A 57,671-nucleotide genomic window follows, 5' to 3' on the forward strand; every position below is an offset into this window, starting at 1 on the left:
AACGGGCTCCGCCCCATCCCTTTCTACGCCGCCTTCACCGGACAGGTTCCCGCCTGCGGAACTAATGCACGGAAAGCTGACGCACGACTAGAATTGTCGCAAACTCTTGTTGGGCGTCAGCCCGCGCCATTAGCTTTGCGTACGGGGTACCCACGCGATGCAGGCGGCGTAGAATGAAGTGGGGCTGCTGTTATGCAACTTTGCCAAGCCAACAAAAGGCTTGCTGTTAGTTCACTTCATTCAGCCGGCAAAGCGCAAAGTGGGTCGGACGGCTAAGCGAGGCGCAAAAGCGTTTTTGGTTCCTTTTGGGGCTTAGGCCAAAAGGGACGCAAGCAATCTCTGATTGCGCGCAGTATAAAAAAGAACATATAATTTAACTACTGATTGACATTAGCAAAAAACAAGAACTCCTTCCTGTTAACAGCCAATGGTAGGAAAACAAGATTCTTGTTAATCTATGTTTATTAACCGCCAAAACTTTGTATATTAAATAATATTCCTTTTACTTTTGTATATACAATACTTTCAGGAATAAAAATGAAAATAAAATATATACCGCTATTAGCCCTTACGGCTTTTACTTTTTGCACAAACTCGAGCGCCCAAAATAAAAAGACAGTCCCCAATCTCTACAAGTCTGTCAACAGGTCTCAAATGACCAAATGGGTAGATTCGGTTTATAACCAGATGTCTACCGACCAGCGCATCGGGCAGCTTTTCATCCCCTTAGCCTTTGGCAACGATACCGAATCGAACAGGAAGAGCATAATATCCCTTGTGCAGAAACAACATATCGGAGGGCTTCTCTTCTCCAAAAGCACCCCTGCGGCACAAGCCAACCTGACCAACGTAGCCCAGAAAGCTGCAAAAGTACCCCTTATGATTACCCTCGATGGCGAATGGGGGCTTGCCATGCGCCTGTCCGGCACCACGCGATTTCCTCGCAATATGACACTGGGAGCCATTCAAAACGATTCGCTGCTCTATTATTATGGCAAAGAAGTAGCCCGCCAGTGCAAGCTGATGGGTATCCATGTAAACTTTGCCCCTGCCCTCGATGTGAATAGCAATCCGGCAAACCCCGTTATCGGTACACGCTCTTTCGGCGAAGACCCTCAACGGGTGGCAAGGCTTGGCATTATGTACTCAAAAGGACTCGAAGCAGGAGGCGTGATGTCGGTGGCCAAACATTTTCCCGGACATGGCGATACCTCTACCGACTCGCACAAGGTGCTACCGCTTATTTCGCACAACAGGGAACGGCTCGACAAGGTAGAGCTCAAACCTTTCAAAGAATATATCAACGCCGGACTATCGGGGATGATGGTGGGGCATCTCAACATCCCTGCCTTAGAGCCGAAAGCACAGCCCAGCTCTTTGTCGGCAAAGGTTGCGACAGGATTGTTGCAAGACGAACTTGGCTTCACCGGGCTTATTTTCACCGATGGCTTGCAGATGAAGGGTGTTTCGGTCGAAGACAATTATTGCGTACGCGCCCTGCTTGCCGGCAACGACCTCTTGCTGGGGCCTGTGAGTGTGGTGAAAGAATACAACGCCGTGAAACAGGCTGTAGCCGATGGTACAATCAGCCAGAGCATGCTGGAGCAGAAGTGCAAAAAAGTATTGGCATATAAATACATCCTGGGCGTGCACAAGACCAAACCGGTGGATACCAAAACCCTGGTAAAAAACCTGAATACCCCGCAAGCCGATCATGTCAACCGCCAATTGAGCAAGGCCGCTGTTACCCTGCTCAAGGATAGCGAAAACATTATCCCTTTCAAGGAACTGGACAAACGCAAGATTGCCGCCGTGGCATTGGGCGAAGGGGCAAACAACGAGTTTCACAAGCGGCTGAAAAACTATGGCGATGTAACCTGCTTTACTGCGGCTAATGCTAACGCTTTGCTGCAACTCAAAAACCAGCTAAGTAAATATAATACCGTTATCGTTTCGGTACATAGTACCAAGATCAGTGCCGATACAGCCATCCGCACCGTAACGCAGGGTAAAGAAACCGTGCTGGCTTTCTTCGTAGTGCCTTACAGGATGTCGGCATTCGGCAATTCGATAAAAGCATCGGATGCCGTAGTACTGGGCTACGAGGGCAACGAATACTCGTACGACTACACAGCACAAACCCTCTTTGGCGGCTATGCCCCAAGCGGGAAGATACCCGTTTCGGTCAAAGGATTGTTTGAAGCAGGCAAAGGCCTGGCTAAAAAAAAAACTAGATTAGCCTACGATATACCCGAATCGCTGGGTATTCCTTCCGATCGTTTCAGCCCCGTAGACTCCATTATAGAAGAGGGATTGAAGGAAAAAGCCTACCCCGGAGCGCAACTGCTCGTTGCCAAGAACGGGGTAATTATTTATAATAAATCTTACGGATCGTTCGAATACGACGGCAAGCGCAAAGTAGACAACGACGATATCTACGACATTGCGTCTATGACCAAGGCAATAGCTACCGTGCCTGCCGTGATGAAGCTATACGACCAGTCGAAACTAAAACTGAACACGCCCATCAGCACCTATGTAGACCCGCTGAAAGGGACGGACAAGGCAAGGATAACCATTCGCGAAGCCTTGTTGCACGAAACGGCGATGCCTCCGTTTATCCCATATTATATGAATGCCATAGACAAGTCGAGCTACGAAGGCAACCTTTTTAGCCGGGTGAAGACTGCATCGCATAAGGCGCAATTCGACGAAACCACCTGGGCGCGTACAGATTATAAATTCAAACCCGAAATGGTATCTGTGGCAGCAAAAAAAGGATTTGTGCCGTTGGCAGATAAGATGTTTATCAACAAGAACTACCAGGATACCATTATACAAGCCATCGCCGATGCCAATCTGAGGAAGCGCAAAACCTATCTCTACAGTTGCCTCAACTTCATCCTGTTGCAAAAGACAGTGGAGAAGATAGCCAGGCAGGATTTAAACGCGTTTACCCAGAAATACTTCTTCCTTCCATTAGGCGCAACTACCACTACATATACCCCTTTGCAGAAGTTCGATACCAGCCGTATCGTCCCTACAGAAAAAGACGATTTCCTGCGCAAGCAGCTTATCAGGGGATATGTGCACGATGAGGGCGCAGCATTTATGGGGGGAATTTCGGGAAATGCAGGGCTATTTTCCAATGCCAACGACTTGGCCAAACTATGCCAGATGCTATTGAACAAAGGTACATACGGGGGCGAAAAATATCTTTCGGAACAGACCTGCACCTATTTTACTTCTGCCAAAAGTACGACTTCGCGACGGGGGCTGGGTTTCGACAAGCCCGAACCACGTACCAATAAATCGAGCCCTACTTCTATCAGTACGCCAAACAGTGCATACGGGCATACAGGTTTCACCGGAACTTGTTTCTGGATAGACCCTGATAACAATCTGATTTATATATTGCTGACAAACAGGGTACACGAAAAACGGACAAACAAAGGGCTTACCTCCCTTGGTATCCGCCACCGGGTACAGGAAGAAATATATAAGACAATACGCAAAAATAAAACAGGTGTGGCTATAAAGAAAAGCCCTGCTAAGAAAAAATCGAACGCAAGCAAAAGAAAGAAAAAACGATAAAAACATTCTAAGACTATGAGCAAACTAACATTGAACGACAGCATCACATCTTTTATCGACAATGAGTACAAAACTATCTGGGATCTGATTCTGGAGAACAAGACAGAAGAACTGAAAAGCATATCCGCTGAAGATGGCGAACTTTTACCCGCAATTGTATCCGGATTATTCTCCGATGGCGAAAGCAAGGTTTTAAACGAGTATGATTTTGTTAGCCTGAAAGAAAACAACAGCCTTTTATTCAAGGATTTGATCAGGCTTATCCTTGTTCTCGATATCAACGGAGAGCATGAAGAACTGCGCTTGCAGGTGGTAGATAAGTTGTTCGAAGCTATCCCCGATGTAGTGAGTAAGATACGGGAAGAGTCGAACGGATATCCGCAAAGGCCTGTAAATGCTTTGGTATGGGCAGAAGGCACAGGATTCCGGGCTTCGTTCAATGCGTTGATATACTATTACCGCCAGAAAGAAGATGCAGACAACAATACGCTGCACTTCCTGATAATGAACCGCACACAGATTACACTTGCCATTATGGGGCATTACAAGAATCTGGTAGGCCCCGACATGCTGGAGTCGGCACAGATAAAAGAACAGTTGGGACAAATTGATGCTGCGCTTTCCTTCTACAAAGCCGTTGAAGCCGACTTTAAGAACGAACTGGGCTGGTTTATCGAGAGTCCCGAAACAGGGCCTAGCGAAGAGGATGTGGTTACACTCGAATCGCTGAAAAGTGCATTGCAGGCAATAGACCGCCTGTCGAACACCGACAATTATTCGGAGGTATGCAGCCAGATAGACGAGGTGCTAAGCCGCGAGCATACCGAAATACCTGACTTTGACGAGGACGAAGACGAGGAATAGGTTGAGATTGAGTTTCAACCACAGAGTTTCACAGAGAAATAAACAAGAAATGGGTTGCATTGTAAGCAACCCATTTCTTGTTTTATATAATTGTCTCGTCTTACAACACGTATAGCGAGCTGATAGACTCATTAGACAATACCCTGCGGATTGCATTGGAAAATACCTCTGCTACAGATAGTATTTCTACTTTTTCGCATTTCTTGGAATACGGTATGCTGTCGGTAAATATCATTTTTTCGAGTCCCGACAGGCCTACACGCTCCGATGCCGGATCCGACATTACGGCATGGCTGGCGATAGCCTTTACCGAACGGGCGCCGTTTGCCATCATCAGGTCGGCAGCCTTTGTTATAGTTCCTGCTGTATCAACAATGTCGTCTACCAACAATACATCCATCCCTTTCACATCACCAATAATGTGCATTTCGGAGATTTCGTTTGCCTTCTTACGCAGCTTGTAACAGATTACCATTGGTATTCCGAAATATTTGGCATACGAGCTGGCACGCTTTGTACCTCCTACGTCGGGTGTGGCAATCACAAGGTTTTCCATATCCAGTGTCTTGATGTAGTCTACAAATATGGCGGAAGCATAAAGGTGGTCTACAGGCACATTGAAAAATCCTTGTATCTGGTCGGCATGCAAGTCCATCGTAATCAACCGGTTGATACCTGCTGCTGCCAGCATATCGGCAATAAGCTTTGCACCTATTGATACGCGCGGCTTGTCTTTGCGATCTTGGCGCGCCCATCCGAAGTATGGAATTACAGCGACGATAGAGTGTGCCGAAGCTCTTTTGGCTGCATCTATCATCAATAGCAGCTCCATCAGATTGTCGGAATTAGGGAAGGTAGATTGAACCAGAAATACCTGGCAACCTCGGATAGATTCTTCGTAAGACACCGAAAATTCTCCGTCGGCAAAATATTCTATATTCATATTGCCTAGCGGACAACCCAGATTGGCGCATATCTTTTCTGCGAGATAGCGAGAATTTGTCCCCGAAAAAATTTTAAATGGGATGTTGGTTTCCATTTTTTTGTTGATCATTAAACAGGTTCTTATAGTTTATTTCCGGGCGCAAAGTTAAGAAAACTATTGCGCATAAAGCCTTAGTAACTGTTTAAATTTTATTCATTCTAATTTTTAGAACTGTTTTCGGCTAATTTTTTCATGCGCGAAGCGATAGTAGCGGGCTACTTGAGCTGAGCGAAAGTATTCGTATAAAATTTAAACAGTTACTTAGTCCAAAGAAAATTTGATAATTTTCCCCGAGTTTGCTTCCATCGTTATTTGCAGTGCCTTGCTCCAGTCGCCTTTCAGCGTGAAATTCTTCTTTGCGAGCAACTCTTTGGCGGTTTTCATCCGCATCGGGTTTATATCTATATATTCGTAAGCATTTTCGGGTATCTGCACGGTAATATCCACTACCTGAGAGTCGAAGTTGGCAACTACCAGAATAAACTCTTTCTTAGAAGAACGCAGAAACGCATATTGCTTTGTAGAATCGAAATGCGGGTTTTCGTAATTGGCATACATCAGGTCGAAGAATTTGCCTGAATTGATAGCCTCTTCTTCTTTTGCTATTTCGATAAGGCGGATATAAAACTTACGAAGCTCTGCCTGTTCTTTCGTCAGTCCCGAAGCACCGAATGCACCGCCGTTGCGCCAGTTGCGTATGGTGTCTACCGACCAGTAATCGAAAATAGTGGTGCGCCCGTCTACTCCGCTGAAACCTTCCTTATCCATTCCGCGTTCGCCCAATTCCTGGCCGAAATATACCATTACGGGATTTACATTCATGGTAGCGGCCACTATCATGCCGGGCATTGCCTTTGCGGCATCGCCTGCGAAAAAATCGGAGGCGATGCGCTGCTCGTCGTGGTTTTCGAGAAAGTTGAGCATCTTAGGCTGGAGGTCGCCTATGCGCTGCCAGCTGAAAGTAATTTCCGAAGCCGGTTTCCTGTCGCAAATCACATCCCGGAGGGTATCGTACAGGTCTACCTTATCGTACAGGTAGTCGAACAGTCCGCAATGCGCATAATTGTGGTATTGAGCGGGATTATATACTTCGGCGATGAAGACAAGCGTCTTGTTTTTTGCCTTCACCTTTGGTATCACCCAGTTCCAAAATTCTACGGGAACCATTTCTGCCATGTCGCAGCGGAAGCCATCGACGCCCTTTGCTGTCCAGTAGAGCAGTATGTCCTTCATCTTGAGCCAGGTATCGGGTTCGGGCATAAAGTGGGTAGCACGCCCGTTGTTATAGTCTAAGCCGTAATTGAGCTTCACGGTTTCGTACCAGTCGTTTACGCCGGGGCGGTTGGTAAAACAGTCGTTCCCTGTCGCTTTTGCCGGAAATTCGTTATAAGCATCATCTCCTCTGTGGGTGGCGAAGTCTATCTCGAGACGCTGGCCGGGTATGTAGTAAAAATTATTATCGGGATCGAAGGCCATATCCATTTTGTCGGCAGCCCCGAAATCCTTTACTTTTTTAGGCTTGGCATCCGATCGGTACTGGCGTGCAACATGGTTTGGCACAAAGTCCATTATCGCTTTCATTCCGTTTTTGTGGGTGCGTTCTATCAGGGCTTCAAATTCGGCTATCCGGTTTTCGATGTTATCGGCAAGGTCGGGCGAAACATCATAGTAGTCGCGGATGGCATAGGGCGAACCAGCATTCCCTTTTATCACATCGGGATGGTCTTTGGGTATGCCGTATGCCGAATAGTCGGTTTTGGAAGCATGTTCGAGCACACCGGTGTACCAGATGTGGGTAAAGCCCATTTTCTTGATTTCCTTCAGAGCCTTGTTGTCGAAAGCGGAGAATTTACCGACACCGTTTTCTTCCATCGAGCCGTTTTCTTTATTCACATTCTTGTCGTTGCCAAACAGCCGGGGCAATACCTGATAGATAAATATTTTCTCTTTCATCATTTTTTTAATAATTAAATCCGGTTTTGATAAAGGTTATAAACAGTCCTTTTTGCGAGATTGTTTATTGATTCGCCTTTTTCGAAGAGGTGTCCTGTAACAGGATTCCCTCATTCTTGCTTAAAAATTCTTTTGCCAGATGATACCCCGCATCGTATATTTCTTCTACATGGTCGAGGTCGAACATCGAGTATTTGAACAATTCAGTAGATTCTATCAAGTAATTACACAAGTTGCGGTCGAGCAGGGTGTTGGACGTAGACATATAGTGAAACGAACGTTCGGCCACGTATTTTATCGAACTCTTAAACTCCGATTTCATAATGGGGCTTACATTTACGCCTATTATCTTGTCGCATTCTTTGCGGATGGTAGATACGGGGAAATTCTTGAACAACCCTCCGTCTACATAATAATGTCCTTTTATCTCTACGGGACGGAATATGATAGGCACCGAACACGATGCGATAACCGCAGGGATGAGCTGTCCCGAAGAAAACACGCGGCTCTCGCCATGTTCTATATCGGTGGCCACCACACGCAGAGGGATTTTGAGGTCTTCGAAATTCCTTGCCCGCAGATGCTTTTTCAGGAACGTCTGAAATCCGTCTGTCTTGAAAAATCCTCCTTGCGGAATGGTAAACGAAGCAAATTCCTTAAAGGCTTTTTTCTTGAAAAACGAAAGTATCTCTTCGGGGCTATGCCCGTCGGCATACAACACCCCGGCGAACGCCCCTGCACTTGTTCCCGAAACAACCTGCGGAAACAACCCGGCTTCGTTGAGCGCAGCCAATACCCCCAGATGGGCAAAGCCTTTTGCCCCTCCTCCACTAAGGGCTATGCCTAATTGGTATGTGTTCTTATTCTGAGACATTTATTTCTATTAAAGTAACGCAAATTTAGCATAAAAATCACAGGAAGAGGCTATTCAAAATAAGTTTTATGACTATAGAGCCAATTTTTCCGTCAAGTTTTTAATCCGGGTAGACGATGGTTAATCTTTGGAAATAGCCTAACTTTGAGGCCAAAATAAAAATTATGGAAGAAATATCTTACAAACACACCCTGCCGGTTCAAATACGCTTCAACGATATCGACAAATTCGGACACGTCAACAATGCGATATATCTCAATTTTTACGATCTGGGAAAAACAAATTATTTCGGTTCTGTATGCCCGAATGTCAACTGGGAAAGGGATGCAATACTGGTTGTGCGCCTCGAAGTGATTTTCCTCTCACAGATTCACGACATCGACAATATAGCTGTACAAACTGCCGTAACAGGCATCGGCACAAAGAGTTTCGACCTGACACAACGAGTAATAGACACCGAAACGAAGGATGTGAAATGTGTATGTACCTCTACAATGGTCACTTACGACCTGATAGAACAAAAGTCGAAACCTCTGACCGAAGAATGGATCAAAGCCATATGCGACTATGAGGATAAAGACCTGAGGAAGAAAAAGTAAAATGCTATCACTTTGATAGTCCTATTTTATTTTTTTCACAGCCCCTACAGTAGCTAAAATTGTAGTACCATTTTTCATACGTTTACCCAGGCTTTCCGCCCTATCTATACCCTAATTAATAAAAAAAGACTAAGATGCGCCCATTTTCGCATTTTTTCAGCATTTTATAATTCCCCCTTGGCAAAAAATGATTATATTTGCACGCAATAAATTTCAAAGCTCTTTATATATATGTCTTTTATTGCAGATAAAGTCGTAATGGATGGATTAACATTCGATGATGTATTGTTGATCCCCGCATACTCAGAAGTACTCCCACGCGAAGTCGATTTATCGACAAATTTCTCACGCAACATCAAGTTAAACATCCCTATCGTTTCGGCAGCTATGGACACAGTCACAGAAGCTAAGTTGGCTATTGCCATTGCCCGCGAAGGTGGAATTGGTGTTATTCACAAAAACATGTCGATAGAGGCACAGGCGCAACAAGTAAAGTTTGTGAAGCGTGCCGAAAACGGAATGATATCGAACCCTGTCAGCATACTGCGCGACAAGACCGTAGGGCAGGCGTTGAAGATGATGGCCGAATACAAGATCGGAGGTATTCCGGTAGTAGATACCGAAAGCCGCCTGGTAGGTATCGTCACCAACCGCGACCTTCGTTTCCGCCGCGACATGAACCAGTTGATAGACGACGTGATGACCAAAGAAAACATCATCACCACCCGCCAGACTACCGACCTCGAAGCAGCAGCCGACATACTGCAACAACACAAGATAGAAAAGCTGCCGGTAGTAGATGCCGACAACAAGCTGATAGGACTGATAACATACAAAGATATAACCAAAGCTAAGGACAAGCCTTTTGCCTGCAAAGACGAAAACGGACGCCTGAGGGTAGCTGCCGGTGTAGGTGTAACATTCGACACCCTCGAACGTGTAGGAGCACTGGTAGATGCCGGTGTAGACGCCATCGTTATCGACACCGCCCACGGGCACTCGCGCGGAGTGGTGGAGATGCTGAAAAAGGTAAAAGCCGCTTACCCTGCCATCGACGTAGTAGTAGGTAATATAGCCACAGGCGAAGCTGCCAAATATCTGGCAGACGCCGGAGCAGACGCCGTAAAAGTAGGTATCGGCCCGGGGTCGATCTGTACTACCCGCGTTGTAGCCGGAATCGGCGTACCGCAACTTTCGGCTATCTACGATGTAGCGAAAGCACTCGAAGGCACTGGCGTACCATTGATTGCCGACGGCGGATTGCGCTATTCGGGCGACATAGTAAAAGCCCTTGCAGCAGGAGGATACTCGGTAATGATGGGCTCACTGCTTGCAGGAGTAGAAGAATCGCCGGGCGAAACCATTATATTCAATGGCCGTAAGTTCAAGTCTTATCGCGGAATGGGATCGTTGGAAGCCATGGAAAAAGGATCGAAAGACCGCTATTTCCAAGATATGGAAGCCGACATCAAGAAGCTTGTTCCCGAAGGCATTGCTGCACGCGTAGCCTACAAAGGTTCGCTATACGAAGTCGTTTACCAAATGACAGGCGGACTACGTGCCGGAATGGGCTATTGCGGAGCAAAAAACATCAAGGAACTCCACAAAGCCAAATTTACCCGCATCACCAATGCCGGCGTGGCAGAAAGCCATCCGCACGATGTGGCCATAACAAGCGAAGCACCGAACTATAGCAGAGGGGAATAAACATCCCGGCTTCTACTAAAATAAAAAATTGCCGCAGAAGGGTTTAGGACACTCATTATCCAGCCCTTTTGCGGCAGTTTGCCTTTTATTTTAGAATATTTTAAAACATTGCAAACCTATATTCTCGTATCTTTGTCGTCAGTTTTCAGTAAAATATCGTTAGATAAACTATGCGCAACAAATTACTCTTACTATTCTTTACACTACTTTCGGTTGCAGCCACACTAAATGCGCAATCGGCAGACCCGGTTGTTTTCACCATAAACAACAAACCGGTACACTTGTCGGAAGTATATCAGGCATACACAAGAGGAAACGAATATGCAGAAGAAAAACAAAGCATAGAAGAATTCCTTGAGTCGTACATCGACTTCAAGCTGAATGTAGAAGAAGCACGGGCACAGCAATTAGACACCACATTGATATACCGTTCGCAATACAATGCATTTCGCAGCCGGCTGGCGGCCCCCTATCAGGCAAACAATAATATAGAGGAGCAATTCTATAAAGAACTGTACGGCCGCTTCCTTACCAATGTTGAAGTAAACCATGTATTGCTCCCTTTCGACAAAAAAAATACGATCTTCCCGGCCGATACTTTAGCACTTTACCAGAAAGCAATGAAACTGTACGAGAAGATACAGAAAGAAGGCTTTACGCCCGACATTCTTCCTGTTGCAAAGACTGACACGGAAATGCAGATGAGTGCCGAAAACCGCAATGGCTACATCGGATGGATTACCCCGCTGATGCTGTCCAACAACGTGGAAAACGCCGTGTACACCATGCCCCTGATGGAGATAAGCAAGCCTATCCGTACACAGAAAGGATACCATATAGTGCAAGCCCTGAACAGGCGTCCGGCAATAGGAGGGGTAGATGTAGAACAAGTAGTATTCGGATTTCCCAGAATACCGCCTACACAACACCTGATAGACAGTGTCGAAATTGTTGCCAAGCGCGAATACGAACTGATACGCACAGGGAAAAGCACCTTCGACGACTTATGTGCCGAATACACAAAAGTATTCCAAACCGGAAGAGAAGACTGCCTCTTCGGAGAAATCAGGCTCGACTCCAACCTCCCACCTACATTTATCGCCGCAGCAATCAGCCTGAAAGAACCCGGCGACATCAGCCAACCTATACTTTCCGACTACGGCTTCCACATAATCAGGCTGGTGAAAAAGAAAGCGATAGCCGGCTACGAGAGCATGAAAAAATCAATGGTCGAAGCGGTTTCCAAAAGGGATAAATCGGATCAGTTGGCAGCGGAACTGAGAAAGGAGCTAATCAGCCGGTTCGATATAAAAATCAACAACGACTCTTATGCCAAACTGAATAATATAGCATCGGAAATATCGCCACGCGACACCGCATTTATAGCATCGGTAACCAATGGCAACGACATACTTATCGACATAGAAGGAAAAAGACAATACGATGTAAATGCCTTTGTGCAGTACATCAGTATAAAACAAAAAGAATCGAACCTGAGCCCCCGCCAGCTGCCCACCATTGCTATAGTAGAGCAAAACCCTCTGAATATGACCACCGACATACTCAACAGCTACTTCAACAAGTTCATCTGGATTGCAGTGTCCGAGTACAACAACAGTACGCTAGAGGACAGGAACCCTCAGTTTAAACAAGCTATGGAATTTTTCACCAACCAGTTATTGTCGTCCGAAGTATTGGAAAAAAATATCTGGCAAAGGGCAAAGACTGATAAAGAAGGCTTGTCGCAATACTTTGCACAACATAAAGACAAATATTCACTGTCGGCCACCAAATACAAAGGCACTGTCATACTTGCCAAAACGCAGGACGCCCTTGCCAAAGCCCAAAAGCTGGCTGCCAAACAAACTACTACGGAAGGGCTGGCAAACGCTATCAGAAAACAAATAAACAAAAAATCGACACAGGTAAGGCTCGAATCGGGCGCATGGTATAAAAAGGAGAACCCATACATCGACAATAAGATATTCGGGGGCGAAGCGCCTAAGGCCAACCGGGAATATCCCTATTTCGCTGTCATTGGCAAATTTATAGATACTCCCGAAGACTATACCGACGTAAGGAATGCTGTTGTGGCTGATTACCAAGAACAACTGCAACTCGACTGGAGCAAGCACCTGAGAGAAAAATACAAAGTTGACATTGATAAATCTGTTTTGAAAAATATACAATGAGAAAATTATTCATCATTTCGCTTTATATCATAACCGGATGCCTCTTTCTTGCTTGCAAGCAGGAAAATGCAGACATAGATGAAACCAAAACGCCAATAGTCTCCGTCGGAAACAAAGTGCTGTACAAGTCGGACCTGATGAAAGCATTGCCGCCGGGGCTGACAGGCGAAGACAGCATCAAGGCCACACAGGCTTTTATCGACACATGGATAAAAGACAAACTGATACTGGAAAAAGCATCGCAAAACATAACCGACAAAGAAGATATTGATGCGCTGGTAGAAGACTACAGGAAATCGCTTATAACCAACATATACCAGGAACGGCTGCTGAAAGAACATTTCTCGAAAATACTATCCGAAAAGGAATTGAATGCCTATTACGAAGAAAACAAAGAGAAATTTAAACTGGAAGAAAATATCGTAAAGGGGCTTTATCTGAAAGTACCGGCTAATTCGCCCCAACTGGCAAACTTCCAGAAATGGTACAAACTGGGAACCGATGCCGCGCTCGAAAACATAGAAAACAACATATTGCAAAATGCCATGAGTTACGACTTGTTTTACGACCGTTGGGTCAATTTCAGCGATATAACATCCAACATCCCCACCACGATAGGAGATGAACAACAACTGCTGAGGGCAAACAAGAACATAGAACTAAGCGATTCGGCCTTCGTCTATCTGCTGAATATAAAAGAATATAAACTGGCAGGGACAGAAGCACCATTTACTTATATAAGAAATACGCTGGAAGAGATATTCAAAGAGCAACGAAAAGCCTCTTACCTGCAACAAGTACGCAGCGATTTGTACGAGAAGGCACTATCGTCCGACGAAATTAAGTTTTACAATAAATAGAATATAATCTCTTTTTCAGCGTTAAGAGAAAAAAAGTAATACATTATCACTATATTTACGCGACTTTTTAATAAACACATAAAATGATAGGAAAAGCAGGGAAACTTATTTTACTGGCAGTATTATTAGCTTATGGGCTACAAAGCAAAGCTCAGGACAATATTATCGACCAGATAATCTGGGTAGTAGGAGACGAAGCCATACTAAAATCCGATGTAGAAAAGGTAAGGATAGGTATGCTGTCGAGAGGCGAACGCATCGACGGCGACCCATATTGCTTCATACCCGAACAGCTAGCCGTGCAAAAACTTTTTCTCGACCAGGCAAAAATAGACAGTATCGACGTTCCGGCAGCGGAAGTAGCCAGAGGCGTCACCCGTCAGGAAAACATGGTTATCTCCAACCTCGGTTCGAAAGAGAAAGCGGAAGAATACCTGCAAGCTCCCATGACACAACTCAGAGAAGAATGGAGGGAAGACATCCGCAACAACTTCCTGGTTTCGGAAGTCAAGAAATCCCTTGTAGGCAAAAAAGGAAACCTTACCCCTTCGGAAGTAAGGAAATACTACGCCCAGCTACCCAAAGACAGTTTGCCATATATACCGACCACAGTCGAAGTACAGATAATAACACAAGAGCCAAAAGTGCCGCTATCGGAAATAGACAAAGTAAAAGAACGCCTGCGCGAATTTACCAACAGGGTAAATGCCGGTGAAAGCTTCTCTACACTTGCCATCATGTACTCGGAAGACGGTTCGGCTCCCAATGGTGGAGAAACAGGATTCAGCGGACGGGCGCAATGGGTACCCGAATTTGCCAACGTCGCATTCTCGTTGAACGACCCGAAAAAAGTATCGAACATAGTGGAAACAGAATACGGCTTCCACATCATACAACTAATAGAGCGCAGGGGCGACCTCGTCAACGTACGCCACATACTGATGCGTCCGAAAGTGCCTAACGAAGAATTGGAAAAACTTAAACTAAGACTCGATACAGTAGTTACCGAAATAAACGACAAAAAATATACATTCGAAGATGCTACCGTATTTTCATACGACAAAGATACCCGTGGCAACAACGGGCTGATGGTCAACCGTTCCGAATCGTTCTATTATGGCACTCCACGCTTTACGATGGAAGAATTGCCTGCCGAAGTGGGTAAGGCTGTAGACAAACTGCAAATAGGCGAAATATCCGCACCATTCAAAATGATGCAGAAAAACGGAAAAGAAGCAATAGCCATCGTAAAACTGAAAAGCCGTACCGAAGGGCATATTGCCAACGTTTCGGACGACTATCAGGCATTGAAAGAAATCGTAGAAGGCCACAAACAAGAAGAAATATTGAAAAAGTGGCTTCAAAATAAAATAAAGAGTACGTATATACGCATCGACGATAATTGGAAAAATTGTGAGTTCCAATATTCGGGATGGGTTAAGGAAGAATAGTTAAAAACATTCTTAACTGAAAGATGTTCTGCAAACTAACTAAATATCTGAAACAAAGGCACAGAATACCACTAACCAGTGTTCTGTGCCTCATTGTTCTATATGCGTCGGCACAAACCATACTGTCGTCGCAACGCCCGATGATGGCCGAAGTAGGGCAAGCACCCCCGCCGAAAACATCGCAAACGCCTCCCCCGGCAGCAGGAACGAATAAAGATGGAGTAAGGGTCATTACCATTATCAATAGTAACAGGCTCATACACCGCAACAACTTTATTCCGCAAGTACTCAAAGACAGCGTGATATTCCTCCACGATGGGGCGTACCTCTATTGCGACAGCGCATACTGGAACGAAAGCGAAAACTCGTTCGAAGCCTTCGGGCGCGTAAGGATGGAACAGGGCGACACACTATTCCTCTACGGTAAATATATGCACTACGACGGCAACCTCAAATTGGTAAAAGTGCGTAGGGAAGTGGTAATGGAACATATCCCGCAAAACGTAACACTGTTTACCGACAGCCTCAACTACGACCGGATGATGAATCTGGGCTACTATTTCGATGGGGGGATGCTCGTAGATACGCTCAACGAACTTACATCCTTCTGGGGACAATACGAGCCGAATATAAACATGGCTACATTCAGGGATAGCGTTGTACTCACCAACCCTCAGTTTAAACTCTATTCCGACAGGCTGCGGTACGACACCAGAATAAAAACCGCATATATATCCACCCCGACCGTAATAGAATCCGACAGCGGAATCATCTATACCAGCAACGGGTGGTACAATACCGATACCGAAGAATCGCTGTTGCTCGACCAGTCGACAGTGGTCAACAAAGAAGGAAACCGATTCCTCAAAGGCGACTCCATCTTCTATTATAAGGCACAGGGATATGGCGAAGTATTCGGCAATATGCTTTTGCAGGATACAGTGAAGAAAGTGATCCTGCGCGGCCACTATGGATATTACGATGAGTTGAACGACTTTGCCCTTGCCACAGATTCGGCATTTGCTATCGAATATTCGCAAAGCGACAGCTTGTTTATACATGCCGATACATTGAAACTGATAGGCATAGCCGATACGGTTTTCCATTACAAGCAAGAGCCTCTGATGCCGGCAGACTCTACCAGTTTGCTCATCAAAGACAGCCTTGCCAATACGATAGGCATAGACTCGCTGGCCCTCAATGCCGAAATACCGACAGGAGAAAAAACACCTGTAGACTCCATTGCACACATACAGCTTGCCGATTCGCTGCCACAGCTTTTGCCGGTTGCCGGCGACAGCCTTCCGGCTTTGCCGCCTATACCGATAGATACAACGATAACGATGCACAGGCAGATAAAGGCGTACTACGGCGTAAGATTTTACCGATCGGATATGCAGGGCATATGCGACTCCCTACAATTCGATTCGAAAGACTCGATACTGCATATGTACAAAGATCCTGTGATATGGAATACCAACAGGCAACTATCGGGCGATACTATCGACATACATATGAACGATAGTACGATCAACTTTATGCACGTCAAGCGGTATAGCTTCTCCATCGAAGAAAAAGACTCTATACACTTCAACCAGTTGAAAAGCCGTAGCCTGAAAGTTTATTTCGAGGATAAAAAGGTGAGGCGGGTATTGGCCGAAGGCAACGTAGAAACCATTACATATCCTGAAGAAAAAGACAAGAGCCTTTCTAAGATTCTCAACTACCTTACAAGTAGTTATCTGGATATATATATGGAAAACGGGGCTTTTACCAAACTGGTAGCATGGCCTCAGCCAGTGGGGAAAACTACTCCATTCCATCTGCTGCTCGACGAACAGCTACGGTTATCCGACTTCTATTGGTTCGACTACCTAAGGCCTACCGACAGGCACGATATATTCCGCAAAACGAAGAAAAAAGCAGAAGATTCGAGGCCTCAGCGTTCCGATGTGTTCAAAAGGCAGGATGACGAGGAAATGGAATTTTAGCTGCTGCCGACAACAATTATTATCCGGAAATTTTATCTATATAGGTCACCTCTCTCCAAAGGGAAGCCCCCTAATCCCCCTTGGGGGACTTATGCGCAAAGCCATGACGAGGGAGAGGGAAAAGTGGCAGTAAAAAAAGAGTAAAAGGTGTTACAAGTGTTACTTTTTGCCACCTCACTCCCCGCTCTCTCCAAAAGGAGAGAGCCGCAAGGCCACGACAAGAGAGAAGAAAAAGTAACGAAAAAGTGTTACTTTTGTTACTTTTCCACCTCTCTGTTTCTCCCATTGGGAACAAGCGAGGGCTGATGAAATAATATAAACCGACAACGACTAATTTGCATGAACAACGATATAATACGCCTTTTACCCGATTCTATAGCCAACCAGATTGCAGCAGGCGAGGTGGTGCAACGTCCGGCATCTGTAGTGAAAGAACTGATAGAAAACTCTATCGACGCAGGAGCAGACAGCATACAGCTTATAATAAAAGACGCCGGGCGATCGCTCATACAGGTGATAGACAACGGCAAAGGTATGTCGGGCACAGATGCACGTATGGCATTCGAACGGCACGCAACATCTAAAATACGCAAGGCCGACGACCTTTTTGCCCTACATACAATGGGATTCAGGGGCGAAGCACTTGCCTCCATCGCGGCGGTTGCACAGTTAGAACTGCGTACACGCAGGAATGAAGACGAACTGGGAACCCTGCTCAAGATATCCGGCTCGCAAATAGAGTTGCAGGAATGCACTGCCTGCCCGGCGGGGAGCAACCTTGCGGTAAAGAATATCTTCTTCAACATACCGGCTAGGCGAAAGTTCCTGAAATCGAACGATACCGAACGCCGCAATATACTGACAGAACTGGAGCGTATAGCACTGGTAAATCCGGAGATAGAACTTTCGTTCTCGGAAAACGAAATAGAGGTACTACGTTATCCGGCATCCAACCTGCGGCAAAGGATAGTGAATGTAGTAGGCAAGAACTTTAACCAGCAGCTTATTTCCATCGATATAGAGACCTCCCTAGTAAAGATAAAAGGGTATATAGGAAAGCCGGAATCGGCACGTAAGACCCGCGCACAGCAGTTTTTCTTTGTCAATGGACGTTATATGCGCCACCCATATTTCAGCAAGGCTGTAACCTCTGCGTTCGAGCCATTGATACCGGCAGGCGAAAATCCAAATTTCTTTATCTATCTCGATGTCGACCCCTCTACGATAGATGTCAATATACATCCTACAAAAACGGAAATCAAGTTTGAAAACGAACAGCCTATCTGGCAAATACTGTCGGCTACCGTAAAAGAAGCCTTAGGCAAGTTTAACGAAGTGCCGACTATAGACTTCGATACCGAGGGTGCGATAGATATCCCGATTCACGACCCCTCGCGGAATGTAGGGCAACCGCAGGTCAATATAAACCCTTCGTACAACCCATTCAAGACCCCGTCATCGGGTGGCGGTGGTAGTTATCAGCGGCCGAAGCTGGACTGGGAACAGTTTTACGAAGGCTTTGAAAAAGATAGCAATACCGAAAATATACAACCGGAAACATCCGACATATTCAGTCCGCAAGAACCTGTGGGACAAACAGAAAGAAGTTCCACGCCTGTAAATAGCGACATGGCAGTTCACTACCAGTACAAATACAGGTACATACTGACTTCCGCAAAATCGGGGTTGATGATTATCGACCAGCACCGCGCACATGTACGCATCCTGTTCGACCAGTTTCTGAGCCAGATAAAGCAAAAGAAAGGAGTTTCGCAACGCGCCCTGTTTCCCGAAATAATAGAGCTGACACCATCGGAAGCCGCCATGATACCTTACCTGATAGACGATCTGGAAGCTATCGGGTTCGACCTCAGCCATCTGGGCAACAATGCTTATGCCATAAACGGCATACCGTCGGAGGTGACAAACGTATCGCCGATAGAGCTTATCCACAATATGATACACCAGAGTATAGAATCAGGCAGCGATGTAAAAGAAGAAATACAGGAGGCTCTGGCCCTTTCGATGGCAAATGCTGCTGCTATACACTACGGGCAAAAACTATCGGACGAAGAAATGAACCGCATCATAGAGCAACTGTTTAGTTCTGCTGCTCACAAGCATACGCCTGACGGAAAGACAATCATCTCGCTTATGGAGGACGATGTGATAGATAAGATGTTCAGATAGGGAAACCCACTATAAAAAGAAAGCAGGCTTCGCAAATGAAACCTGCTTGTATCACGGATAATCTGTTTATTCTATTTCGTTTTGGCCTTTGTTGTTTTTGCTTTCGGCGCAGCAGCCTTAGCCTCTTTCTTTGCAGGAGCTTTGGCGGGAGTAGTGGCTTTAGCAGCGGTTTTGACACCGGCAGGAACAGCCTTTTTCTGCGGTTTGCCCTCTAAGTCTTTTATCGATTTTTCGAGGCGTTCTATCTCATCGGCCTGATTGTGTATTGTTTGCAGCAATGAGTTCAGTTCTTCCGTCTCTATCGAGCTTGGAAACTCGGAATATACCCTTTCCTTGAAGTCGCTCAATACATTCATATATGTGTTGAAAGCCTCGAAAGGAGACGCATAAGGGCTGAATGGCAACGGGTTTTTAGTACCCATGTAATAGAAATGGTCGCTCGACTGCAAGTATATCCAGTCTTGAATCAGGCGGCGGGCTTCGCTGAGGCTTACCCTTTCGGATATCTCATACAGCTTTTTGAAAGCCTCTTGTTGCAAGCTGTTTCCCAACCAGGGCGAAACGTCTTTCTCTTCGCCCACCCACGAAATAGGGTGCATAGACGAAATGGTATCTACAGGCTTAAGCGTGCTCAGTATTTCCGACGGAGTAGCAAAACCTATGTTCTTTTCGGCTGCAAAGCGAGGCAGGGCACGCATGAAATCGAATATTCCGGAGCTTTTCTTCTGGAAGTTGCCCAAAGCTTCGTAATTCATGAAGAGGTTGATTACCTGCTCTTCCTTAGGGGTGGCAGCTATCCAGTTGATAAACTTATCGGCAGTGAGCGGATATTCGCTCCAGTCGTAATTAGAGAAGCGTGTGGCAATGTCGTCGCTGAACTTCCCGTTGCGCAACAGCATCTTCAGTTGGGGGTATAATGCCGACTGGTATATGTAGTTAGGGCTTTTCCATCCCAATGTCCTTTTAGCACCTTCGGTGATGATGCCGTTAAAGCCCATCTCGTGTACCAAGCCTGCAATGTCGTCGGAGTAGATGAGTTCGGTATTGCGGAACACTTTTGGCCTTTGCCCGAAAAGCATCTCTATTTTGTCGTCGTGTACCTTTACCTGTTTCTTAAAACCTTCGGGGTCTATGAGCGAAGCCAGCGAGTGCCCTTGCGTTTCGGACAAGAATTCTACACAGCCCGTATCGGCAAGTTCCTTGAACCCGTCCAATACTTCCGGGGCATATATTTCCATCTGGTCGAGCGCGACACCCGATATGGAGAAGGCTACCTTGAATTTGCCTTTATGCTCGTTTATCATGTCGAGCATAAGCCTGTTGGCCGGGATAAAAGATACTTCTGCTACACGCTGGATGAAATCTTCGTTGGCAAAGTCGTCGTAATAATAGTGGTCGGTGCCGATATTGAAAAACCTGTATCGCTTCAACCGGTGAGGCTGGTGTATCTGAAAGTAGAAACAAATATTTTTCATAATCTTATGTTGGTTGTATTATTTTTTTTAAACTGAATGACATATGTATTGCTATCTTAAGGCAACAGGCTATCGTAAATATTCCTTACCTTCTGTCCTGCATATTCCCATTTTATATTATCCACTTCTGTTTTTCCTTCCCGGCTCAGAAATTCGGCCATAGCATCGTAGGTACAGATGGAATATATGGCATCTGCCATGCCCTCTACATCCCAGTAGTCTATTTTCACAGCCTTGTCGAGAATTTCAGCACATCCCGATTGCTTGGATATGATTGTGGGTATGTTGCACTGCATGGCTTCGAGAGGAGAGATGCCAAACGGTTCGGATACGGAAGGCATCACATATACATCGCTCCGTTTCAGCATTTCATATACCTGTTTTCCTTTCAGGAAGCCTGTAAAATGGAACCTGTCCGAGATTCCTTTGTTGGCGGCAAGGGTTATCATTTTTTCCATCATGTCGCCGCTCCCTGCCATTACAAACTGTATGTGGTTGGCTCTTTCGAGTACTTTGGCGGCGGCTTCCACAAAGTATTCGGGCCCTTTCTGCATAGTGATACGCCCCAGGAAGGTAACTACCTTGTCTTTGATACCCCTTTCGGGATTGATTGCCATTATCTCAGCACTGAGAGGCTCTACGGCATTGTGTACGGTAGTGACCTTTGCCGGGTCTTGATGATACTTCTCTATCACAGTTTGGCGCGTAAGGTTGCTTACACAAATGATATGGTCGGCATGGTCCATCCCGTTTTTCTCCATCTGATATACCTGTGGGTTGACATTGCCGCGGCTACGGTCGAAGTCGGTAGCATGCACATGTATCACAAGGGGTTTGCCCAGAATGTTTTTTGCATGTATTCCGGCCGGGTATGTAAGCCAGTCGTGCGAGTGTATGATATCGAAATGCTGCGACCGCGCTATTACTCCGGCTACTATAGAGTAGTTGTTGATCTCTTCCAACAGGTTGTCGGGATACCTTCCCGAAAACTCGATGCAGCCCAAATCGTTGGTATGTAAATACCTGAAGTCGGCATATATATGATTCCTCATATTATAATACTCCTGCGGATCCATGTATTTCGAAAGCCTTTCGCTCACATAGTCCCAGTTTACATCGCGCCACACCAATGGGGTATTGCATGCCCCGATGATTTTCAGAAAGCTCTGGTCTTCATCGCCCCACGGTTTGGGTATCACAAAGGTGATATCCATATCGGGTTGCATAGCCATCCCCCTAGTCAGTCCATAACTGGCTGTACCGAGCCCTCCTAATATATGGGGGGGGAATTCCCATCCAAACATCAATGCCTTCATATATGTCTTATCTAAATAATTCTAACTTATTTACTCAAATCAATATTCGTCTGCAAACGACTGCTGTATGTCCAATGCCCGCAGCACACCTGCTATGTTTATGGCATACGATATAGGCCCGTGCCCGAAATAAGGGATGCTGCCGTCGTACAATGCCGACAACGACCCTATACAGTCGTTCGACATTTCTTCTTCTATGCCAATGAGTAGCCTGTCGAGGAACGAATAGCCACTACGCTGGAATATCTTGAGGTATGCCTCTAGGTACGAAGCTAGTAGCCACGGCCATGCTGCACCATTGTAGCAGCTATATACACGGTCGACAAGCGATCCTTCGACACGAGGCCTGAACCCGATGCTTTTCGGGCTAAGGGTACGTAGCCCCTTGGCTGTAAGCAGCTCTTTGGTTACGATGTCTATTATCGACTTGCTTTGCCGTTTGTCCAGCAACGGATAGTCGCTTGCTATAGCCAGAAGCATGTTGGGGCGTACACTCCAGTCTACATAATTGCCTACTACATAGTCGTAGAGGTAGCCGCCATCGTTGAGGAAGACTTCGAGAAACGATGCCTTCACTATTTCGGCGTTCGCAGTCATTTTTTTCTCCAGTTTCTCATCTTGCAGGTGGTGCGCAATGTCGCGGTTAAACATCAGTGCACTGTACCACGCTGCGTTGACCTCTACCAATAGTCCTGTTCGCGGAGGCCTTGCTTCGCGCGGACTGTCGGCATGGTGCATCCAGCTTGGGTTGCCGATATTGCTATCTACACTCAGCAAGCCATTGGCAAGGGGGGTGAGTTCCGGATGATTGCCCTCTTGTATGAATGCAACCAACCGGTTGACCAGCGAGGCGTATTTTGCATAGAAACGCTCGTGGTCGTATTCCGAAAATTTCTTCAAGTCTTTTATTATCCACAGCAAAACGTCGGCATTGCTTATGTCTTTCAGGAAGCCCGACACAGGTTCGCCTTTCATGAAGGCTTCTATTGCCGGTATGGCGGTATCCATTATTTGCTCGAATGCTTCGGGACGTTCTATCCCCAGTGTCAAACCCGGAAGAGCCATGAATTGTTCACGGGCAGTAACTTTTCCGTAAGGATAACCATTGAGCAGGTAAAGCTCGTCTGCCGATGGACGGAAGTAAAACTGGTGTCCTGAGTTCTTCAGGCAGTTGTAGAAAGAAGACCGTGGTGTACGGTTTTTTATTCCTTCTTCGAAAAGGCTGAGCAGGTTGGCTGTGTCGGCAGTTGTATCGCTGGCCGAGAATATGATGGATTCTCCTTTTTCGATCGGCAATTCGAAGTATCCGGGTACGTAAAGGTCTTCTTTGTAAGGCAAGCCCGCCATTTTATCTTCTTCGTATTCTATGCCTTTGTACCAGCTTGGGTGGAATATGAATTTAGCCTCTTTGTTGAACTGCATGAAGAGTTCGGGATAACCGCTGTACATACACATACTTATACCGTTTTCCACTTCTTTGTAGCCGTGTTCGGCAACTGTATTTTCTTCGGTCAACTGGTTTATTTCGCGGAAAGCGAGGAAGGGCCTGAACCGTATTGTGGTAGGCGAATGGGCATCGAGCAGCGTATAGCGTATGTAGATGGTGTTTCCGTTGAGCGAGAACATTTTTTCTTTGGCCAGCACTACGCCTCCTACCCTATAGATGGTCTGAGGGAGTGACTCACAGTTGAATTCGCGGATATATTTATGTCCCATCGGGCTATAATTATTGCCGTCGTATTTGTGAATCCCCAGATTAAATTCGGCTCCATGCTGGATAACTGTTTCGTCGAAAGACGAAAGGAGGACATGGTTAGAGTTGTCGAGCTTGGGTACAGGCATCACCAACAATCCATGTTGCTTGCGGGTATTGCATTCCACCAGAGTGGTGCAATGGTAAGCCCCGCGCCGGTTGGTACGCAGTATTTCCCGCTTGAGGGAATACTCCAGATTGACCATGCGGCTTTTGTCAAATTTCAGATAGGTATTTGTTTTATTGTATTCCATATTACTAACAGTTTATCCTGTTTACGTGGATATTAAACGAGTTTTTTTATTTGTTTTTAAAGATAAGAAAAATGTTAAACCAACAGCATTGCCTCCAAGATGTTTATTAACATACAAAATTGAGATATAAAAATAAAGAAAATTATGTATTGATGCGAATGGAAAGAGGAAAAGTTTATCTATATAGCACCTCACTCCCCGCTCTCTCCAAAGGGAGAGAGAGCCGCAAGCCACGACAAGGGAGAGGAAAAGTAACAATAAGAAAGTAATGAGAAGGTGTTACATGTGTTACTTTTTAGAGATACAAGATACCAGTAGACGAGTTAACGAGTTGGTTTCTGATAAAATATGAACTTGTATCTCGTACCTTGTCTACTTGTATCTAAAGAAAAAGTAACAATAAGAAAGTAACGAAAAGATGTTACATGTGTTACTTTTTATCACCTCACTCCCCGCTCTCTCCAAAGGGAGAGAGGGCTGCAAGCCACGACAAGGGAGAGGAAAGCAACGGATATTCTCTCTGTCATCCTGAAACGTAGTTGAAGGATCTCTTGCATCAAAAGTATTGGAGGGTCGAGATGTTTCGTTCCTCTCAGCATGACAGAGAGAGTATAACCAGAGCTTAACAAGCCGAAGGGAGGGGAAGTAGAGCGGCGTAAGCAAAATTCAAGGCGAATATTAGTTGCATAGACAACAATATATTGATAATCAGCAATATAAATACTGATTTTTAAGCTGGTTTCTTTTGAAACTAATTTATTACTTCTATCTTTGCTGCGTTTTAAATACTGGCTATGTAATCAGGTCTTTGACCGTAAATTAATTATTATAATGAATAAAGTTAAATCAGGATTGTTAACCTTACTGTTTTCGTCAGCCATCCTTCAATCTTTTGCAGGGGGTATATTGACCAATACCAACCAAAGTGCACACTTCATACGTATGGTGGCGCGCGATGCTTCGCTCGAAATAGACGCTGCATACACCAATCCCGCCGGATTGGGAGTTAAGCTTGAAGATGGGTTTCACTTTGCATTTACCAACCAAAGTGCATTCCAGACCCGTACCATAACTTCTACTTATCCATTGTTTGCCGGATTTGGCGGCAACGATACAAAGGTATATAAAGGAAAAGCTTCGGCTCCGATTATCCCAAGCTTGCAGGCTGCTTACAAAACCGGCAAATGGGTATTGTCGGGTAATCTTGCCGTATCGGGTGGTGGAGGAAAGGCTACATTTAATGATGGCTTGCCTTCGTTCGAATCGCAACTTTCGGCTATCCCTGCATTGTTGTCGAGCATGCAAGTGCCTACATCCCAATATTCGGTAGATACTTACATGAGGGGGTCTTCTTTCATCTATGGCGCTCAATTGGGGGGAAGCTATGCAATCAACGATATGTTTTCGGTGTATGCCGGTTTTCGTCTCAACATAGTAAACAACGGCTATGAGGGCTATCTGAAAAACGTGAAGATAAATCCGAAACATCCGCTGCTAAACCCTAATGGAGATATGATGTCTGCCGAAGGCTTTTTCAATGCTGCAGGAATGACAGATTATGCAAACATGGTTGCCGACAGGGAAATTGATAATTCTCAGTCGGGATGGGGAGTAAATCCTATCCTCGGCCTGAACTTCAATTATAAGAACCTGAATATAGGTATGAAATATGAGTTTAAGACATCTCTCGATATCGAAAGTAAGACTGTAGACGGAAAAGATGGCGGACTTGAGCAGTTTAAGCATGGAGTAAATACGCCACACGACATACCAGCCTTGTTTACAGTAGGTGCTTCGTACCAGATAACTCCAAACCTGCTGGCCAGCGTTGGTTATCACCATTTCTTCGATTCGGACGCAAAGATGGCCGATGACAAGCAAAAGCATATCAATGGGGGAACAAATGAGTATCTTTTCGGTCTCGAATATCAGATAGACAGAATATTTCTGGTGAGTGCCGGAGGACAGATAACTCGTTATGGAGTGACTGATGCTTATCAGAAAGACTTGAGTTTCTCTATCAATTCTTATTCTATAGGATTTGGTGGCGCAGCAAAGGTGGCTCCAAAGGTAAGAATCAATGTCGGTTATTTCTGGACAACTTATTCAGACTGGACAAAAGACGTTAATCCGTATGTAAGCATGGTTCCTGCTATGGCAGGCAAAGATGTATTCTCGCGCACCAATAAGGTGTTTGCTGCCGGGGTAGATTTTTCGTTCTAACGGGAACGCTAATCATATCAGGATAAGAGCCTTGAAGACACTTTGTTTCAGGGCTTTTATCATTCTTTCTTTCGCAGTTCGTCGCGGATTAAAGATGCAAGTTCGTAATCTTCGCCGGCTACGGCATCGTTGAGCAGGGATTCCAGTTCGTTTTTGTCGAGCAAGGAATAATCGAGGGCGAAATCGCTCTTTTCTTCTTCCAGACTGTTGTCGTCGTTGTTTCCTTCATCAAATATCACACCTTGCATTTGCATTATCAGTTCGGTGGTATATATAGGCGACTTTGTTCTTAGGGCGATGGCTATGGCATCTGACGTACGCGATTCTATTTCTATATGCTGTTCTCCTTGTACCAATCTTATTTTTGAGAAGAACACGCCATTATCGTACTTGTATATTTCTACCTCGCTCAACCGGATATTGAGTTCGCCAAGAAGAGTCTTGAAGAGGTCGTGAGTCAACGGCCTGGGCGGAACTGAGCCTTGTAGCTGGAAGGCAATAGACTGGGCTTCGGGGGCACCTACGACAACCATAAGCCTTCTGAGACCTTCTTCTTCGGCCAATACGAGCCCGTAGGCTCCCGACTGAGTCTGATTGAATGAAAAACCTAATACCGATAATCGTACTTTCTTGCTCATGGCGAATGTAAGGATAAAAGAAATATTGTTTATATAGTATAAAAATAACGATTTATTTCATTTGGCTCGACGAAAAAGACTCGTTTTTAAGCATAATTAAAATAATGTATAAAATTACAAGAATTTCGGATTTATCGGGTCATATTGTATATTTTTGTTGTTCGAAATATAAGGAAATATGGAGAAGATAACCAGCCTGCAAAACCTAAGGATAAAGAATATCGTTAAGCTTGCAAAGGCGAAAGAGCGGAGGTCGCAAGGCCTGTTTATAATAGAAGGGGCAAGAGAACTGAGCCTTGCTCTTATGGCAGGGTATAAATTAGACTCCGTCTTTATTTGTCCCGAACTGTTTGAGAAAACAGATTACCCGGATGTATTGAATAGTATTGAGCAAGATAAGATATATGAGGTGTCGGAGGCTGTGTTCGAAAAGATTGCTTACCGCGAAGGTTCGGACGGGCTGCTGGCATTGGCAAAGCCCCGCAAACATGGGCTGGAAAATCTGGAGTTGTCGGCCAATCCTTTTGTTATTGTTCTCGAAGCTGTAGAAAAGCCCGGCAACTTGGGTGCTATACTACGTACGGCCGACGCGGCACAGGTGGATGCTGTAATAATCTGCGATCCGGCAACCGATTTGTATAATCCGAATGTAATACGGTCGGGGGTAGGGTGCTTGTTTACGGTACAGACTGCGGTATGCGGGTCGGAAGAAGCGTTTGCTTATTTACAAAAGAATAACATAAGGACATTTGCTGCCGAACTAACTGCTTCGAACTGGTATCAGGATACTGATTTCGCAAAGCCTTCGGCTATTATCATGGGTACGGAAGCTGATGGGCTTACGGACTTTTGGCTTTCGAGTGCCGATGCGAGGATAAAGATACCTATGAGGGGAAAGATAGATTCGCTGAATGTTTCTGTATCTACAGCCGTGCTTACTTTTGAGGCTATGAGACAGCGGGGATTTTGAAAATTGTTGTAGTTTCGTGATATTTCTTTTTCAAAGTATTGTTTTCAAGAAAAATAATTTTACCTTTGTACCCGCTAACGCATTTTTAGCCGCGGATGTGGCGTAATTGGTAGCCGCGCCAGACTTAGGATCTGGTGCCGTGAGGCGTGGGGGTTCGAGTCCCTTCATCCGCACTGAGAGCGACAAATTGAAGATTTCTTCTTTTTGTCGCTTTTTTTGATATTCAACTAATGTCTTTTTATTTTTGATAAAATAAAAGGAATAATGGCAAAAAGTACAAATGCGATTACAATACGTCTTAACCAATATGCTTCTTCCCAAAATTTTGAAAAAGATGACTTTTTTATCCATTTGTCAATCTCGTTTTCATATCTGAAAAACTGAACATTATCTACCTTATCTTTTTGGTACAAAATAAAAACAGAATCATTTACGTTAAATGGCGGAATCAATGAATAATCCTTTTGGGCAACATGGTATTTGCCTCCAGGTATAAGGAATTGACCATATACAGTTGAATACATGTTTCGAGTTGCTGTGTGAAATTCTATATATTCTACTATACCTTTTGTAATGGTGTAATTTTCAAGCAGGCTATCCGTCCTATTTTTTGTGTCTAAATAAGAAAATGAGGAAAATGTAACAACAAAGACAGTCATCATAATTGAGTCAATGATATGTTCTGTATTATTTTCTGCTACCAAATAACAAAAAGTAGCAAATAGAAAAGGGAGTGTGATTGGGAAATAAGAATATTCATAGATAGTGCAGCAAATAAAATAAATGAATGTCAAAATGTAAGTTGCAAATCCAATACGTTTAAGTGTTTTGGGGTTTATTTTTTTTAAGACAGAAGTAATGCTCATAGTAATATGGAGATAATTCACATTCCAGATATAGTTCTATTTTACAAAGATACATTCAAACTTCATAAACTCAATAACCTTTACAAAGTCCTCTATAAGTGTCCAATAATCTGATACCCCTTCGCACTGAGAGCGACAAATTGAAGATTTCTTCTGTTTGTCGCTTTTTTCATTTCTATAACTTACTATTTCTACCCCTTTAAACCAGTCGAGGCACCCCTCTAATTAATATTTAGCCATCAGGTCGGTGAACTTTATGCGACCGTGAAATGTTAACATACATAATAACTAATGTCACACATTATCACAAAAACGCAATGGAACTAGAAAACATGAGAGAGAAGAATAAGGTTGTCATCTTATTAGCGCATCCCAACTTCGACGAATCACAAGCAAACAAAGAATTGCTCGATGCCGTTTACAATCCGGCTGAAGTAGAGTTGTACAACCTGTACAGCGAAAAAGAATACTCGGTAGCCGAATGGGCCACGATAATGACAAGGGCATCGTCTGTTATACTCCAATTCCCTTTCTATTGGATGGCTGCCCCTTCGAAGCTTAAAGAATGGCAGGATACCGTTTTGAATACACTTGCCAAAACTCCTGCAATATCGGGCAAGCCTTGCACGGTGGTGACTACTACCGGCTGGAGCCAGGACTCGTACCGTAGCGGAGGCAAAGTAGGCTTCACGGTCGACGAACTGCTGCGCCCCTATCAGGCTGGCGTTACATACGCAGGTATGGTATGGAAATCGCCATTGATAGTATATGGCATAGGCACATCCAACTCGGCAAAGAATATATCTATCGGAGTGGAGCAATATAAGAATATTGTAAACCAATATATACAGACCTCGCAAGAAATCTGGTAATATCGCCGCTTTGCAAAACGGCGGTTACTTCTGCATTTCCCGCAACTTGATTTTGGTAAGGGCCTGCTTGGTATTAAGTGGAAAATCGGCATCCATCATCCATGCGTAGAAGCTAGGCTCTTTTTTCAGCACTTCTACTACGGGTTTTCCCTTGTGTTTGCCAAAATTGAATACCTCCACGCCGTTTTCGTCGAGGATGATACGTCCGGCAAGGTCTACATTATTGTTGAAGAATGAAAATTCGGAAGCGAGTTTCTCCACATCGTTCTCCAGGTCGGGATACTTGTCAAGCTGTGCCTTCAATACTTCGTAGGTTGCTTTAGTATCTGCTTCGGCAGAGTGAGCGTCAGTCAACTCCTTGTCGCAATAGAACCTGTATGCAGCCTCAAGCGTGCGCTGTTCCTTTTTGTGGAAAATAATCTGTACATCTATCATTTTCCTTTTGCTGAAATCTATATCGACCCCTGCACGCAGAAATTCTTCTGCAAGCAACGGTACGTCGAACCGGCTGGAATTGAACCCTGCAAGGTCGCAACCTTCCATTTGTGTAGCCAGTGATTTGGCTATCTGTTTGAAGGTAGGTTCATCTTTTACATCTTCATCGGATATGCCGTGTATGGCTGTTGCTCCCGGAGGTATAGGCATTTCGGGATTCAGCCTTTTGGTTTTTATCTCCTCTTTGCCGTTGGGATACACTTTGAGGTACGATATTTCTACGATACGGTCTTTTGCCGTGTCGGTACCTGTGGTTTCGAGGTCGAAGAAGATGAGCGGGTTCTTTAGGTTTAATTCCATTGGTTACAATATATTTTGCTTTTTGCAAAGGTACATCTTTGAATTTGAATAATAAGAGCCTGATTAAATTTTAGCGAAAATATTTCTTATAAGTTCTTTAGTATAGTTCTTAGCAACTTTTTTATGCTCTTTTTAGATAAATTTCATGGTTTGCCCCCAACCGGGCTCTTATTCTTTTTCCTTTTAACAAAAAACATATAATATCCGGTCAATGGCAGGCTTGCACCTATAAGGGCGCATATACAGGTAAATATTTTCGACCAGATGCCCCAGTAATTCCCTGTGTGCAGCGAATATACCCATGCCCATACCTGTGTAGCCTTTTCCTGATCTTTAAACAATGTTGCTTCTGTTATTTCACCGCTTTTTTTATCAAACTTATAGGTATCTGTAGCACGCGAAGTATATGACGACCGAAGATGTACAGCGGCTGTGCCGTCTTGTACCTTTATATATTCGTAGCCGGGATTGGATGCCGACAAGCTATCGAACACCGCTTGCCACTGGGCAGTATTTGTTTCTCTTTTTTCTTTCTTGTCTTCACCTTTGCCTCTTTTGCCCTGTCCTTGATTTTGTCCGCGTCCTTGCCCTTGTCCACCGTGTCCCTGTTCTTGTTTTATTTCTGCGCCAAACAGTTTGAATACTCCGTTGCGGTACCAGTCGAACGACCACACCATCCCGGTGAGGGCACAGATGAGCAGGATGAGGCAGGCATATACGCCAAGCACATTGTGAAGGTCGTAGAATAGGCGTTTCTTCCCCTTGCGGTACTGAATCTTAAAGCGGCTCTTGTTCATCTTGCGCGGCATCCATACTATAAGTCCGCTGATAAGGATAAATACAAGCAGCAGGGTAGAGATGCCTACGGTATATTTGCCCCATGTACGGCTGCCGTCCATCAGCCAGCGGTGCAAAGTCATAACAGTGAAAAACGGGCTTTCCCTGAATTTGTAGTAACCTGTGATTTGGCCTGTGTATTGGTTTACGAAAGCTGTTTCGCGGAATCCTTTGGCGAGGGTCATGCTGTAGGTACGTCCGCGGTCGTGCGATACCTGTACCGATGCTACGGTGTTTGTATCCATCTGTGCATTCACCATCGGTATCAGTTCATCCAGTGGGATAGGATTGCCAGTTGTTTCTTTTACAAAATAATGGGATGGATTTGCCAGTTCGAGTATTTCGTCCTGAAAGACGAGTATCGCCCCGGTGAGGCAGACGATTGTTATGATTATCCCGGTAGGGATGGAAAGCCACCTGTGAAGCTTTTTGAGAAATTTTCGCATAATATATTATTTATCTTTCTAGTTTAGTTTGTTTTTAGACTCAAAAAAAGTTCCGATGTTTAATGGGTTCAGCAAAAAACATCGGAACGAACTATCATCAAAGTTAAGTAATTCTTTAATCTAAAATATTCATGAGCGCCTACTCAAGATTAAATCAACTATCATCGGTTACAAAGGTCGCATATATCCGTCATTCCTGCAATCGCAATAAATAGCGATATTTCAGTGTCCGGCTAATAATAAATAGTGATTAGTCGCTTAGAAGCGGTACGATACCACTGCCGCAAAATTGCGGGGGTCTATCTGGTTGATAAATCCGCCACGGTAATAGGAGTTGTAGCCTATCTCGTCGAATATGTTGTTGAAGAACACGCGCGCCGTTACCTTGTTGTAGGTATAGCCCAACTGGGCGTTTATGGTGGTGTATGCCGGCATGTCGAATGGTTTGGTTCCTGTAGGTGAGCCGTGTCCGTCGGGCGATAGGCTGTATTCGTTTACAGGGCGGTCGCCTACATAATATACACCGACTCCGATCGACAATCCTTTCAGCACAGATTTGTCTAATTTGTATTGTATCCATCCGTTTGCTGTGTGCATAGGTGCATTCATCGGTGCCGAGCCGCTGACATACGACGGGCTGTTTTGGTATTCCGCATCCAGATAGGCATACCCCAGCATCACTTGCAGGTTTTCTAATATGCGCCCGCTCAACTCGGTTTCTATCCCGCGCCTTTTCAGGTCGCCGGCTTTGATATGGTAGCCGGTTGGCTGGTTTGTTCCTTCAACGTATTCTGTATTCGACAGGTTCTTATTTATAATGTGGAAGTATGTAAAATTGAAACGCAACCTGTTGTTCAGCCAGTCCGATTTTACGCCAAATTCCCATTGTTTCGAAACCGACGCCCCGATCCGTTCGCCGTTCGACATCAGGTTTGCCGCCGACCTCAGGTTGGTAGTGGTCGTATAAGAACCAAACAGATTTACATTTTCTAGTGGCGAAATCATCAAACCTGCCATGGGGTTCCATGCGCTCTCTGTTGTTTTGGGGCTGCTGCTTATAGCGGTTTTGTCGCTCACTATTGTTTGGGTCTTTCCGTTTCCGTCGACAATCTTATCTGTCTTTTGGTATTTCTTGATAGTTTCGTCTTCTACAGATATCGAACTGTAGCGAAGCCCTAATATGGCTTTTAGATATTTGTTGATAGTAAGCACTTCCTGCGCCATTATGCCATATGTCGATGTCTGGGTGTTGGTAATGCTTTGCCCCGGCCAGGTTACACTTTCTATCTCAGGATTTGCAATCTTGTCGGCAAGTACGTCTATCGTATCTACTGCTATAGCACCCAGCTTGCTTATGCTGCCATTCCATGCACCATAAGAGGTGCTGGCTACATCCGCCATTTTGTAGTCGAACCCAAGCTGAAATGTATGCTTCAATGTTCCTGTATATACATCGCGTCCTATCAGGTCGAGCTGGAAAGTGGAGTTTTTATCTTCTTTGTGAGAACGCGATATGCCGCGGGCCCTTTTATTCAGGTCTTGGCCTTTGATAGAACTCAACGAAGCGCTGGTATTATCGGTAGTGTTGGATGCTGCAAAATAAGCTGCCCTTACGCTGATTACGTTTGACAACTGCCTAGTCAGCCGTGCCGCATAAGTCAAAGTCTTGGTATTGTTGTTATCTGTAGCGAAACCTAAAAACTTGCTGTGAGGCATATCGTAGAGAGCTTCTGTGTCGTCGCCGGCAAGGTTTACGGTGCTGGTATATGGCGTGCTGTTGTTGTTCAGGTAATCCATTTCTACAGTTACGGTTGTCATATTATCAGGACGCCATTCTACTGACGGGTTTATATATACCTTATCCATAGACACAATGGGGCGGTAATTGTCCATGCGTTCGTAGGCGCCATTCAGGCGGAAGGCTATAGTCCGGTTCCTGTCAAGCACCGACTGTACATCGAATGTAGGGCGTACCTGTCCCCAACTGCCTGTACGGAAAGAAACTTCGCCTCCATTCACAAATTTGGGAGTTTTGGTCACAACATTGATTATACCTCCCGGACTCCCCAGGTCGTTGCCGACACCTTGTGTAATAGCTGCCGAACCCTTTATCACCTGCACGCTTTCTACCCCCTGCATATCCGATGCCAGCGAGGCCGTACGGAAATCGGAATCGACACGCACGCCATTTTTTAAGATTGGCACACCACGGTAACCACGTGTAGACAAGCTTTCGCGCACGCCGCCGTAAGAGCCGAAAAGGGTTACTCCCGGCACATTCCTTACCGCATCGGTAATGGTCAACGCACCTTGTTCGGCTATCACCTTGTCCGATATTACCGATATGCTTTGTATCTGTTCGCTAGGGCGGAGTGGCATACGGGTGATTGCATCCAGTTTTTCAGGCTGCTTGTAGCGTTCGCCGAATACTTCTACAGCCTCCAGTTGGTTGTTTTCGTTCAAAAGCAGGCGCACAGGCACCGAGTCTTGGAGCGAAAGGTCTATCTGTTGTTTGTCTGCCTGATAGCCGATAAAAGTGGCTTCGATAGTCAATACACGCTCAGGCAGGTTTTTGAAATAGAAAACGCCGTTGTCGTCGGTCAGTTTTACTTTGCCCAGCTCTTTTATTGTCACTGTGGCCGATGGGAGCGAGTTCCCGTTTTGGTCTACTACCCGTCCTTTTACCGAACCGGCAACTGCAAGTTGGATACTAATGGCTAATAATATGAGTGTAGCACATATTTTTCTCATAATTGTATATTATATATGGTTTAGAGTCTGTTTAATGATGGAGGAATAAAAAAATCCGAGCGCAAAGGTCTTGAATATCATAAGGGCGAGCAATCGCAAGATGTAATGAAACTATTCAGGCATTTTAATTATAAATAGTGATTGCGAAAGGTATTTTAACACAATGAGATGTGATTTATGAGAGCCTGTTGCAGTCTTATTTACTATAACATCAAGAGTATGTGATTTATATATTGTTAGCAAACAGTATCCAAATATTTTTCTTACTTTTGTGCTTTCTTTTTAGATTCTGAAAAATATAAAACTAAAAGCCGTGGCCGATACAAAGTATATATTTGTTACAGGTGGAGTTATTTCATCTTTAGGTAAAGGTATTATAGCCTCTTCATTAGGCAAACTACTACAAGCAAGAGGGTATAAAGTAACCATCCAAAAACTAGACCCCTACATCAACATAGACCCGGGGACGCTAAACCCTTACGAGCATGGCGAATGCTATGTTACCGTAGACGGGCATGAGGCCGACCTCGACCTGGGGCACTATGAGCGTTTCCTCAACCAGCCTACCCATAAGGACAACAACATCACTACGGGGCGCATTTACCAAAATGTAATCAACAAGGAACGTAAGGGCGACTATCTGGGCAAAACCGTGCAGATAGTACCTCATATTACCGATGAGATAAAACGCAATATCAAGATGGTAGGCACAAAATACGATTACGATTTTGTGATTACCGAGATAGGCGGCACAGTGGGCGATATAGAATCGCTTCCGTTTATAGAGAGTATCCGCCAGTTGCGTTGGGAACTGGGCAAAAACTGCCTGTGCGTGCATCTTACCTATGTGCCATACATAGCAGCAGCCAAAGAAGTGAAGACAAAACCTACCCAACACTCCGTTAAGCAACTGCAATCGGAAGGAGTACAACCCGACTTGCTGGTTCTGCGTACCGAACACACGCTCAACAAAGACATACTGCGCAAAGTAGCTTTGTTTTGCAATGTGGAGGTAGACGCCGTAGTGCAATCGGTAGACGTACCTACCATATACGAAGTGCCACTGAATATGCAAGCACAGAATATGGACGAAATCGTACTGCGTAAACTAGGTATGCCAATCGGCGAAAAACCGGCTATGCAGCCTTGGCGCGATTTCCTGAGCAAGAAGAAGAATGCAAAAGATACAGTCCGTATCGGGTTGGTAGGCAAGTATGTGGAACTGCCCGATGCTTACAAGTCGATAAACGAATCGCTGTTGCAGGCTGCCACTTACAACGAACGCAAGCTCGACCTGCAGTTTATACTTTCCGATAAGCTTACCGACGAAAATGTGGCAAATGCACTGTCGTCGATGGATGGCATTGTTATCGCTCCCGGCTTTGGGCAGCGCGGTGTGGAAGGAAAAATAACAGCCATAAAATATGCCCGCGAAAACGACATACCTACTTTTGGTATCTGTCTGGGTATGCAGTGCATGGTGATAGAATACGCCCGCAACGTATTGGGGCTGACAGAAGCCAACTCTACCGAAATGGATTCTCATACTCCGTTCAAGGTAATAGACCTGATGGAAGAGCAGAAAAATATTACCAACATGGGCGGCACAATGCGCCTCGGTGCTTACAAGTGCGAACTCGGAAAAGGCTCGCTCGTATATCAGGCATACGGTAAAAAACTGATAGAAGAACGCCACCGCCACCGTTTCGAATTTAACAACGACTTCAAAGACGACTACGAAAAGCATGGCATGAAATGCACCGGCATCAATCCCGAAATGGGCTTGGTAGAGGTAGTCGAAGTTCCGGAAAAGAAATGGTTTTTAGGAACACAGTTCCACCCCGAATACAACAGCACCGTACTTGCGCCAAACCCTCTTTTCATGAGCTTTATAAAGGCAATAACAGAAAATAAAAAGAAAGAATAATATAATTTTAGAACAAACTAAATGGATAAGAATACAATTACCGGCTTTATACTTATTGCAGTCGTAATTATAGGCTTCACATTACTAAACAGGCCTTCGCCCGAAGAGCAGTCGCGAAGACAGGAACAGCTGGAGAAAGAAACAGCCGAATATGCCCAGTTGAAAGAAGAAGAAAAAGAGGCTTCGGGCAAAGATTCGGCAAGCCAAAAACAAGCGAATCCGGTAGATGATTTCTTTGTTGCACCCGTGCAAGAGAGCGATTCGCTATCTTCTGCCATCGACTCGTTGCAGGCCACAAAAGGCGCAGAACAATTGCTTACACTGGAAAACGATAAGGTGAAAGCCGTAATCTCTACCAAAGGAGCCAAAATGGTTAGTGTGCAACTGAAAGAATATGCCCGCTACGATAAAGATTCGCTTTACCTTTTCGACAACGATGGCGATTTTGCACTGCTCCTTACCAACAAGAAAGGGAAAGTGCTATCTACCAAAGACCTGATATTTACACCGATAGAGACAGAAGATAAAAACTCTGCCATCCTGCGTTTCTCCTATGCCGAAAACCAGTATATCGACTTCACATATAAGCTTGCCGAAAACGATTATATGATGAAATACGATATCGACATGGTAGGCTTGCAACCAATGCTCGACAGGGAAAAAGCCGATATATTCGAAATACAATGGTCGCACAAAATGCGCCGTCAGGAAAAGAGCGTGAAGAACGAACAGCGTTATTCGCACCTTTCGTATAAATATATAGGCGGAGATGTCAACGAACTGAGCGCCGACAAAAACGAACAGGTAGAACTGAAAGAACCATCGAAATGGGTGGCTTTCAAAAACCAGTTCTTTGCTCCTATCCTTATTGCCGACGAAAAAATAGAAGTTGCATTGCTTGATTCGCGTGTGATGCAGACCGACGACAACAGCGAATACCTCAAAACCTGCGATGCACACCTTTTCGTCCCTGCCAAAATGGATATGGGCGAAGGACGTATGAGCACAGGGTTTACATACTACCTCGGCCCTATGTCGTACTCGTTGCTCAAAAGCTACGACGACAATGTTAGCGATGCAAGCAATCAGCTCGATTTGGACAAGCTGGTTCCACTGGGATGGACATTGTTCCGTTGGGTAAACCAATACTTCGTGATACCTGTTTTCAACTTGCTGAGAGGTACAGGGCTTTCTATGGGTCTGGTTATACTATTGCTTACCATTATCGTAAAACTTGTTATCTCCCCGTTGACATATAAGTCGTTTATGTCGTCGGCCAAGATGCGCGTCCTGCGTCCTCAGGTAGAAGAGATAAATGCCAAGTTCCCCAAACAGGAGCAGGCAATGGAAAAACAACAGGCCACAATGGCTCTCTACAATAAGGCAGGCGTCAACCCGATGAGCGGATGTATTCCGTTACTCTTGCAGATGCCTATACTGATCGCCTTGTTCCAGTTCTTCCCCAATGCGATAGAGCTGCGCCAGCAAAGCTTCCTTTGGGCAAAAGACCTGTCTACATACGATGCTATTATAGAATGGGGTACGCATATCCCGCTGATAGGCACGCATATAAGCTTGTTCTGTATATTGATGACTGTGACCAATATCATCTATACCAAGTTCAATATGGAAATGACCAATACAGGACAGCAGCAAATGCCGGGTATGAAATGGATGATGTATCTCATGCCGTTGATATTCCTGTTTATGTTGAACGATTTCCCTTCGGGGCTTACATACTACTACTTCCTTTCATTATTGATTACAATCTTGTTGACAATAGCATTCCGCTACATGATAAATGAAGACAAAGTGCTTGCAAAACTGGAGGCTAACAAAGCCAAGCCTAAAAAGAAATCGGGCTTTATGGCTCGCCTCGAAGAAGCGCAACGCATCCAGCAACAACAAATGAAGGAAAAGAACAAAACGAATAGTACGAAGAAAAAAAGATAGTCGCAAGACATATATATTGTGAATAAAGGCAGCCGGAAGGTTGCCTTTGTTGTTTTGCATTATATTTCGATATCTTTATCTATATAGGCCATGCTATGGCTCCAATAGGAAGCCCCTAATCGCCTTTGGGGACTTATGAGCAAAGGCACGACAAGGGAGGGGAAAAGTAACAATGAAAAAAGGGTAAAAGGTGTTACATGTGTTACTTTTTAGGGAGATACAAGATACCAGTAGACGAGTTAACGAGTTGGTTCTTGATAAAATATGAACTCGTATCTCGTATCTTGTTTACTTGTATCTAAAGAAAAGGTAACAAGGAAAAAAGACTGAAAAATGTGTTACATGTGTTACTTTTTGGAGAGATACAAGATCCCGGTAGACGAGTTAACGAGTTGGTTTCTGATAAAATATGAACTTGTATCTCGTATCTTGTTTACTTGTATCTAAAGAAAAGGTAACAAGGAAAAAAGGCTGAAAAATATGTTACATGTGTTACTTTTTGGAGAGATACAAGATACCGGTAGATGAGTTAACGAGTTGGTTCTTGATAAAATATGAACTCGTATCTCGTATCTTGTTTACTTGTATCTAAAGATATTGTTAACTGAAAAAAGTGTTACTTTTTGCGAAGACCATAATCTCAAACTCGCAACTAATATTTACCTTTGCACCCTGATAATAATTTGAAAGATAAAACGATGTCACAACCTTCGATAGTAAAAGGAACAAGAGATTTTTCGCCCGAAGAAATGGCGAAGCGCAACTATATTTTCGACACCATTCGCGAGGTATTCAAGCTGTACGGCTTCCGTCAGATAGAAACCCCTTCGATGGAAAACCTCTCCACACTGATGGGCAAGTATGGCGAAGAAGGCGATAAGTTGCTGTTCAAAATCCTCAATTCGGGAGACTACCTCAAAGGCATTTCCGATGACGAACTTACAGGACGCAACACCAACCGCCTTGCAACCAAGATCAGCGAAAAAGGGCTGCGTTACGACCTCACCGTTCCCTTTGCACGCTATGTTGTGATGCATCGCAACGAAATAACATTCCCCTTCCGCCGCTACCAGATACAACCCGTATGGCGCGCCGACCGTCCACAGAAAGGACGTTACCGCGAGTTTTACCAGTGCGACGCCGATGTGGTGGGCTCCGATTCGCTGCTGAACGAAGTAGAGCTTATACAGATTGCCGACGAGGTGTTTTCGCGTTTCGGCATTAGGGTGTGCATCAAGCTCAACAACCGTAAGATACTGTCGGGAATAGCCGAAATAATAGGCGAGTCGGACAAGATAGTGGATATCACTGTTGCCATCGACAAACTGGACAAAATCGGACTGGAAAAGGTAAACGAAGAACTTGCCTCCAAAGGTATTCCACAAAAAGCAATAGACCAACTACAGCCCATTATCCTTCTGCAAGGCAGCAACGAAGAAAAGATAGATACCCTGAAATCTGTTCTCCAAGCCTCCGAGATAGGAGTAAAAGGCGTAGAAGAACTGGAATATATACTCAACAAGCTGAAAGCAACAGGCATTCGCTGTCAGCTCGATCTCGACCTCACCCTAGCCCGTGGGCTGAATTATTATACAGGCGCTATCATCGAAGTAAAGGCACTGGATGTTGCTATCGGCAGCATTACAGGCGGCGGTCGCTACGACAACCTTACAGGGATATTCGGTATGCCGGGCGTGTCGGGCGTGGGCATTTCTTTCGGTGCCGACCGCATTTTCGATGTGCTGAACCAGTTGGATTTGTACCCGAAAGACTCCATACAAAATACCCGGCTACTCTTTGTCAACTTCGGGGAAAAAGAAGAAACTTTCATCCTTCCGTTGGTTGCCAAAATGCGTCTGGCCGGTATCGCTACCGAGCTTTATCCCGAAGCCGCCAAGATGAAAAAGCAGATGACCTATGCCGACAACAATAAGATACCTTATGTTGCCATCGTAGGCGAAAACGAAATGGCGGAAAACAAGGTCACGCTTAAGAATATGGCAACAGGCGAGCAGCAATTGCTATCGCCCGAAGAGTGCGTTGCCGCTCTTGGTGAAAAGTAAACAGCGCATTTGATTGGTATTCTTAAGGTTCTGAGTCAATTCTTATAACGGACAATAAGGTTTTCCTTCTATATTTGTATATCTAATAACCAGACAAACTACCATTGCCATGAAAATGAAAACCTTATTATTGCCCTTATCAGCCTTGATGCTGACATTCTCCTTTTGCGGCTCGAATGACGATCCGGAACCCGAAGTAGTAAAACCGCCGGTGGTAACGCCAGATCCCGACCCGTCCGACAACGAGCACATAAAGCGGGGTTATACCCTCAATAGTTCCATGCAGGGGACTGCCGCACTGGTGGGTAAAGACCATAAGGCAATCAATACACATATGCTCCCTTTGGGCTGGAACTATACCGAATCGCCCAATATATCGGAAAACGACCACAATACAGCCCCTCATAGCCATACAGTCTACGATGCTGTACTCGGGCAATACGTATTCCAACTCACCCTCCATGTAGAGAAAGTGGTAGATGGCGACAGAGGTGCGCTTGTCGACCGTCAGCGCAACGAAGTAAAGAGCCAGGCCGATAAGCGGCAATGGGATAAGATGAACGGCAACTGGGACGAATGGCAGGTTTTGGAATGGAAGTTTAAGATACCCAAAAGTTTTCAACCATCGAGCAGCTTCACACATATCCATCAGCTGAAAGCCTTCGAAGGCAACAACAGCCTTCCGCTTATCACCATCACTCTGCGGGCTAACAGCAATGGCAAGAACCGCAGGGTGCAAGTCATTTACACAGGCGATGCAGGCAGTAGCAGCAAGAAAACATTAGTAGACAACATAGCCCTCGAACAGTTTGAAGACGAATGGGTACAGGTAATACAAGAAGCCCATTTTGCCGACAAAGGGTTTTACAGGGTCAAAGCCGTGAGGCTGAGCGACAAGAAAGTCCTTATCGACCATACGGAGGAAAATATCTCTATGTGGCACAGTGGGGCAATCAGCATCCGCAACAAGTTTGGTATATACCGCAGCTTCGGTAAGCCGTTGAGCGAGACGGACGGTGTGGTGACCAATGGCATTAAGGATGAGGATATTTATTTGGCCGATTTCAAGGTCTACGAGAAAAATACTAACTCGGCTCCCGAGCCTCATTATCTGGATTGACCATCGGTTTGCCCGGCTGTGAAGCCGGAAGTGGATAGAAAATATCAAGTGATTGATAAATAGTAATTTAGAATGTTGACAACTTGTTGATAAAGTTTATAAGTACAATATTGCCAGTAGATTAGATTGTTGATAACGTAATTAACAGATTGTTAATAAGTTTTTCTTCAATTTTAGGTGGGGAAAGGTGGGGATAAGTGTATAATTTTTATACCTTTACCATCTCTAAGTACACATTATTGAAACCTGAGTTGTCGGCAATGAAATTTTTGGGAAACATAGAAGCTAAGATAGACGCAAAGGCCCGTGTCTTTGTGCCGGTAGCTTTCCGGAAGATACTGCAATCTGCCGGCCAGAATGTCTTGGTACTCAGGAAGGATATATTTCAGGATTGCTTGGTGTTATATCCCCTTCATGTGTGGGACGATGTTGTAGACAAGCTGCGCTCGCGCCTTACCCGTTGGGACAGGGAACAGCAGGCATTGTTCAGGCAATTCGTCGTAGATGCCGAACGCTTGGAGATGGATGCCAACGGGCGTATCCTCATCCCTAAGCGCTATTGCCAGATGGCAGGCATTACGTCCGACGTCCGTTTCATCGGGGTGGAAGATACCATCGAGATATGGACGAACAACTCACTGGAGCAGACGCTTATCCCGGCAGAAGATTTTGGCAGCCGCATACAGGCGCTTATGAACGACGAACCACAAAACCATTGACCCTATGGAACAAGTTTATCATATACCGGTATTGCTCAAGGAGAGCGTAGACGGGATGGATATCCGTCCCCGTAGCATTTGTGTGGACGTGACCTTCGGTGGTGGCGGTCATTCGCGCGAGATATTGTCGCGGTTGGGCGAAGGTGGTCACCTGTACTCATTCGACCAGGACGAAGATGCGATAAAGAATATACACCACGACAGCCGCTTCACATTTGTGCGCAGCAACTTCCGTTATCTGAAGAACTTTATGCGCTATTATGGTGTTGAAGCAGTAGATGCTGTGTTGGCAGACTTGGGAGTATCATCGCATCACTTCGACGAACAGGACAGGGGCTTCTCTTTCCGCTTCGAAGACAGCGAACTGGATATGCGGATGAACCGCAAAAGCGGTAAGTCGGCGGCAACAGTGCTGAATACCTACAGCGAAGAAAAGCTTGCCGATGTGTTCTATCTCTATGGCGAATTGCGTCAGGCAAGGCGGATAGCGTCAATGATAGTAAAGAACAGGAGAAACAAACCCTACGAAACAGTAGGCGACCTCTTGGATACACTTGCCGCATTTGTAGGCAAAGGCGAGAAAGAGAAGAAGGTGCTGGCTCAGGCCTTTCAGGCTCTCCGCATAGAAGTAAACGAGGAAATGGATGCCCTGAAAGAAATGCTCAGTCAGGCATTGGAGATACTGAAACCGGGCGGACGGCTGGTAGTTATTACATACCACTCGCTCGAAGACCGTATTGTAAAGAACTTCTTCAAGACCGGCAATTTCGAAGGTAAGGTCGAGAAAGACTTCTTCGGCAATTTCGAAAGGCCGTTCCGGTTGATAAACAATAAGGTTATAGTACCGTCGAGGGAAGAGGAGGAAAGGAATCCCCGTTCCCGAAGTGGCAAGCTAAGGATTGTAGAAAAGATTTAACAGGATAAGGATGAGCGCAAAGGAAGTTAAGAAGAAGATGATGTATATACTGGGAGGGACAATTCTCACCGAGGACTTCTTTTGGAAGAATGCCCGTTTCATCATCACGCTGGTTGTCATTATAGCCCTTTACATCAGCAACAGGTATAGCTGTATCGAGAAAGTAGCCAAGATAGAATCCTTGCAGCGCGAACTGAAAGATGTGAAGCACGAATCGGTTACCATCACTTCCAGGCTAATGGGTATAAGCCGCGAATCGAAGGTGGAGGAACTTGTGAAGAAGAACAATGTGGATGTCAGCCTTACATCAGAACCAATATTTAAGATAAAGCAATAGAGGATTATGGCAAAGAAGTCGGAAAATGCAATCAGGAATGTGGCAGTCAGCCGTTATGGCTGGTTTGTATTGCTATTGTCGCTTGTCTTTATTGTTATTATCTACACTATATTTAAGATAAAGTATGCAGAAGGCGCTGAGTGGCGCAAACTGGGAGCATCCGAGATCGTAAAGAAAGACAAGGAAGTGCCGCCTGCCCGTGGAAGCATTTATGCTGACGACGCGCGCCTGCTGGCTATTAGCGAACCTCTGTACGAGGTTTATATGGACTTCATGTCGCAGGGAATGGTGAAAGATACATTGTTGAAGTATGTAACACCATTGTCGGAAGTGCTGGCAAAGCGATATCCTGACAAAACCGCAGGGCAATATAAAAAAATTATCCTCGATGGTTGGGACCTGAGTCGCAAGGAACTGAAAGAGATAGAGCGGGTAAAGAAAATAGAGCCGGGAAAAAGGGTAAAGACCCGTAGCGGGCGCATTCGCATTATCCGTCGCGATATCAACTATATAGAGATGAAAGAACTCTATACATTTCCGTTCTTCAATAAGATCAGCAGCCAAAGCGGTCTTTTCACCGAAACCAAGACAATGCGCAACAAACCTTTCGGCAGAATTGCAGGGCGTACGGTAGGTTCTATCAGTAGCGATCCTAAAAAGGGAGGGCAAAGCGGCCTCGAATTGAAATACGATACCATACTGAAAGGAAAACCGGGCATCAAAACCCGTCAGCGTGTACGCGGCAAGTGGATAGATGTGATACTGAAAGAGCCTTCCGATGGTATGGATATTAAGACGACCCTCAATGTAGATGTGCAGGACTTAACAGAACAAGCCCTACGTCAAAAGCTGACTGAAACAAACGCCGAATCGGGCACAGCCATTGTGATGGAAGTGGCAACAGGAGAGATAAAAGCGATTGCAAACCTCGACAGGCTGAAAGATGGCAGGTATGCCGAAGGCAATCCCAATGCCTTTTCTTATATGACCGAGCCGGGTTCTACATTCAAGACTATCTCGCTGATGATTGCCCTCGAAGACGGTGTAGTGAAACCCAATGACAAAATCCATGTTGGCGACGGGCTTTACGATTATCGCGGACGTACGGTACGCGACCACGACTGGCGCAAAGGACGCGACAAGGGAGACATCTCCGTTGCCGAAGGAATGTACACATCGTCGAATGTGGCAATATCCAAAATGATACTCAAGGGATATGAAAGCAATCCTAAGAAATATGTGCAGCATATACACGATATGGGCCTCACCAAAAAGCTGGAATGGGATGTGCCGCTGAAAGGAATAGAAGGAACAGCTATTGTCCGTTTCCCCGACGATAAAAGCAGGAGTTGGTATTCGACCACCCTGCCGTGGATGTCTTTCGGATACGAAACGCAGATACCTCCTATCTATCTACTGATGTTTTATAATGGTATTGCCAATGGTGGAAAGATGATAAAACCATTTCTTACCAAGGCATTCATGAAAGAAAATGAAGTCGTTCAGCAATTCGAAGCCGAAGTAGTCAACCCTTCTCTTTGTTCCGAAGCTACATTAGGCATGGTCAAGGATATCCTGAGGGGTGTTATTACAGAGGGAACAGGAAAAGCCGCTGCTTCCGATCTGTTCCCTATCGCGGGTAAAACCGGTACAGCCCTTATTGCCAAAGGCGGGGGCTATGAGGGCTACTATGTATCTTTCTGTGGATATTTCCCTGCTGACAATCCTCAATACACCTGCTTCGTCGGTCTTCGCCGCCCCGAAGGTGTACCTTCGGGTGGAGGCATGGCAGGAACCGTATTTAAAACGATAGCAGAGGGCATCTATACCCGCAATCTGGTATCCACACCGGTAAGTGCGCCCAGAGATACATTGCACGCATATGCGCCGGCTGTAAAAAACGGCTCGTTAGAGAAGGCAAAACTGGTATTGACCAAACTGAAACAACCATTCTCAGCAAATGGTAATGGCGAATGGATCAGGGCTAAAAGAGATACGCTGAATGGAGGTATCCTGTTCGAAAGCAATATTCCATTGAAAAAAGGAACCGTGCCGAATGTAATTGGTATGGGAGCACGCGATGCCATCTATTTGCTCGAAAATGCGGGATTGAAGGTAAGGCTGATTGGCGCAGGCAAGGTCAGGGCTCAGTCTTTAAATGCTGGCACGACAGCCGTAAGAGGCGCAGCAATAACAATAGAATTAAACTAAAGGAAAAGAAAAACAGATATGAAGTTACAAGACTTACTTAAAGGCATAGATGTTATCGCTATAAAAGGAAATGACGATGTTCGGGTTACAGGTATCTTTACCGATTCGCGCAAAGCTGTAGAAGGCTCGCTGTTCATAGCACTCAAAGGGGTGCAAGTAGACGGACACCAATATATTGACAATGCTTTGGACCTGAAAGCGGGGGTTATTGTCCATCAGGATGATATTGATACATCGAAGGCAGGCATCACCTATGTGAAAGTAAAAGACACCGCCGATGCTGCAGGAAAGATAGCAACACACTGGTATGGCGATCCTTCTTCCCGGTTGAGGCTGGTTGGCGTTACCGGAACGAACGGAAAGACTACCACTGCTACTTTACTCTACGAGATGTTCCTCAAGCTGGGTTACAAAGTAGGTTTACTTTCTACTGTTGCCAATTATATAAATGGGGCAGTTTATCATGCCACACATACTACGCCCGACCCTATCAGCTTGAACGATATGCTGGCGAAAATGGTCGATGCCGGTTGCGAATACGCGTTTATGGAAGTCAGTTCGCACGCTATTCACCAAAAGCGGATCAGTGGGTTGAAGTTTGAAGGAGGTATATTTACCAATATCACACAAGACCATTTGGACTACCATAAAACGATGGAAGAATACCTGAAAGCGAAAAAGGCTTTTTTCGACCTCCTTCCCGAAACAGCTTTCGCTCTTACCAATATAGACGATAAGAATGGCATGGTAATGCTACAAAATACCAAAGCCAGAAAATGCACCTATTCCGTACAATCTTTAGCCGACTTTAAGGCAAAGATTATCGAGAAGCACTTCGATGGAACGGCTATCGAGATAAACGGCAAGGAAGTGCAGGTACAGTTCGTTGGTGTATTCAATGTTTACAACCTGCTGGCAGTATATGGTGCAACTATATTGTTGGGGCAGGATTCCGAAGAGGCATTGCTTATACTCAGCACGCTGAAACCCGTAGCAGGCCGCTTCGAAACCATCCGTTCTGCTGAAGACTTTACGGCGATAGTCGATTACGCCCATACTCCCGACGCCCTTACCAATGTATTGGAAGCCATACACGAGGTGCTGAACGGCAACGGGCGCGTGATAACCGTTGTTGGTTGCGGAGGCAACAGGGACAAGACCAAGCGTCCTATCATGGCGCGCGAAGCTGTCCGCCTGAGCGATCAGGTTATCCTGACTTCTGATAATCCGCGCTGGGAAGAGCCACAAGCAATAATCAACGATATGGCCGATGGGCTGAACAGCCAGCAAATGAAGAAAACCTTGTTGATTGTCGATCGCGAACAGGCTATCCGCACGGCATGCACATTTGCTCAGGCAGGAGATGTTATCCTTGTTGCAGGAAAAGGGCATGAAGATTATCAGGATGTAAAAGGCGTGAAACATCATTTCGACGACCGCGAAGTAGTAAGGAATATATTCGAAAATTGATATCCTCCGGAATGAAGATGAAAAGATTACTCATAGTATCCATATTATTTTTATCTGTGTCAGTATTTTCACAGGAGAAAACTCCTGTATTGCTCGGAAAGATAACGAAAGAAGACCTGAATAAAGAGCCCTATAACGAATGGCTGGACAGGGAATATACTGCATACGAACCTAACAAAGAAACGATTGCAGAACTGAAAAAGGCGAACAAACAGGGGCTTTCCGTACAGATATTCCTAGGTACGTGGTGTGGCGATTCCCACAGGGAAGTTCCCCGTATGCTAAAGATTCTCGAACAAGCCGGTTTTGCTGACGACAAGATAGAAATCGTAGGCTTAAACACCGGTGTCGGTGTCTCCAAGCAGTCTCCCACAGGTGAAGAAAAGGGTAAATATATATTCAAAGTCCCTACATTTATCGTTTCCAAAGGCGGTAAGGAGGTTAACAGGATTGTGGAGTTTCCGGTTTTTTCCTTAGAAAAAGATTTAGCAACCATTTCTTCAGGTGGCACATATTCTCCCAATTACCGTTCTTATCCAACCATCATAAATTGGCTGGAGACGGGAGTATTATCCGATAAAAATATTTCATACAACGGCTTGGCCGAACAAATACGTCCATTGGTAAGTAATGCCGTAGAATTGACAGCCGTTGCGTATGTCTTGTCGTATCAGGGCAGAAAAAAGGAAGCCGCTACACTGTGTAGGATAGCCACAAGGCTCTTCCCCGAAACAGTAAGGTACAATGCCTGTGCATTTATCTACAATGAAAACGGCGAAAAAGAAGCAGCAATAAGGGCTTTGAAAAAATTCATAGAAAAATACAACAATAGGGAGGCTATTGATGCGGCTTTCGAATTATATGACGAAATAAAACAAAGAAAGGCAGAGTAAAAGAATGTTATACTATTTATTTGACTATTTAGACCAATTGGATTTTCCCGGAGCAGGAATGTTCCGTTATGTTTCTTTCAGGGCGGCTATGGCTGTTGTGTTTTCCCTTATCATATCCACCCTTATAGGACGGCGGATTATTGATAAGTTACAGAAACTACAGATTGGCGAAATAGTAAGGAATCTGGGTCTGGAAGGGCAATTGAGTAAAAAAGGCACACCGACTATGGGAGGCATCATCATCATCATTGCCATCTTGGTTCCTGTCTTGCTGCTTGCCCGTTTAGATAATATATATATCATCCTGATGATGATAACTACAGTATGGCTGGGAACTCTGGGTTTTCTCGACGATTATATCAAAGTATTCAAGAAAGACAAGGAAGGGCTGCATGGCAAATTCAAGATAATAGCCCAGATCGGCCTTGGCCTCATTGTGGGACTGACATTGTATTTCAGCCCTAATGTCATTATCCGCGAAAACGTGGAATTTCGCAATCAGGATAACGTCATAGAACATGTAAGTTATATGGAGCAAGGCGTGAAATCGACCCAGACAACAATTCCTTTCGTAAAGAATAATAACCTCGACTACGAACAACTTGTTTCATTTATGGGCGACTATGCCGAACCTGCCGCATGGGTATTGTTTGTAATCGTCGTTATATTTATCGTAACGGCAGTATCCAATGGGGCAAACCTTACCGACGGGCTCGATGGACTTGCTGCGGGTAGTTCTGCCATTATAGGTACTACATTGGGTATTTTGGCATACGTATCGGGGCATATAGAATTTGCCTCTTACCTCAATATCATGTTTATACCCGGCAGTCAGGAGTTGGTAATATTTGCCGCCGCCTTTATCGGCGCCACGGTCGGATTCCTTTGGTACAATGCTTTCCCGGCCCAGGTATTTATGGGCGATACAGGCAGCCTGACCTTAGGCGGCATTATTGGAGTCTTTGCGGTCATCATACACAAAGAACTGCTGTTGCCTATCTTGTGTGGTATATTCTTTGTAGAAAGCCTTTCGGTAATGATGCAGGTATTCTATTTCAAGCTCACAAAAAAGAAATACGGGGAAGGAAGGCGTATATTTAAGATGACCCCTCTTCACCACCACTTCCAGAAAGCAGGAAATGCAGGGATACAGGCAAAAATACAAAAGCCATACGGTCCTATACCCGAATCGAAAATAGTTGTACGTTTCTGGATCATAGGCATAATGCTGGCTGTGCTCACATTGGCAACATTGAAAATGCGATAAATAGTAAGATATGGATAAGATAGTAATACTGGGAGGAGGCGAAAGCGGGGTAGGTTCAGCCATACTCGCCCAAGCGAAGGGATTCGAAGTTTTTCTTTCGGATAACGGGCCTTTACAGGATAAATATAAGTTGGAACTGGAAAAGTATGCTATTCCATACGAAGAGAACGGACATACGGAATCCCTCATTCTTTCGGCAAAAGAGATAATAAAAAGCCCCGGAATCCCCAATTATGCACCACTGATAAAGCTGGCTGTAGAAAAAGGCATCCCTGTACTATCCGAAATGGAATTTGCCAAGCGTTATACATCTGCCAAAATGATATGTATTACCGGCAGCAATGGCAAAACCACAACCACAAGCCTTATCTACTATATACTGAAATCGGCAGGACTTAATGTAGGGCTGGGAGGAAATATAGGGCGCAGCTTTGCCCGTCAGGTAGCCGAAGAGAATTTCGATTATTATGTTCTGGAACTAAGTAGTTTCCAGCTTGAAAATATGTATGAGTTTAAGGCTGATATTGCCATCCTGCTGAATATAACTCCCGACCACCTCGACAGGTACGACCACGACATACAGAAGTACATAGATGCCAAGATGCGTATAGCGCAAAACCAGACCGAAGCCGATGCCCTTATATTCTGGGAAGAAGACCCGGTCGTAAGCAAAGAGATAAAGAAACTGATATCGAACGGGCGGCACTACACATTTGCCGAATATAAAACAGGCGATGCTCAGGCATATTCTAAAGACCATCAAATTGTTATCAATACACCCGAATCGGTTTTTATCATGGAGCAGGATTTATTAGCATTAGAAGGCCTACATAATTTGTATAACTCGTTGGCTTCGGGCATCGCAGCTAAGTTACTGGATATAACAGACGAAAACCTCCGCCGTTCCCTCAGCGACTTTCAGGGGGTGGAGCACCGTTTGGAAAAGGTAGCCAAAGTAAGAGGCATACAATTTATAAACGACTCGAAGGCAACAAATGTGAATTCGTGCTGGTATGCACTGCAAAGCATGAAGACGAAAGTAGTCCTCATCCTCGGCGGCACCGACAAGGGAAATGATTATACCGAAATAGAACAACTGGTGAAAGATAAAGCCCGGGCTTTGGTCTTTCTGGGTGTAGACAACAGCAAGTTGCATAAATTTTTCGATGGCAAGGTAGATAAAATCGAGGATGTATCTTCGATGAAAGATGCCGTAGAAAAGGCATATAGCTTGGCGCACGAAGGCGATACGGTATTGCTTTCGCCATGTTGTGCCAGCTTCGATTTGTTCAGGAATTACGAAGACAGGGGCATTCAGTTTAAAGAATGTGTAAGAAAACTATAGAGATATGGAATTTAAATTTATAGGCAAACTATTTAGGGGCGATAAGGTAATATGGTGTATCTTTATCGCTCTGTGCATCATATCGTTGCTCGAAGTATTCAGTGCCTCCAGTACGATTGTTTATCGTCAGCAAAACCAGTTTGCTCCTATATTCCGCCATGCAGTATTCCTCCTGTTCGGCTTCGGACTGGTCGTATTCTTACAACGGATACCGAGCCGCTTCTTTTCCATTCTGCTACTTGGAATACCTGTATCGGCTATTCTTATTATCCTTACCTACTTTTTTGGCGAAGACATAAACGGAGCCCAACGCTGGCTGGGTATAGGTGCTATAACAATACAGCCCTCCGAATTGGCAAAGATATCGGCTATCGGTTTCATAGCCTTTTTCCTGAGCAAGATGAAGACTGATAACGAAGGATGGATTTTCTGGACAATGATTATCAGCATAAGCATTTTATGTGCCCTCATCGTACCCGACAATCTTTCTACGGCAATCCTACTGTTTGTCGTGTGTTTCCTGCTTATGTTTATCGGGCAGGTAGACCTGAAGCGGCTGGCAAAAGTCGGCCTTGGTGTAGTGATTCTGGGCTTGATAGCATATGGGGGGCTTGTCTTGCTTCCGGCGGATGTAGTGAAGAAGTATTTGCCCGAACGTGCCGAGACATGGAAAAACCGGATAGAACGCCACGACGAAAAGATATCGATAAAAGAAGTAGACGAAAACGGGAACATGCTATATAAAATAACGGATGAAAATCGTCAGGTGTCGCACGCAAAAATAGCAATAGCCGATAATAAGATTATCGGGTTGCCCGGAAGCGGTACACAGCGCGATTTTCTTCCGCAGGCATATTCCGATTTTATATTCGCTATCATACTCGAGGAGATGGGATTATTGGGAGGCTTATTTGTTTTATTGCTATATTTGTCCCTGATGATCCGATGCGGAGTTCTTGCATCTAAGTGCGAGAAGAAGTTTCCGCGTTACCTTATATTAGGCTCTGCACTGATAATAACTATACAAGCCCTTGCAAACATGGCCGTGGCAGTCAATTTGATCCCTGTAACAGGGCAACCGTTACCATTGGTGAGTCGAGGAGGAACATCTACCATTATTACCTGTGCTTATTTCGGCATAATTCTGGCGTGTTCTTCAAGACTGAACGAACCGGAACATGAACACGAAGAACATGTTGACGAAAGCATTGCAAATGTAGAGAAAGAGGGACAACAAATCAACGAACAACAGTGAAGATGAAAAATATGAGAGTTATTATCAGCGGAGGAGGTACAGGAGGGCATATATTCCCCGCTATTTCTATTGCCAACACCATAAAGAAACGCTATCCCGATGCCGAGATATTGTTTGTCGGCGCAGAAGGCCGTATGGAGATGGAACGCATTCCGGCGGCAGGTTATGAGATTATAGGACTTAATATTTCGGGGCTCAACAGGAAAAACCCATTCAAGAATATTTCTGTAGTGTGGAAATTTCGTAAGAGCCTGAAAAAAGCAAAGAGTATAATAAAAGAGTTTAAGCCCGATATTGTTATCGGAGTAGGAGGCTATGCCAGCGGACCGCTTCTGTATGCTGCAAATTCTATGAAGATTCCTACACTTGTGCAAGAGCAAAACTCATATGCAGGTATTACAAATAAGTTTCTGGCAAAGAAAGCCAATACAGTATGTGTGGCATATGACGAAATGGAACACTTCTTTCCAAAAGAAAAGATTGTAATCACAGGCAACCCTTGCCGCGAATCCTTATTTTCTACTTCGATAACCAAAGAAGAAGCATATCAGGAGTTCGGACTCGATCCTGACAAGAAGACACTCGTTGTAACAGGAGGAAGCCTTGGTTCCAGGACATTGAATAAGACACTCTTTGCGCAGATCGACAAGATAATAAACTCCGATATCCAGGTGTTGTGGCAATGCGGCAAGCTCTATTCCTTCGAACTGGATATGGATATGGCAAGCAAAGGAAAGCCAAAGAATGTGCATGTATTCGAATTTATCAATCGTATGGATCTGGCATACAAAGCTGCCGACCTGGTAATATCGAGGGCAGGAGCCAGCTCAATCTCCGAGCTAAGCCTGTTGGGAAAACCGACGATATTAGTTCCTTCGCCAAATGTATCGGAAGACCACCAGACAAAAAATGCAATGGCACTGGTGAAACACGATGCTGCAATATTAATCAGAGATGATGAGGCAATGACTAAACTGGTAGATGTTGCTCTCGATACTATAAATGACGAAAATAAGCTGAAATCGTTATCTGAAAATATATATAAACTAGCCCATCATAATGCGTCCGACAGGATTGTAGATGAGGTGATAAAACTGGTAAGAAAATAAGAAATGAATATTAAATCGGTATATTTCATCGGTATAGGCGGCATAGGCATGAGCAATCTTGCCCGCTACTATATGTCGAAAGGGAAACAAGTAGCAGGATACGACCGCACCGAAACTCCTCTTACAAAACGGCTTGTAGAGGAAGGAGCCGCCATACACTACAACGATGATATACACCTTATTCCTGATTATTGCAAAGACAATAAAACAACATTGGTTGTTTACACACCTGCCGTCCCTATGGAAAATGAAGAGGTCAGGTTCTTCAACGACAACCATTTTGATATAAAAAAGCGTGCTCAGGTTTTGGGGTTGATTACTCAAACGAGTAAAGCGCTCTGTTGTGCCGGAACGCATGGCAAGACCACCACATCGAGCATGCTTGCCCACATACTTAAGCAATCCCATCTCGATACGAATGCCTTTTTGGGAGGTATATTAAAGAACTACGACAGCAATCTGCTGCTGTCCGATGCAAGCGAATATACAGTTATCGAAGCCGACGAATACGACCGGTCTTTCCATTGGTTGCACCCCTATATGGCACTGATAACTTCTGTCGACCCCGATCATCTTGATATCTACGGCACAGAAGAAGAATACCTGAAAAGCTTCGGGCATTTTACAAGCCTTATTATGTCCGGCGGAGCTTTGGTCATGAGGCATGGCATAAAGTTATCGCCACAGGTAGCAAAGGATGTCCGGGTATATACTTACTCCATCGAGGAGGGCGATTTCCACGCCGAAAATGTGAGAATAGGCAATGGTGAGATCTTCTTCGATTTTGTCACACCCAAAGGCGTTATCAGGGAAATCCAATTAGGTGTACCTATAAAGATCAATATAGAAAACGCTATTGGCTCTATGGCTCTTGCATGGCTCAATGGTGTGAGCGATGTTGAGTTGAGGGATGCAATGAAAACATTCGAGGGAGCAAAACGCCGCTTCGATTTTTGGCTCAAGACCGACCGTTTGGTGATGATAGACGATTATGCACACCACCCCGAAGAACTGGCTGCAAGCATTACATCTGTAAAAGAATTGTATCCCGGCAGGAAGCTTACCGGCATTTTCCAACCGCACTTGTACTCGCGTACTCGCGATTTTGCACCTGAGTTTGCCAGAAGCTTATCGCTGCTCGACGAGCTGATTTTGTTAGACATATATCCGGCAAGGGAAAAACCGATAGAAGGGGTTACTTCCCGTATCATATTCGATGCGGTTACCTGTCCTAAAACATTGTGTAAAAAGGAAGAACTTTTATCTTTATTGGAAAGGAAGAACGATATAGACGTCTTGCTTACTCTTGGTGCCGGCGATATCGACCAGTTGCTGGAACCAATAAAGGAAATATTGGAAAAGAAATTATAATCCCGATTTTGAGCGATGAAGAAAGTATTAGTTATCATAGGTATATGTCTTATTGCAGGTTATCTCATTTTCGCCGCATTTTACTTTCAGGGAAAGCCTAAAGGTGAAATGTGTATTGATTTTAAGGTGGAAATGAAAGGGAAGGGTATTGACACTACATTTGTGATGATTGATGATATCCGGAAGGTTGTAGATGCCAAAGGTCTTAATCCTAAGGGAAAGCTTTTCAGCGAAATTGATACAGATGCGATAGAGGCGGCGATACTGGAGAACCATATGATAAAAGAAGCCAATGTCTTTATTACCAACGATGGCTCTGTCAAGGTTCAGGTAGAAGGGCGGGTACCCGTATTGCGTATTATCAGCAACAAAGGTGAAAATTATTATATTGATATAGATGGCTTGGATATGCCTCTGTCGAAAAGGGGTGCGGCATACCTGCCCGTAGCAACGGGTGCAATTAATAAGGAGTTTGCCACAAGGGATTTATATAAATTTGCATTATTTTTGCATAATAATGAGTTTTGGAACGCCCAGATAGAACAGATAGTGGTTTTGCCCAACAAGGACATCAAGTTGATACCGCGTGTAGGCGACCACGAAATCATATTAGGAGACATTACCGGTTTTGAAGAAAGACTCGACAAGCTGTTTACCTTCTATCAGAATGGGCTGAACGAAACGGGATGGAATAAATATTCTGTCATAAATTTGAAGTTCGACAAACAAGTTGTCGGTACAAAGCGTTAATTTAGAGTCAGAAATTGCAAGCGGCTAAAAAGACGTCGCACATAAAACAGAGAATTATGGATAAGGGATTTATCGTAGCGATCGACCTGGGTACCTCAAAGATAACAGGAGTACTTGGACGTAAGAATGAACAGGGAGTAACCTCTATACTGGCTTCGGAAAGCATTCCTTCCGATTCGTGCATAAAGTATGGGGTAATCTATAATATAAACGAGGTCGCCGGCAAGATAAAAAAACTGGTCAGCCTGTTGGAAAACAAGATAGGGAAGAAGATAGGCAAAGCCTATGTTTCCATATCGGGCAGGTCGCTGCGTGCAATGGAGCATGTAGAAACCAAGCTTCTCGATGGGCCCACACCTGTCAACTTTGCCATGCTCGATGCTATGGAGCAACAGGCTAAGCTCAACAAGCCGGAGTTTCTGACCAATTATAGTGTCCTTGCTCCCGAATATTATCTGGATGGCAAATACGAAGAAGACCCTATAGACAAAACAGCATCGGCCATCGAAGGGCATTACCGGCTTATCATCGGCCGCCCCAATATAAAAGCTAGTATAATAAAAAGCCTGACAGAGAAGGCTCAGTTGGAGATTGCCGGCTTCGTTGTCGGCCCTGTAGCATCAGCTGCACTTGTTCTCGACGAGCACGACAGGCAGTTGGGATGTGCCCTTGTCGATTTTGGTGGAGGCACTACAACACTTTCCATTTACAAAGGCGGATTGTTGCGTTATATGACGGTCATACCATTCGGCGGGCGTACAATAACCAAAGACGTGCAAGAACTGGGATTCGTATTCGATTCGGCAGAAACCTATAAAATCCGTTATGGCAAGCTTGGTAAAGACAAGAACAAATCTCTGGCGGATTTAACACCCGAAGTCGATCTGAAGGAGCTGAACAAGGTAATACAACTTCGCCAGGACGAGATAATGCTGAATGTTATCAACCAGATAAAGGAATCGGGCTATGCCGACCAGCTGGAAGCAGGTATCCTGGTTATGGGCGGAGCATCGCAGATGAATGGCTTGGTGGACTACCTGTCGGAAAAGGCGCAAATGCCTGTTAAGCGGGCTATCCCTAAACGGGTATATATCAACAATGCTGCCGAACTGTTGCAAAATCCTGCATATACACAAGCACTGAGCCTTATGCTTTTTGCCAATGAGAACTGCGAGAAACAAGAAACGCCTAAAGTAGCAGAAACGGAGCCTGTACAACAAGTCGTACAGGAACAACAACCACAGAACAATCCGCCGGCCAACAGTCCTCTCGAAGAAGATATCAAAGAAGAGAAAAAGCAAAAGAAAGGCAAGGAAAAAGACAGCCGCCAGACTTCTTTTTTCAGTTTCTTCGAAAAGATCCAGAATTTTGGCGGTACTATGTTCAAAGACGAGGAATAGGCTAGTCTGGTTGTAAAAGCTATTATTGATTCAAGAATAAACAAATACTATAATATGGACGATAAAATACTGGATTTCCAGTTTCCTACAAAGACCCAAACCATTATAAAAGTAATAGGTGTAGGCGGCGGCGGCGGCAATGCTGTCAACCATATGTACAACGAAGGCATACACGATGTATCCTTTGCCTTATGTAACACCGACAATCAGGCCCTAGGCCAGTCTCCTGTTGCCGTGAGGGTGCAATTGGGCAAGAAAACCACCGAAGGGCTTGGTGCAGGCAACCGTCCCGGAGTAGCACAAGCTGCAGCAGAAGAAAGCCGCGAAGACCTCGAACGCCTTTTCAGCGATGGTACACGCATGGTATTTATCACTGCCGGTATGGGTGGAGGTACTGGTACGGGAGCCGCGCCTGTAGTTGCCCGTATTGCCAAAGAAATGGGAATCCTTACCGTAGGTATAGTTACCATTCCTTTTGTCTTCGAAGGGCGCAAAAAGATCATTCAGGCATTGAAAGGTGTGGAAGACATTGCCCGCAATGTAGATGCCCTTCTGGTTATCAACAACGAACGCCTGATCGATATCTATGCCGACCTTACCATCCCCAATGCCTTTGCCAAAGCTGATGATACACTTACAATAGCCGCTAAGGGCATTGCCGAAATAATTACGGTTCACGGGCATATCAACCTCGACTTTGCCGATGTGAAGACCATATTGCAGGATGGCGGCGTAGCCATAATGAGTAGCGGGTACGGCGAGGGCGACAACAGGGTGGAAGACGCGATAGTAAATGCACTGCATTCTCCGTTGCTCAACAACAACGATGTGTTCGATGCCAAGAAGATACTGTTCAATATCTACGCCAGCGATAATAATCCGCTTATCGTGGAGGAAATGGAAGCTGTAGCCAACTTTATGAAGCGTTTCGGTTCGGAAGTAGAAGTGATATGGGGTACTGCAACAGACAATAAGCTCGAAGGTCAGGTAAAGATCACTTTGCTTGCCACAGGTTTCGGTATGTCGAGCATTCCGGGAATCGAGGATAAAGACTTTATCGATGAAGAAGAGGAGGCAGAACGTCTCAGACAGGAAGAAGAAGAGAAACG

The 57,671-nt window shown here is 44.9% G+C and carries 41 protein-coding genes and 1 tRNA gene (1 of these 42 running past the window's edge); 31 read left to right on the forward strand and 11 right to left on the reverse strand.

Going from position 1 to position 57,671, the window contains the following annotated elements:
• Positions 1-537: 537 nt before the first annotated feature.
• Positions 538-3,594: a glycoside hydrolase family 3 N-terminal domain-containing protein gene (locus tag D0T57_RS09405; RefSeq protein WP_163273213.1), complete on the forward strand. Its 3,057-nt coding sequence runs from the start codon at positions 538-540 to the stop codon at positions 3,592-3,594.
• Positions 3,595-3,609: 15 nt separating this feature from the next.
• Complete coding sequence (locus D0T57_RS09410; RefSeq protein WP_163273215.1) at positions 3,610-4,458, forward strand: hypothetical protein; 849 nt, start codon at positions 3,610-3,612, stop codon at positions 4,456-4,458.
• A gap of 100 nt (positions 4,459-4,558) precedes the next feature.
• Here D0T57_RS09410 and D0T57_RS09415 read toward each other — a convergent pair whose 3' ends face one another.
• The 3 genes from D0T57_RS09415 to D0T57_RS09425 all read right to left on the reverse strand — a co-directional run bounded on the left by D0T57_RS09415 (position 4,559) and on the right by D0T57_RS09425 (position 8,270).
• Positions 4,559-5,497, reverse strand: coding sequence for a ribose-phosphate pyrophosphokinase (locus D0T57_RS09415; RefSeq protein ID WP_163273217.1), 939 nt, complete (start codon positions 5,495-5,497; stop codon positions 4,559-4,561).
• A gap of 207 nt (positions 5,498-5,704) precedes the next feature.
• On the reverse strand, positions 5,705-7,396 hold the full coding sequence (locus tag D0T57_RS09420; RefSeq protein WP_163273289.1) for an alpha-amylase family glycosyl hydrolase: 1,692 nt from the start codon (positions 7,394-7,396) through the stop codon (positions 5,705-5,707).
• A 64-nt stretch (positions 7,397-7,460) separates the two neighbouring features.
• Positions 7,461-8,270 (reverse strand): patatin-like phospholipase family protein, encoded by an 810-nt coding sequence (locus D0T57_RS09425; RefSeq protein ID WP_163273219.1) that lies wholly within the window; start codon positions 8,268-8,270, stop codon positions 7,461-7,463.
• A 164-nt stretch (positions 8,271-8,434) separates the two neighbouring features.
• Here D0T57_RS09425 and D0T57_RS09430 point away from each other — a divergent pair, with 164 nt between their 5' ends.
• The 7 genes from D0T57_RS09430 to mutL all read left to right on the forward strand — a co-directional run bounded on the left by D0T57_RS09430 (position 8,435) and on the right by mutL (position 19,260).
• Entirely contained in the window at positions 8,435-8,869 is a 435-nt protein-coding gene (locus D0T57_RS09430; RefSeq protein WP_163273220.1) for a thioesterase family protein, read from the forward strand.
• Positions 8,870-9,100: 231 nt separating this feature from the next.
• The gene (gene guaB / locus D0T57_RS09435; RefSeq protein ID WP_163273222.1) at positions 9,101-10,576 is read left to right on the forward strand and encodes an IMP dehydrogenase; all 1,476 of its coding nucleotides are present in this window, start codon (positions 9,101-9,103) and stop codon (positions 10,574-10,576) included.
• Positions 10,577-10,746: 170 nt separating this feature from the next.
• Positions 10,747-12,768, forward strand: coding sequence for a peptidylprolyl isomerase (locus tag D0T57_RS09440; protein ID WP_163273224.1), 2,022 nt, complete (start codon positions 10,747-10,749; stop codon positions 12,766-12,768).
• On the forward strand, positions 12,765-13,628 hold the full coding sequence (locus D0T57_RS09445) for a peptidyl-prolyl cis-trans isomerase (RefSeq protein ID WP_163273226.1): 864 nt from the start codon (positions 12,765-12,767) through the stop codon (positions 13,626-13,628). The genes D0T57_RS09440 and D0T57_RS09445 overlap by 4 nt, the downstream gene beginning before the upstream one ends.
• Positions 13,629-13,711: 83 nt before the next feature.
• A complete protein-coding gene (locus D0T57_RS09450; protein ID WP_163273228.1) occupies positions 13,712-15,079 on the forward strand; it encodes a peptidylprolyl isomerase in 1,368 nt (455 codons plus the stop codon).
• A 23-nt stretch (positions 15,080-15,102) separates the two neighbouring features.
• Entirely contained in the window at positions 15,103-17,070 is a 1,968-nt protein-coding gene (locus D0T57_RS09455) for an OstA-like protein (RefSeq protein ID WP_255490560.1), read from the forward strand.
• A 339-nt stretch (positions 17,071-17,409) separates the two neighbouring features.
• On the forward strand, positions 17,410-19,260 hold the full coding sequence (gene mutL, locus D0T57_RS09460; RefSeq protein ID WP_163273230.1) for a DNA mismatch repair endonuclease MutL: 1,851 nt from the start codon (positions 17,410-17,412) through the stop codon (positions 19,258-19,260).
• Between the two features lie 71 nt (positions 19,261-19,331).
• On the opposite strand, the gene D0T57_RS09465 is transcribed toward mutL, so the two are convergent.
• The 3 genes from D0T57_RS09465 to D0T57_RS09475 are packed head-to-tail and all read right to left on the reverse strand — an operon-like array spanning position 19,332 to position 24,058.
• Positions 19,332-20,735 (reverse strand): glycoside hydrolase family 57 protein, encoded by a 1,404-nt coding sequence (locus D0T57_RS09465; protein ID WP_163273232.1) that lies wholly within the window; start codon positions 20,733-20,735, stop codon positions 19,332-19,334.
• A gap of 56 nt (positions 20,736-20,791) precedes the next feature.
• A complete protein-coding gene (locus D0T57_RS09470; protein WP_163273234.1) occupies positions 20,792-22,051 on the reverse strand; it encodes a glycosyltransferase in 1,260 nt (419 codons plus the stop codon).
• A gap of 39 nt (positions 22,052-22,090) precedes the next feature.
• Complete coding sequence (locus D0T57_RS09475) at positions 22,091-24,058, reverse strand: glycogen debranching enzyme N-terminal domain-containing protein (protein WP_163273236.1); 1,968 nt, start codon at positions 24,056-24,058, stop codon at positions 22,091-22,093.
• Positions 24,059-24,889: 831 nt separating this feature from the next.
• Here D0T57_RS09475 and D0T57_RS09480 point away from each other — a divergent pair.
• Positions 24,890-26,281: an OmpP1/FadL family transporter gene (locus D0T57_RS09480; protein WP_163273238.1), complete on the forward strand. Its 1,392-nt coding sequence runs from the start codon at positions 24,890-24,892 to the stop codon at positions 26,279-26,281.
• A 59-nt stretch (positions 26,282-26,340) separates the two neighbouring features.
• On the opposite strand, the gene D0T57_RS09485 is transcribed toward D0T57_RS09480, so the two are convergent.
• A complete protein-coding gene (locus D0T57_RS09485; protein ID WP_163273240.1) occupies positions 26,341-26,919 on the reverse strand; it encodes a bifunctional nuclease family protein in 579 nt (192 codons plus the stop codon).
• Between the two features lie 178 nt (positions 26,920-27,097).
• On the opposite strand from D0T57_RS09485, the gene D0T57_RS09490 reads away from it, so the two are divergent.
• Positions 27,098-27,889: an RNA methyltransferase gene (locus D0T57_RS09490; RefSeq protein WP_163273242.1), complete on the forward strand. Its 792-nt coding sequence runs from the start codon at positions 27,098-27,100 to the stop codon at positions 27,887-27,889.
• Positions 27,890-27,980: 91 nt separating this feature from the next.
• Positions 27,981-28,062: transfer RNA gene (locus D0T57_RS09495), tRNA-Leu, on the forward strand.
• A 54-nt stretch (positions 28,063-28,116) separates the two neighbouring features.
• Here the strand turns inward: D0T57_RS09495 and D0T57_RS09500 are convergent.
• Positions 28,117-28,755 carry a hypothetical protein gene (locus D0T57_RS09500; protein ID WP_163273244.1) on the reverse strand — a complete coding sequence of 213 codons (639 nt, stop codon included), beginning with the start codon at positions 28,753-28,755 and terminating at the stop codon, positions 28,117-28,119.
• Between the two features lie 317 nt (positions 28,756-29,072).
• Here D0T57_RS09500 and D0T57_RS09505 point away from each other — a divergent pair, with 317 nt between their 5' ends.
• Positions 29,073-29,627 carry an NAD(P)H-dependent oxidoreductase gene (locus tag D0T57_RS09505; RefSeq protein WP_163273246.1) on the forward strand — a complete coding sequence of 185 codons (555 nt, stop codon included), beginning with the start codon at positions 29,073-29,075 and terminating at the stop codon, positions 29,625-29,627.
• Positions 29,628-29,651: 24 nt separating this feature from the next.
• Here D0T57_RS09505 and D0T57_RS09510 read toward each other — a convergent pair whose 3' ends face one another.
• From D0T57_RS09510 to D0T57_RS09520, 3 genes are all read right to left on the reverse strand, one after another.
• Complete coding sequence (locus D0T57_RS09510) at positions 29,652-30,422, reverse strand: 3'-5' exonuclease (RefSeq protein ID WP_163273248.1); 771 nt, start codon at positions 30,420-30,422, stop codon at positions 29,652-29,654.
• Positions 30,423-30,565: 143 nt separating this feature from the next.
• Positions 30,566-31,705 carry a PepSY domain-containing protein gene (locus tag D0T57_RS09515; RefSeq protein WP_163273250.1) on the reverse strand — a complete coding sequence of 380 codons (1,140 nt, stop codon included), beginning with the start codon at positions 31,703-31,705 and terminating at the stop codon, positions 30,566-30,568.
• Between the two features lie 258 nt (positions 31,706-31,963).
• Positions 31,964-34,456 carry a TonB-dependent receptor gene (locus tag D0T57_RS09520; RefSeq protein WP_163273252.1) on the reverse strand — a complete coding sequence of 831 codons (2,493 nt, stop codon included), beginning with the start codon at positions 34,454-34,456 and terminating at the stop codon, positions 31,964-31,966.
• Positions 34,457-34,769: 313 nt separating this feature from the next.
• Between D0T57_RS09520 and D0T57_RS09525 the strand changes: the two genes are divergently transcribed.
• The 18 genes from D0T57_RS09525 to ftsZ all read left to right on the forward strand — a co-directional run.
• The gene (locus D0T57_RS09525; RefSeq protein ID WP_163273254.1) at positions 34,770-36,383 is read left to right on the forward strand and encodes a CTP synthase; all 1,614 of its coding nucleotides are present in this window, start codon (positions 34,770-34,772) and stop codon (positions 36,381-36,383) included.
• Between the two features lie 21 nt (positions 36,384-36,404).
• Positions 36,405-38,336, forward strand: a complete 1,932-nt coding sequence (gene yidC / locus D0T57_RS09530; protein WP_163273256.1) for a membrane protein insertase YidC — start codon at positions 36,405-36,407, stop codon at positions 38,334-38,336.
• Positions 38,337-39,034: 698 nt separating this feature from the next.
• Positions 39,035-40,399 (forward strand): histidine--tRNA ligase, encoded by a 1,365-nt coding sequence (gene hisS / locus D0T57_RS09535; protein WP_163273258.1) that lies wholly within the window; start codon positions 39,035-39,037, stop codon positions 40,397-40,399.
• A gap of 115 nt (positions 40,400-40,514) precedes the next feature.
• On the forward strand, positions 40,515-41,519 hold the full coding sequence (locus D0T57_RS09540) for a hypothetical protein (protein ID WP_163273260.1): 1,005 nt from the start codon (positions 40,515-40,517) through the stop codon (positions 41,517-41,519).
• A gap of 260 nt (positions 41,520-41,779) precedes the next feature.
• A complete protein-coding gene (locus D0T57_RS09545; protein WP_163273262.1) occupies positions 41,780-42,238 on the forward strand; it encodes a division/cell wall cluster transcriptional repressor MraZ in 459 nt (152 codons plus the stop codon).
• Positions 42,234-43,154, forward strand: coding sequence for a 16S rRNA (cytosine(1402)-N(4))-methyltransferase RsmH (rsmH, locus tag D0T57_RS09550; RefSeq protein ID WP_368666914.1), 921 nt, complete (start codon positions 42,234-42,236; stop codon positions 43,152-43,154). The genes D0T57_RS09545 and rsmH overlap by 5 nt, the downstream gene beginning before the upstream one ends.
• 10 nt (positions 43,155-43,164) lie before the next feature.
• Complete coding sequence (locus D0T57_RS09555; protein WP_163273266.1) at positions 43,165-43,491, forward strand: FtsL-like putative cell division protein; 327 nt, start codon at positions 43,165-43,167, stop codon at positions 43,489-43,491.
• A 6-nt stretch (positions 43,492-43,497) separates the two neighbouring features.
• Positions 43,498-45,702, forward strand: a complete 2,205-nt coding sequence (locus tag D0T57_RS09560; RefSeq protein WP_163273268.1) for a penicillin-binding protein — start codon at positions 43,498-43,500, stop codon at positions 45,700-45,702.
• Positions 45,703-45,720: 18 nt separating this feature from the next.
• Positions 45,721-47,172: a UDP-N-acetylmuramoyl-L-alanyl-D-glutamate--2,6-diaminopimelate ligase gene (locus D0T57_RS09565; RefSeq protein WP_163273269.1), complete on the forward strand. Its 1,452-nt coding sequence runs from the start codon at positions 45,721-45,723 to the stop codon at positions 47,170-47,172.
• 17 nt (positions 47,173-47,189) lie between these two features.
• Positions 47,190-48,065: a hypothetical protein gene (locus D0T57_RS09570; protein ID WP_163273270.1), complete on the forward strand. Its 876-nt coding sequence runs from the start codon at positions 47,190-47,192 to the stop codon at positions 48,063-48,065.
• Positions 48,066-48,069: 4 nt separating this feature from the next.
• On the forward strand, positions 48,070-49,332 hold the full coding sequence (mraY, locus tag D0T57_RS09575; RefSeq protein ID WP_163273271.1) for a phospho-N-acetylmuramoyl-pentapeptide-transferase: 1,263 nt from the start codon (positions 48,070-48,072) through the stop codon (positions 49,330-49,332).
• Between the two features lie 10 nt (positions 49,333-49,342).
• A complete protein-coding gene (murD, locus tag D0T57_RS09580) occupies positions 49,343-50,677 on the forward strand; it encodes a UDP-N-acetylmuramoyl-L-alanine--D-glutamate ligase (RefSeq protein WP_163273272.1) in 1,335 nt (444 codons plus the stop codon).
• Positions 50,678-50,681: 4 nt separating this feature from the next.
• Positions 50,682-51,932, forward strand: a complete 1,251-nt coding sequence (locus D0T57_RS09585; protein WP_163273273.1) for an FtsW/RodA/SpoVE family cell cycle protein — start codon at positions 50,682-50,684, stop codon at positions 51,930-51,932.
• 2 nt (positions 51,933-51,934) lie between these two features.
• Positions 51,935-53,041 (forward strand): undecaprenyldiphospho-muramoylpentapeptide beta-N-acetylglucosaminyltransferase, encoded by a 1,107-nt coding sequence (murG, locus tag D0T57_RS09590; protein ID WP_163273274.1) that lies wholly within the window; start codon positions 51,935-51,937, stop codon positions 53,039-53,041.
• A 3-nt stretch (positions 53,042-53,044) separates the two neighbouring features.
• On the forward strand, positions 53,045-54,412 hold the full coding sequence (murC, locus tag D0T57_RS09595; protein ID WP_163273275.1) for a UDP-N-acetylmuramate--L-alanine ligase: 1,368 nt from the start codon (positions 53,045-53,047) through the stop codon (positions 54,410-54,412).
• A 15-nt stretch (positions 54,413-54,427) separates the two neighbouring features.
• Positions 54,428-55,162, forward strand: a complete 735-nt coding sequence (locus D0T57_RS09600) for a cell division protein FtsQ/DivIB (protein WP_163273276.1) — start codon at positions 54,428-54,430, stop codon at positions 55,160-55,162.
• Positions 55,163-55,218: 56 nt separating this feature from the next.
• Complete coding sequence (ftsA, locus tag D0T57_RS09605) at positions 55,219-56,562, forward strand: cell division protein FtsA (protein ID WP_185154659.1); 1,344 nt, start codon at positions 55,219-55,221, stop codon at positions 56,560-56,562.
• 54 nt (positions 56,563-56,616) lie between these two features.
• Positions 56,617-57,671: the 5' portion of a cell division protein FtsZ gene (ftsZ, locus tag D0T57_RS09610; RefSeq protein WP_163273277.1), read on the forward strand. 235 nt of this gene lie beyond the right edge of the window; the window shows 1,055 of its 1,290 coding nt (coding positions 1-1,055); its start codon is at positions 56,617-56,619; its stop codon lies beyond the right edge, outside the window.

This window comes from Dysgonomonas sp. 511 (assembly GCF_010501105.1).
Classification (GTDB): domain Bacteria; phylum Bacteroidota; class Bacteroidia; order Bacteroidales; family Dysgonomonadaceae; genus Dysgonomonas.

Excerpts from the sequence above, each read along its gene's own strand:
- D0T57_RS09405 (WP_163273213.1), top strand. The coding sequence starts at position 538 with ATGAAAATAAAATATATACCGCTATTAGCCCTTACGGCTTTTACTTTT.
- D0T57_RS09410 (WP_163273215.1), top strand. The coding sequence starts at position 3,610 with ATGAGCAAACTAACATTGAACGACAGCATCACATCTTTTATCGACAAT.
- D0T57_RS09415 (WP_163273217.1), bottom strand. The coding sequence starts at position 5,497 with ATGGAAACCAACATCCCATTTAAAATTTTTTCGGGGACAAATTCTCGC.
- D0T57_RS09420 (WP_163273289.1), bottom strand. The coding sequence starts at position 7,396 with ATGAAAGAGAAAATATTTATCTATCAGGTATTGCCCCGGCTGTTTGGC.
- D0T57_RS09425 (WP_163273219.1), bottom strand. The coding sequence starts at position 8,270 with ATGTCTCAGAATAAGAACACATACCAATTAGGCATAGCCCTTAGTGGA.
- D0T57_RS09430 (WP_163273220.1), top strand. The coding sequence starts at position 8,435 with ATGGAAGAAATATCTTACAAACACACCCTGCCGGTTCAAATACGCTTC.
- guaB (WP_163273222.1), top strand. The coding sequence starts at position 9,101 with ATGTCTTTTATTGCAGATAAAGTCGTAATGGATGGATTAACATTCGAT.
- D0T57_RS09440 (WP_163273224.1), top strand. The coding sequence starts at position 10,747 with ATGCGCAACAAATTACTCTTACTATTCTTTACACTACTTTCGGTTGCA.
- D0T57_RS09445 (WP_163273226.1), top strand. The coding sequence starts at position 12,765 with ATGAGAAAATTATTCATCATTTCGCTTTATATCATAACCGGATGCCTC.
- D0T57_RS09450 (WP_163273228.1), top strand. The coding sequence starts at position 13,712 with ATGATAGGAAAAGCAGGGAAACTTATTTTACTGGCAGTATTATTAGCT.
- D0T57_RS09455 (WP_255490560.1), top strand. The coding sequence starts at position 15,103 with ATGTTCTGCAAACTAACTAAATATCTGAAACAAAGGCACAGAATACCA.
- mutL (WP_163273230.1), top strand. The coding sequence starts at position 17,410 with ATGAACAACGATATAATACGCCTTTTACCCGATTCTATAGCCAACCAG.
- D0T57_RS09465 (WP_163273232.1), bottom strand. The coding sequence starts at position 20,735 with ATGAAAAATATTTGTTTCTACTTTCAGATACACCAGCCTCACCGGTTG.
- D0T57_RS09470 (WP_163273234.1), bottom strand. The coding sequence starts at position 22,051 with ATGAAGGCATTGATGTTTGGATGGGAATTCCCCCCCCATATATTAGGA.
- D0T57_RS09475 (WP_163273236.1), bottom strand. The coding sequence starts at position 24,058 with ATGGAATACAATAAAACAAATACCTATCTGAAATTTGACAAAAGCCGC.
- D0T57_RS09480 (WP_163273238.1), top strand. The coding sequence starts at position 24,890 with ATGAATAAAGTTAAATCAGGATTGTTAACCTTACTGTTTTCGTCAGCC.
- D0T57_RS09485 (WP_163273240.1), bottom strand. The coding sequence starts at position 26,919 with ATGAGCAAGAAAGTACGATTATCGGTATTAGGTTTTTCATTCAATCAG.
- D0T57_RS09490 (WP_163273242.1), top strand. The coding sequence starts at position 27,098 with ATGGAGAAGATAACCAGCCTGCAAAACCTAAGGATAAAGAATATCGTT.
- D0T57_RS09500 (WP_163273244.1), bottom strand. The coding sequence starts at position 28,755 with ATGAGCATTACTTCTGTCTTAAAAAAAATAAACCCCAAAACACTTAAA.
- D0T57_RS09505 (WP_163273246.1), top strand. The coding sequence starts at position 29,073 with ATGGAACTAGAAAACATGAGAGAGAAGAATAAGGTTGTCATCTTATTA.
- D0T57_RS09510 (WP_163273248.1), bottom strand. The coding sequence starts at position 30,422 with ATGGAATTAAACCTAAAGAACCCGCTCATCTTCTTCGACCTCGAAACC.
- D0T57_RS09515 (WP_163273250.1), bottom strand. The coding sequence starts at position 31,705 with ATGCGAAAATTTCTCAAAAAGCTTCACAGGTGGCTTTCCATCCCTACC.
- D0T57_RS09520 (WP_163273252.1), bottom strand. The coding sequence starts at position 34,456 with ATGAGAAAAATATGTGCTACACTCATATTATTAGCCATTAGTATCCAA.
- yidC (WP_163273256.1), top strand. The coding sequence starts at position 36,405 with ATGGATAAGAATACAATTACCGGCTTTATACTTATTGCAGTCGTAATT.
- hisS (WP_163273258.1), top strand. The coding sequence starts at position 39,035 with ATGTCACAACCTTCGATAGTAAAAGGAACAAGAGATTTTTCGCCCGAA.
- D0T57_RS09540 (WP_163273260.1), top strand. The coding sequence starts at position 40,515 with ATGAAAACCTTATTATTGCCCTTATCAGCCTTGATGCTGACATTCTCC.
- D0T57_RS09545 (WP_163273262.1), top strand. The coding sequence starts at position 41,780 with ATGAAATTTTTGGGAAACATAGAAGCTAAGATAGACGCAAAGGCCCGT.
- D0T57_RS09555 (WP_163273266.1), top strand. The coding sequence starts at position 43,165 with ATGAGCGCAAAGGAAGTTAAGAAGAAGATGATGTATATACTGGGAGGG.
- D0T57_RS09560 (WP_163273268.1), top strand. The coding sequence starts at position 43,498 with ATGGCAAAGAAGTCGGAAAATGCAATCAGGAATGTGGCAGTCAGCCGT.
- D0T57_RS09565 (WP_163273269.1), top strand. The coding sequence starts at position 45,721 with ATGAAGTTACAAGACTTACTTAAAGGCATAGATGTTATCGCTATAAAA.
- D0T57_RS09570 (WP_163273270.1), top strand. The coding sequence starts at position 47,190 with ATGAAAAGATTACTCATAGTATCCATATTATTTTTATCTGTGTCAGTA.
- mraY (WP_163273271.1), top strand. The coding sequence starts at position 48,070 with ATGTTATACTATTTATTTGACTATTTAGACCAATTGGATTTTCCCGGA.
- murD (WP_163273272.1), top strand. The coding sequence starts at position 49,343 with ATGGATAAGATAGTAATACTGGGAGGAGGCGAAAGCGGGGTAGGTTCA.
- D0T57_RS09585 (WP_163273273.1), top strand. The coding sequence starts at position 50,682 with ATGGAATTTAAATTTATAGGCAAACTATTTAGGGGCGATAAGGTAATA.
- murG (WP_163273274.1), top strand. The coding sequence starts at position 51,935 with ATGAAAAATATGAGAGTTATTATCAGCGGAGGAGGTACAGGAGGGCAT.
- murC (WP_163273275.1), top strand. The coding sequence starts at position 53,045 with ATGAATATTAAATCGGTATATTTCATCGGTATAGGCGGCATAGGCATG.
- D0T57_RS09600 (WP_163273276.1), top strand. The coding sequence starts at position 54,428 with ATGAAGAAAGTATTAGTTATCATAGGTATATGTCTTATTGCAGGTTAT.
- ftsA (WP_185154659.1), top strand. The coding sequence starts at position 55,219 with ATGGATAAGGGATTTATCGTAGCGATCGACCTGGGTACCTCAAAGATA.